The 55,478-nt window shown below is 72.3% G+C and carries 52 protein-coding genes, 3 pseudogenes and 1 riboswitch; of the genes and pseudogenes, 34 read left to right on the forward strand and 21 right to left on the reverse strand.

Annotated elements, in window-relative coordinates; genetic code table 11:
• Positions 1–198: 198 nt before the first annotated feature.
• The 10 genes from LCH29_RS40985 to LCH29_RS41030 all read left to right on the forward strand — a co-directional run bounded on the left by LCH29_RS40985 (position 199) and on the right by LCH29_RS41030 (position 11,380).
• Positions 199–807, forward strand: a complete 609-nt coding sequence (locus LCH29_RS40985) for a CDP-alcohol phosphatidyltransferase family protein (protein ID WP_446466769.1) — start codon at positions 199–201, stop codon at positions 805–807.
• Positions 808–916: 109 nt separating this feature from the next.
• Entirely contained in the window at positions 917–3,412 is a 2,496-nt protein-coding gene (locus LCH29_RS40990; RefSeq protein WP_446466770.1) for a sugar phosphate nucleotidyltransferase, read from the forward strand.
• Between the two features lie 117 nt (positions 3,413–3,529).
• Positions 3,530–4,468, forward strand: a complete 939-nt coding sequence (locus tag LCH29_RS40995; RefSeq protein ID WP_446466771.1) for a DUF881 domain-containing protein — start codon at positions 3,530–3,532, stop codon at positions 4,466–4,468.
• On the forward strand, positions 4,465–4,797 hold the full coding sequence (locus LCH29_RS41000) for a small basic family protein (RefSeq protein ID WP_014058688.1): 333 nt from the start codon (positions 4,465–4,467) through the stop codon (positions 4,795–4,797). Before LCH29_RS40995 ends, LCH29_RS41000 begins: the two co-directional genes overlap by 4 nt.
• A gap of 932 nt (positions 4,798–5,729) precedes the next feature.
• Positions 5,730–6,767, forward strand: a complete 1,038-nt coding sequence (locus LCH29_RS41005) for a DUF881 domain-containing protein (RefSeq protein WP_446466815.1) — start codon at positions 5,730–5,732, stop codon at positions 6,765–6,767.
• A 133-nt stretch (positions 6,768–6,900) separates the two neighbouring features.
• On the forward strand, positions 6,901–7,752 hold the full coding sequence (locus LCH29_RS41010) for an FHA domain-containing protein (RefSeq protein ID WP_446466772.1): 852 nt from the start codon (positions 6,901–6,903) through the stop codon (positions 7,750–7,752).
• A 21-nt stretch (positions 7,753–7,773) separates the two neighbouring features.
• The gene (ftsR, locus tag LCH29_RS41015) at positions 7,774–8,535 is read left to right on the forward strand and encodes a transcriptional regulator FtsR (RefSeq protein WP_446466773.1); all 762 of its coding nucleotides are present in this window, start codon (positions 7,774–7,776) and stop codon (positions 8,533–8,535) included.
• Positions 8,536–8,587: 52 nt separating this feature from the next.
• On the forward strand, positions 8,588–9,061 hold the full coding sequence (locus LCH29_RS41020) for a bifunctional nuclease family protein (RefSeq protein ID WP_009713203.1): 474 nt from the start codon (positions 8,588–8,590) through the stop codon (positions 9,059–9,061).
• 168 nt (positions 9,062–9,229) lie between these two features.
• Entirely contained in the window at positions 9,230–9,856 is a 627-nt protein-coding gene (locus LCH29_RS41025; protein WP_446466774.1) for a MerR family transcriptional regulator, read from the forward strand.
• A gap of 60 nt (positions 9,857–9,916) precedes the next feature.
• Complete coding sequence (locus LCH29_RS41030) at positions 9,917–11,380, forward strand: DNA polymerase IV (RefSeq protein WP_446466775.1); 1,464 nt, start codon at positions 9,917–9,919, stop codon at positions 11,378–11,380.
• Here the strand turns inward: LCH29_RS41030 and LCH29_RS41035 are convergent.
• Entirely contained in the window at positions 11,370–11,687 is a 318-nt protein-coding gene (locus LCH29_RS41035) for a PRC-barrel domain-containing protein (RefSeq protein ID WP_446466776.1), read from the reverse strand. The two genes, LCH29_RS41030 and LCH29_RS41035, sit on opposite strands and share 11 nt — an antisense overlap.
• Before the next feature lie 130 nt (positions 11,688–11,817).
• Positions 11,818–11,915, forward strand: a riboswitch (glycine riboswitch).
• A gap of 190 nt (positions 11,916–12,105) precedes the next feature.
• Here LCH29_RS41035 and gcvP point away from each other — a divergent pair.
• A complete protein-coding gene (gene gcvP, locus LCH29_RS41040; RefSeq protein ID WP_446466777.1) occupies positions 12,106–15,000 on the forward strand; it encodes an aminomethyl-transferring glycine dehydrogenase in 2,895 nt (964 codons plus the stop codon).
• Positions 15,001–15,092: 92 nt separating this feature from the next.
• Here gcvP and LCH29_RS41045 read toward each other — a convergent pair whose 3' ends face one another.
• Positions 15,093–15,299: a DUF5999 family protein gene (locus tag LCH29_RS41045; protein ID WP_009713198.1), complete on the reverse strand. Its 207-nt coding sequence runs from the start codon at positions 15,297–15,299 to the stop codon at positions 15,093–15,095.
• Positions 15,300–15,567: 268 nt separating this feature from the next.
• The gene (locus tag LCH29_RS41050) at positions 15,568–16,155 is read right to left on the reverse strand and encodes a hypothetical protein (RefSeq protein WP_446466778.1); all 588 of its coding nucleotides are present in this window, start codon (positions 16,153–16,155) and stop codon (positions 15,568–15,570) included.
• 457 nt (positions 16,156–16,612) lie between these two features.
• Here LCH29_RS41050 and LCH29_RS41055 point away from each other — a divergent pair, with 457 nt between their 5' ends.
• Entirely contained in the window at positions 16,613–18,115 is a 1,503-nt protein-coding gene (locus tag LCH29_RS41055; RefSeq protein WP_446466779.1) for a glutamate--cysteine ligase, read from the forward strand.
• Positions 18,116–18,128: 13 nt separating this feature from the next.
• On the opposite strand, the gene LCH29_RS41060 is transcribed toward LCH29_RS41055, so the two are convergent.
• Positions 18,129–18,398: a hypothetical protein gene (locus LCH29_RS41060; RefSeq protein ID WP_446466780.1), complete on the reverse strand. Its 270-nt coding sequence runs from the start codon at positions 18,396–18,398 to the stop codon at positions 18,129–18,131.
• Positions 18,399–18,737: 339 nt separating this feature from the next.
• Here LCH29_RS41060 and LCH29_RS41065 point away from each other — a divergent pair, with 339 nt between their 5' ends.
• Positions 18,738–19,538 (forward strand): CPBP family intramembrane glutamic endopeptidase, encoded by an 801-nt coding sequence (locus tag LCH29_RS41065; RefSeq protein WP_446466781.1) that lies wholly within the window; start codon positions 18,738–18,740, stop codon positions 19,536–19,538.
• A gap of 21 nt (positions 19,539–19,559) precedes the next feature.
• On the opposite strand, the gene LCH29_RS41070 is transcribed toward LCH29_RS41065, so the two are convergent.
• Positions 19,560–20,375, reverse strand: a complete 816-nt coding sequence (locus LCH29_RS41070; protein ID WP_446466782.1) for a PhzF family phenazine biosynthesis protein — start codon at positions 20,373–20,375, stop codon at positions 19,560–19,562.
• A gap of 140 nt (positions 20,376–20,515) precedes the next feature.
• On the opposite strand from LCH29_RS41070, the gene LCH29_RS41075 reads away from it, so the two are divergent.
• Positions 20,516–21,178 carry a PadR family transcriptional regulator gene (locus tag LCH29_RS41075; RefSeq protein ID WP_446466783.1) on the forward strand — a complete coding sequence of 221 codons (663 nt, stop codon included), beginning with the start codon at positions 20,516–20,518 and terminating at the stop codon, positions 21,176–21,178.
• Positions 21,179–21,324: 146 nt separating this feature from the next.
• Here the strand turns inward: LCH29_RS41075 and LCH29_RS41080 are convergent, their stop codons facing one another.
• Together LCH29_RS41080 and LCH29_RS41085 are read right to left on the reverse strand one after the other, a co-directional pair.
• On the reverse strand, positions 21,325–21,753 hold the full coding sequence (locus LCH29_RS41080; protein ID WP_446466784.1) for a type II toxin-antitoxin system Rv0910 family toxin: 429 nt from the start codon (positions 21,751–21,753) through the stop codon (positions 21,325–21,327).
• Positions 21,754–21,757: 4 nt separating this feature from the next.
• Positions 21,758–22,375 (reverse strand): HAD domain-containing protein, encoded by a 618-nt coding sequence (locus LCH29_RS41085; protein ID WP_446466785.1) that lies wholly within the window; start codon positions 22,373–22,375, stop codon positions 21,758–21,760.
• A 235-nt stretch (positions 22,376–22,610) separates the two neighbouring features.
• On the opposite strand from LCH29_RS41085, the gene LCH29_RS41090 reads away from it, so the two are divergent.
• Together LCH29_RS41090 and LCH29_RS41095 are read left to right on the forward strand one after the other, a co-directional pair.
• Positions 22,611–23,138, forward strand: a complete 528-nt coding sequence (locus LCH29_RS41090; protein ID WP_446466786.1) for a Clp protease N-terminal domain-containing protein — start codon at positions 22,611–22,613, stop codon at positions 23,136–23,138.
• Between the two features lie 32 nt (positions 23,139–23,170).
• A complete protein-coding gene (locus LCH29_RS41095) occupies positions 23,171–24,211 on the forward strand; it encodes an EamA family transporter (protein WP_446466787.1) in 1,041 nt (346 codons plus the stop codon).
• Positions 24,212–24,214: 3 nt separating this feature from the next.
• Here LCH29_RS41095 and LCH29_RS41100 read toward each other — a convergent pair whose 3' ends face one another.
• Positions 24,215–24,931: a pyridoxamine 5'-phosphate oxidase family protein gene (locus LCH29_RS41100; RefSeq protein WP_446466788.1), complete on the reverse strand. Its 717-nt coding sequence runs from the start codon at positions 24,929–24,931 to the stop codon at positions 24,215–24,217.
• Between the two features lie 37 nt (positions 24,932–24,968).
• On the opposite strand from LCH29_RS41100, the gene LCH29_RS41105 reads away from it, so the two are divergent.
• The gene (locus LCH29_RS41105; protein ID WP_446466789.1) at positions 24,969–26,303 is read left to right on the forward strand and encodes an aminotransferase class I/II-fold pyridoxal phosphate-dependent enzyme; all 1,335 of its coding nucleotides are present in this window, start codon (positions 24,969–24,971) and stop codon (positions 26,301–26,303) included.
• Between the two features lie 17 nt (positions 26,304–26,320).
• Here LCH29_RS41105 and LCH29_RS41110 read toward each other — a convergent pair whose 3' ends face one another.
• Positions 26,321–27,268 carry a DMT family transporter gene (locus LCH29_RS41110; protein WP_446466790.1) on the reverse strand — a complete coding sequence of 316 codons (948 nt, stop codon included), beginning with the start codon at positions 27,266–27,268 and terminating at the stop codon, positions 26,321–26,323.
• 74 nt (positions 27,269–27,342) lie between these two features.
• Between LCH29_RS41110 and LCH29_RS41115 the strand changes: the two genes are divergently transcribed.
• The gene (locus LCH29_RS41115; RefSeq protein ID WP_446466791.1) at positions 27,343–28,248 is read left to right on the forward strand and encodes a LysR substrate-binding domain-containing protein; all 906 of its coding nucleotides are present in this window, start codon (positions 27,343–27,345) and stop codon (positions 28,246–28,248) included.
• A gap of 23 nt (positions 28,249–28,271) precedes the next feature.
• On the opposite strand, the gene LCH29_RS41120 is transcribed toward LCH29_RS41115, so the two are convergent.
• On the reverse strand, positions 28,272–28,739 hold the full coding sequence (locus LCH29_RS41120; protein ID WP_446466792.1) for a pyridoxamine 5'-phosphate oxidase family protein: 468 nt from the start codon (positions 28,737–28,739) through the stop codon (positions 28,272–28,274).
• Between the two features lie 34 nt (positions 28,740–28,773).
• Between LCH29_RS41120 and LCH29_RS41125 the strand changes: the two genes are divergently transcribed.
• On the forward strand, positions 28,774–29,454 hold the full coding sequence (locus LCH29_RS41125; protein ID WP_446466793.1) for an isochorismatase family protein: 681 nt from the start codon (positions 28,774–28,776) through the stop codon (positions 29,452–29,454).
• On the opposite strand, the gene LCH29_RS41130 is transcribed toward LCH29_RS41125, so the two are convergent.
• Positions 29,441–29,935, reverse strand: coding sequence for a Rieske (2Fe-2S) protein (locus LCH29_RS41130; RefSeq protein WP_446466794.1), 495 nt, complete (start codon positions 29,933–29,935; stop codon positions 29,441–29,443). The genes LCH29_RS41125 and LCH29_RS41130 overlap by 14 nt on opposite strands.
• A gap of 194 nt (positions 29,936–30,129) precedes the next feature.
• Between LCH29_RS41130 and LCH29_RS41135 the strand changes: the two genes are divergently transcribed.
• Together LCH29_RS41135 and pntB are read left to right on the forward strand one after the other, a co-directional pair.
• A complete protein-coding gene (locus LCH29_RS41135; protein WP_446466795.1) occupies positions 30,130–31,713 on the forward strand; it encodes a Re/Si-specific NAD(P)(+) transhydrogenase subunit alpha in 1,584 nt (527 codons plus the stop codon).
• A gap of 6 nt (positions 31,714–31,719) precedes the next feature.
• A complete protein-coding gene (pntB, locus tag LCH29_RS41140) occupies positions 31,720–33,156 on the forward strand; it encodes a Re/Si-specific NAD(P)(+) transhydrogenase subunit beta (protein WP_446466796.1) in 1,437 nt (478 codons plus the stop codon).
• Positions 33,157–33,170: 14 nt separating this feature from the next.
• On the opposite strand, the pseudogene LCH29_RS41145 reads toward pntB, so the two are convergent.
• Positions 33,171–33,383 (reverse strand): annotated as a pseudogene (locus LCH29_RS41145) (response regulator transcription factor); the annotation flags it as partial.
• Positions 33,384–33,606: 223 nt separating this feature from the next.
• Here LCH29_RS41145 and LCH29_RS41150 point away from each other — a divergent pair.
• From LCH29_RS41150 to LCH29_RS41170, 5 genes are all read left to right on the forward strand, one after another.
• Positions 33,607–34,431: a HipA family kinase gene (locus LCH29_RS41150; RefSeq protein WP_446466797.1), complete on the forward strand. Its 825-nt coding sequence runs from the start codon at positions 33,607–33,609 to the stop codon at positions 34,429–34,431.
• Positions 34,404–34,823 (forward strand): DUF3037 domain-containing protein, encoded by a 420-nt coding sequence (locus tag LCH29_RS41155; protein ID WP_446466798.1) that lies wholly within the window; start codon positions 34,404–34,406, stop codon positions 34,821–34,823. Before LCH29_RS41150 ends, LCH29_RS41155 begins: the two co-directional genes overlap by 28 nt.
• 146 nt (positions 34,824–34,969) lie before the next feature.
• Positions 34,970–35,731 (forward strand): 3-oxoacyl-ACP reductase FabG, encoded by a 762-nt coding sequence (fabG, locus tag LCH29_RS41160; protein WP_123108021.1) that lies wholly within the window; start codon positions 34,970–34,972, stop codon positions 35,729–35,731.
• A 19-nt stretch (positions 35,732–35,750) separates the two neighbouring features.
• The gene (locus LCH29_RS41165; RefSeq protein WP_446466799.1) at positions 35,751–36,515 is read left to right on the forward strand and encodes an SDR family oxidoreductase; all 765 of its coding nucleotides are present in this window, start codon (positions 35,751–35,753) and stop codon (positions 36,513–36,515) included.
• 135 nt (positions 36,516–36,650) lie between these two features.
• The gene (locus LCH29_RS41170) at positions 36,651–37,346 is read left to right on the forward strand and encodes a uracil-DNA glycosylase (protein WP_446466816.1); all 696 of its coding nucleotides are present in this window, start codon (positions 36,651–36,653) and stop codon (positions 37,344–37,346) included.
• Here the strand turns inward: LCH29_RS41170 and LCH29_RS41175 are convergent.
• The gene (locus tag LCH29_RS41175; protein WP_446466800.1) at positions 37,331–37,738 is read right to left on the reverse strand and encodes a DUF3224 domain-containing protein; all 408 of its coding nucleotides are present in this window, start codon (positions 37,736–37,738) and stop codon (positions 37,331–37,333) included. The genes LCH29_RS41170 and LCH29_RS41175 overlap by 16 nt on opposite strands.
• Before the next feature lie 98 nt (positions 37,739–37,836).
• Between LCH29_RS41175 and LCH29_RS41180 the strand changes: the two genes are divergently transcribed.
• Positions 37,837–38,817 (forward strand): helix-turn-helix transcriptional regulator, encoded by a 981-nt coding sequence (locus LCH29_RS41180; protein ID WP_446466801.1) that lies wholly within the window; start codon positions 37,837–37,839, stop codon positions 38,815–38,817.
• A gap of 94 nt (positions 38,818–38,911) precedes the next feature.
• A complete protein-coding gene (locus LCH29_RS41185) occupies positions 38,912–39,367 on the forward strand; it encodes a hypothetical protein (protein ID WP_446466802.1) in 456 nt (151 codons plus the stop codon).
• Positions 39,368–39,381: 14 nt separating this feature from the next.
• Here the strand turns inward: LCH29_RS41185 and LCH29_RS41190 are convergent, their stop codons facing one another.
• Together LCH29_RS41190 and LCH29_RS41195 are read right to left on the reverse strand one after the other, a co-directional pair.
• Positions 39,382–39,894 (reverse strand): DinB family protein, encoded by a 513-nt coding sequence (locus LCH29_RS41190; RefSeq protein WP_446466803.1) that lies wholly within the window; start codon positions 39,892–39,894, stop codon positions 39,382–39,384.
• Between the two features lie 40 nt (positions 39,895–39,934).
• Positions 39,935–40,186, reverse strand: a pseudogene (locus tag LCH29_RS41195) (TetR/AcrR family transcriptional regulator); the annotation flags it as partial.
• Here LCH29_RS41195 and LCH29_RS41200 point away from each other — a divergent pair.
• Both LCH29_RS41200 and LCH29_RS41205 read left to right on the forward strand, forming a co-directional pair.
• Positions 40,173–41,222: pseudogene (locus LCH29_RS41200) on the forward strand (FAD-dependent monooxygenase); the annotation flags it as partial. The pseudogenes LCH29_RS41195 and LCH29_RS41200 sit on opposite strands and share 14 nt — an antisense overlap.
• The gene (locus LCH29_RS41205; RefSeq protein ID WP_446466804.1) at positions 41,219–42,121 is read left to right on the forward strand and encodes a Gfo/Idh/MocA family protein; all 903 of its coding nucleotides are present in this window, start codon (positions 41,219–41,221) and stop codon (positions 42,119–42,121) included. The pseudogene LCH29_RS41200 and the gene LCH29_RS41205, both read left to right, overlap by 4 nt.
• On the opposite strand, the gene lnt is transcribed toward LCH29_RS41205, so the two are convergent.
• The 6 genes from lnt to LCH29_RS41235 form a co-directional block, all read right to left on the reverse strand.
• Entirely contained in the window at positions 42,096–43,700 is a 1,605-nt protein-coding gene (gene lnt / locus LCH29_RS41210; RefSeq protein WP_446466805.1) for an apolipoprotein N-acyltransferase, read from the reverse strand. The genes LCH29_RS41205 and lnt overlap by 26 nt on opposite strands.
• Complete coding sequence (locus LCH29_RS41215) at positions 43,697–46,138, reverse strand: SpoIIE family protein phosphatase (protein WP_446466806.1); 2,442 nt, start codon at positions 46,136–46,138, stop codon at positions 43,697–43,699. The genes lnt and LCH29_RS41215 overlap by 4 nt, the downstream gene beginning before the upstream one ends.
• 37 nt (positions 46,139–46,175) lie before the next feature.
• Positions 46,176–47,180 carry an ABC transporter permease gene (locus LCH29_RS41220; RefSeq protein ID WP_446466807.1) on the reverse strand — a complete coding sequence of 335 codons (1,005 nt, stop codon included), beginning with the start codon at positions 47,178–47,180 and terminating at the stop codon, positions 46,176–46,178.
• 39 nt (positions 47,181–47,219) lie between these two features.
• Positions 47,220–48,734 (reverse strand): sugar ABC transporter ATP-binding protein, encoded by a 1,515-nt coding sequence (locus LCH29_RS41225; protein WP_446466808.1) that lies wholly within the window; start codon positions 48,732–48,734, stop codon positions 47,220–47,222.
• Positions 48,731–49,756 (reverse strand): sugar ABC transporter substrate-binding protein, encoded by a 1,026-nt coding sequence (locus tag LCH29_RS41230; protein WP_446466809.1) that lies wholly within the window; start codon positions 49,754–49,756, stop codon positions 48,731–48,733. Before LCH29_RS41230 ends, LCH29_RS41225 begins: the two co-directional genes overlap by 4 nt.
• A 473-nt stretch (positions 49,757–50,229) precedes the next feature.
• A complete protein-coding gene (locus LCH29_RS41235; protein WP_446466810.1) occupies positions 50,230–51,570 on the reverse strand; it encodes an enolase C-terminal domain-like protein in 1,341 nt (446 codons plus the stop codon).
• Positions 51,571–51,748: 178 nt separating this feature from the next.
• Here LCH29_RS41235 and LCH29_RS41240 point away from each other — a divergent pair, with 178 nt between their 5' ends.
• From LCH29_RS41240 to LCH29_RS41255, 4 genes are all read left to right on the forward strand, one after another.
• Positions 51,749–52,465 carry a FadR/GntR family transcriptional regulator gene (locus LCH29_RS41240; RefSeq protein WP_446466811.1) on the forward strand — a complete coding sequence of 239 codons (717 nt, stop codon included), beginning with the start codon at positions 51,749–51,751 and terminating at the stop codon, positions 52,463–52,465.
• A 29-nt stretch (positions 52,466–52,494) separates the two neighbouring features.
• On the forward strand, positions 52,495–53,955 hold the full coding sequence (locus tag LCH29_RS41245) for an amino acid permease (protein WP_446466812.1): 1,461 nt from the start codon (positions 52,495–52,497) through the stop codon (positions 53,953–53,955).
• A gap of 82 nt (positions 53,956–54,037) precedes the next feature.
• A complete protein-coding gene (locus LCH29_RS41250) occupies positions 54,038–55,072 on the forward strand; it encodes an asparaginase (RefSeq protein ID WP_446466813.1) in 1,035 nt (344 codons plus the stop codon).
• 40 nt (positions 55,073–55,112) lie between these two features.
• On the forward strand, positions 55,113–55,478 hold a 366-nt coding region (locus tag LCH29_RS41255), incomplete at its 3' end, for a lyase family protein (RefSeq protein ID WP_446466814.1).

A 55,478-nucleotide genomic window follows, 5' to 3' on the forward strand; every position in this document is an offset into this window, starting at 1 on the left:
CGATGGTACTGCAGGGGGGACCCTGTGGGAGAGTAGGACGCCGCCGAACAATTTTTGGAAAAGGCCCTGTTGGGAGCTTCAAGCTCCCAACAGGGCCTTATTCGTATATGTCACTACCTCCCCGGTGAGGGGCCCCGGTGGCACTACCGGTAGAGTCATGGGGCATCATCGGCTGATTCCCTCACAGGAGGCCCCCGGGTGGAGGTTCAGGAGACACGGGTCCAGACGGATCGTGTACTCACCATCCCGAACATCCTCAGCACCGCGCGCCTCTTCGGCGTACCGCTTTTCCTGTGGCTGATTCTCCGGCCCGAGTTCGGCGGGCCCAACAGCGACCTCTGGGCCCTGCTGGTGCTGGCGCTCAGCGGGGTGAGCGACTATCTGGACGGCATGCTGGCCCGTCGCTGGAACCAGATCAGCAGTCTGGGGCGGCTCCTCGACCCCGCAGCCGACCGGCTCTACATCCTGTCGACGCTCATCGGCCTCACGTGGCGGGACATCCTGCCGCTCTGGCTGCCCGTGGTTCTCCTCGCACGCGAGGTCGTGCTCGTCGCGATGGTGTGGATCCTCCGGCGCCACGGCTATCCGCCGCCGCAGGTGAACTTCCTCGGCAAGGCGGCCACGTTCAACCTCATGTACGCCTTCCCTCTGCTCCTTCTGAGTGATGGAAGTGGCCCACTTCACACGACCGCCGCTATTTTCGGATGGGCGTTCGCCGGATGGGGTACAACACTCTATTGGTGGGCAGGAGTCCTCTACGTGGTTCAGGTCCGCCGGCTGGTGAAGGCGGACGCCGCGGCCGACTGAGTTCGCCGTAGTGGACAACCCAGGACCGGGTGCCCGTAGCGATTTCATGGGCCATCGGGCGTGCGCGGTCGGCATGACCGTCGTCTCTTTCGAGGAGGACGCTTCCGACATGAAGGCCGTCGTAATGGCAGGGGGCGAGGGAACTCGTCTGCGCCCGATGACCGCGACCATGCCCAAACCGCTGCTGCCCGTGGCCAACAGGCCGATCATGGAGCATGTGTTGCGGCTGCTCAAGCGGCATGGCCTGTCCGAGACCGTGGTGACCGTGCAGTTCCTCGCGTCTCTGGTCAAGAACTACTTCGGGGACGGCGAGGAGCTCGGCATGGAGCTCACGTACGCCAACGAGGAGAAGCCGCTCGGCACCGCGGGCAGCGTCAAGAACGCGGAAGAAGCCCTCAAGGACGACGCCTTTCTGGTGATCTCGGGCGACGCCCTGACCGATTTCGACCTCACCGAGCTCATCAATTTTCATAAGGAAAAGGGTGCGCTGGTCACGGTGTGCCTGACCCGGGTCCCCAATCCGCTTGAATTTGGAATCACCATCGTCGACGAGGCGGGCCAGGTCGAGCGCTTCCTCGAAAAGCCCACCTGGGGCCAGGTCTTCTCGGACACGGTCAACACCGGCATCTATGTCATGGAGCCCGAAGTCTTCGACTACGTCGAGCCGGATGTTCCCGTCGACTGGTCCGGTGATGTCTTCCCGCAGCTCATGAAGGAGGGCAAGCCCATCTTCGGCTACATCGCCGAGGGCTACTGGGAGGACGTCGGCACGCATGAGAGCTATGTGAAGGCCCAGGCCGATGTGCTGGAGGGGAAGGTCGAGGTCGAACTCGACGGTTTCGAGATCTCGCCCGGCGTCTGGGTCGCCGAAGGCGCGGAGGTGCATCCCGAGTCCGTGCTCCGCGGCCCGCTCTACATCGGTGACTACGCCAAGGTGGAAGCGGGCGCCGAGATCCGGGAGCACACCGTCGTCGGCTCCAACGTCGTCGTGAAGAGCGGCGCCTTCCTGCACAAGGCCGTCGTCCATGACAACGTTTACGTGGGCCAGCAGAGCAATCTGCGCGGCTGTGTGATCGGCAAGAACACCGACATCATGCGTGCCTCCCGCATCGAGGACGGGGCGGTGATCGGCGACGAGTGTCTGATCGGTGAAGAATCGATCGTTCAGGGGAACGTCCGGGTCTATCCGTTCAAGACCATCGAAGCGGGCGCGTTCGTCAACACCTCGGTCATCTGGGAGTCCCGGGGACAGGCCAATCTCTTCGGGACCCGGGGCGTGTCCGGGATCCTCAATGTGGAGATCACGCCCGAGCTGGCGGTGCGGCTGGCCGGTGCGTATGCCACGACCCTCAAGAAGGGCTCCACGGTCACCACGGCGCGCGACCACTCCCGCGGCGCCCGCGCCCTGAAGCGGGCCATGATCTCTGCCCTCCAGACCAGCGCCATCGACGTCCGGGACCTGGAGAACGTGCCGCTGCCGGTGGCCCGCCAGCAGACGGCCCGGGGCAGCGCCGGCGGCATCATGATCCGTACATCGCCCGGGGTCCCCGACTCCGTGGACATCATGTTCTTCGACGAACGCGGCGCCGATCTGTCCGCAGGAAAACAGCGCAAGCTGGACCGGGTCTACGCGCGCCAGGAGTACCGCAGGGCGTTCCCCGGGGAGATCGGTGACCTGAGCTTCCCGTCGAGCGTCTACGACTCGTACACGGGCTCGCTGCTGCGGTCCACGGACGTCAGCGGTATCGCCGAGTCCGGTCTCAAGGTCGTGGTGGACGCCGCGAACGGCAGCGCCGGGCTCGTCCTCCCCAGCCTGCTGGGACGCCTCGGAGTGGACGCGCTGACGATCAACCCGGGGCTGAACGAGTCGCGCCCCACCGAGACCGCCGACGGGCGCCGCTCCGGGCTCGCCCGGCTCGGGGAGATCGTCGCCTCGGCCCGCGCGGCCTTCGGCGTCCGGTTCGATCCCGTGGGTGAGCGGTTCTCGCTCGTGGACGAGCGCGGCCGCATCGTGGAGGACGACCGGGCGCTGCTGGTGATGCTGGACCTGGTGGCCGCGGAGCGACGGAGCGGGCGGGTGGCGCTTCCGGTGACCACGACCCGTATCGCCGAGCAGGTCGCGGCGTACCACGGCACCCAGGTGGAGTGGACGACGACCGCGGCGGACGATCTCACCCGGGTCGCCCGGTCCGAGACGACGATCTTCGGCGGCGACGGCCGCGGCGGCTTCATCGTCCCCGAGTTCAGCAGCGTCTTCGACGGTACAGCCGCCTTCGTCCGGCTCATCGGCTTGGTGGCGCGCACCCAGCTGACGCTCAGTCAGATCGACGCGCGGATTCCGCGGGCCCATGTGCAGCGGCGTGACCTGGCCACCCCGTGGGCGGTCAAGGGTCTGGTCATGCGGCACGTCGTGGAGGCCGCGGGCGACCGGTCCGTGGACACCACCGACGGGGTGCGGGTCGTGGAGGCCGACGGCCGCTGGGTGATGGTGCTGCCCGACCCGGCCGAGGCCGTCACCCACCTGTGGGCGGAGGGCCCGGACGACGCGTCGGCGCAGGCGCTGCTCGACGAGTGGGCCGGTGTCGTGGACAGCGCCGGGCGCTGATCCGGGGGTCTTCCGACGGCTCTTGAACCCGTTTGAACACGTTGGGGCGCCCTCTCCCCGGCCCGGATCCGGCACGCCGGTGGGGCCATTGGGAGGCGGCGCCCCCGACGTGCGACGATGTGCGGCATGTCGCAGCAGCCCCCCGTTCGGAGCACAGAAACGTCGAGCCCGCGCCCGCGTCTCGACGCGTCCATGTCGCTGCTGACCAACGTGATGGACCACAGCCTCGACGACGGCTACGCCGAGGCGGCCGCACGGCGTGGCGAGACCGGCCGGTCCCGTCTGCCGCGCACCCTGCGCGGGCGGCTGACGATGGCCCTCGGCCTGGTGATGGTGGCGATCGTGGTCACCATCGGGGCCGCCGAGGCCCGGATATCGGCGCCGACGCTGGCCAAGGAGCGGGGAGAACTCATCGACCGCATCGAGTCGGGGAACGCGAAGGCGGACGGGCTCGCCAAGAGCGTGGACAAGCTCCGCGGCGACGTGGGGGAGAAGCAGCGGCAGGCGCTCCAGAAGCACGGGGGAGCCAAGGGCGACCTGGTGGCGCTGCTCTCGGGGGCGACCGCGGTGTCCGGTCCCGGGGTCAAGCTGGTGGTCAACGACGCCAAGCAGTCCGCGTCGGGGAGCGGCGGGGGTCCCAGGGAGAGCAACGACTTCTCCGATACGGGGCGGGTACGCGACCACGACATGCAGCGCGTCGTCAACGGTCTGTGGGAGTCGGGCGCGGAGGCCGTGGCGATCAACGGACAGCGGCTGACGGCACTGTCGGCGATCAGGGCCGCGGGAGACGCCATACTGGTCGACAACAAGCCGCTGGCGCCGCCGTACACGGTGCTCGCGGTGGGGGACGGGCAGCGACTGAGCACCGCTTTCCAGGACAGTGCCGATGGGCAGTACCTCCACGTGTTGCAGGAGAACTACGACATCCGCACGAGCATTTCCGCCCAGGACACGGTGCGGCTGCCTGCCGCGCCGAGCCTGATCGTACGTAGCGCAGAACCCATAGTCGGCGGTGCCGGCAAGGGTGGCACCGAAACAGGGAAGGGCACATCGTGATCGCCGTATTGGGCCTCATCGTGGGAGTCGTGGTCGGGCTTGTGGTCCGACCCGTGGTGCCGACGGTGGTCGAGCCCTATCTGCCGATCGCCGTCGTCGCGGCACTGGACGCCGTGTTCGGCGGCTTCCGGGCGATGCTGGACGGGATCTTCGACGACAAGGTCTTCGTCGTATCGTTCCTGTCCAATGTGGTGGTGGCCGCACTGATCGTCTTCCTCGGTGACAAGCTCGGCGTCGGCGCCCAGCTGTCCACCGGGGTCGTGGTCGTCCTCGGTATCCGCATCTTCTCCAACGCTGCCGCGATCCGTCGGCACGTGTTCCGGGCGTGAGGCCGATGACGACCGACGACACCCCAGAGAAGCCGGAGCGGCGCGAGACGCCGCGTGAGGCGGAGCGGGCCGGGAAGTCCGAGCAGCCTCAGCGGGCTGAGCGGGCTGAGCGGGCTGAGCAGCCTGAGATCCCGCGCGGGCCTGAGCGGCCTGAGCAGGCCCAGCGGGACGGAAAGCCTGAGCAGGTCGGGGATTCCCGTCAGGTCCAGGACTCCGAGCGGCCGGAGCGTCCCGCGACGGCGCGCGAGTCCGAGAGGCCGGAGCGGCGCGAGACGCCGCGTGAGTCGGAGCGGCCTGAGCAGGCCAGGCCGGCCGGGAAGCCCGAGCAGCTCGGGGAGTCCCGTCAGGCCTCGGACGCCGAGCGGCCCGAGCGTTTCGCGACGCCGCGAGACTCCGAGCGGCCCGGGCAGGCCGAGAAGCCCCAGGCGGCGGAGTCGTCCGAGGAACGGGCCACGGCGGAGGGGCCGCGCAACACGGCGGAGAAGCCGCGAGACTCCGAGCGGCCCGGCGCGTCCGAGCCGTCCGGGAAGTCCCGGCCGCAGGGCGCACCTGGGCGGCCTGGTGCTTCGGCGCGGCGGAGTGGCCCCGAGCAGCCTGGCGACTCCGAGCAGTCTGCGAAGCTGCGACCGCAGAGCGGACCCGGGCAGCCCGGGCAGCCGCGGCAGCAGGGCGCACCCGAGCGGACCGGCGCGTCCGAGGGACCCGGGCAGCCGCGGCAGCAGCGCGCGCCCGAGCAGCCGGGTACGCAGGGTGGACCGGGGCAGGGGGCGCTGCCCAAGCCGCCGGAGAAGCGCGCGGAGGCGAGCGGGAAGCCCGAGCATCCCGACGGGGAGGAGCGGCGCAAGGCCGCCCCGCTGAAGCCCCCGGCGCCCCAGGCGACACGCCCCGGGCCTGACGGGCCGCCCGGCCCCCGCCCGGCCCTCAGGGCCCCGCTGCCGCGGAGCACCCCGCCCCGCGGCCCGGCCCCCAAGGGCCAGGTGCCCCAGGGCGGCCGGGGTCCGGCCCCTCAGGGCGGCCGGGGTCCGGCCCCTCAGGGTGGCCGGGGTCCGGCCCCTCAGGGCGGCCGGGGCCAGGCTCCCCAGGGCGCGCCGCCTCGGGGCCCGGGTGCCGCGGGGCCGCCCTCGGCGTCGGGGCCGAACGGGCGTCGCCCGGCCGATGGCGCGGGCAACGGCGGCGGGCCGTGGAACGGGCCGGGGCCCCGTGCCGAGGCCGCGCCCGGGGGGAAGCCCGGGGGCGCGAAGGACGAGGCGCTGACCGGTCGGCAGCGGCTGCTGAAGGGCGTGTGGCCGCCCCGGGTGACCCGGGCGCAGCTGATCGTCGCCGTGCTGCTGTTCGGGCTGGGCCTGGGCCTGGCCATCCAGGTGCGCTCGACCAACGAGAACAGCGTGCTGCGCGGGGCCCGCCAGGAGGACCTGGTGCGGATCCTGGACGAGCTGGACTCGCGCACCCAGCGGCTTCAGGACGAGAAGCGCCGTCTGGAGAATCAGCGCACCGAGCTGGAGAACAGCTCGGACCAGGCGGAGGAGGCCCGTAAGCAGACGCTCCAGAAGGAGCAGCAGCTGGGCGTGCTCGCGGGAACGGTCGCCGCGCAGGGACCGGGGATCGAGATCACCATCGACGACTCCCAGGGCTCCGTGGAGGCCGACATGCTGCTCGACACGGTGCAGGAGCTGCGGGCGGCGGGTGCCGAGGCCATCCAGATCGGCAAGGTCCGGGTGGTCGCCAACTCCTACTTCTCGGACGCCGGCGGCTCGGTGGAGATCGATGGACGGAAAGTGACGCAGCCGTACGTCGTGAAGGTGATCGGCAAGCCGGAGGACCTGGAGCCCGCGCTGAACATTCCGGGCGGAGTGGTGCAGAGTCTCGAGAAGGAGCAGGCCACCGTGTCCGTCCGGCGGGAGAAGAAGATCGTTGTGGACGCCTTGCGGTCGGGGAAGCGCCCTGACTACGCTCGGTCGTCATCACGGTGAGGCGGTTCGATATGAGGGTCTCTCGGCGAGACCATGTGGATGCGGGGGGTCGACGCACCAGAAGAGTCGCGCGTGATGGAAACTGTCTGGTGGTCGCGGACGTTGTGAGGATGTCCGGACCGTCTGCTGGTGTGTGCATCGAGGGTTTGTCCTGCCCCACGGGCGGGTCTGTTTCAGTCAAGGGGAATCGCCCGTGAAGTTGTTCGGGAAGTTGTTCGGGAAGAGTGCACGCCAGGACGGCGGCAGCAGCACCGCTCGCCACCGCGCGGGGCGTGGTGGGGACGAGAGCGGAGGGGGGAGCGAGGAGCGCCCGCTGTTCCGGGATCAGGTCGGCGGCCAGGGCGGTGACATTTCGGGCGGCCAGAGCGCGTCTTCTGTTGACCCCTCGGCGGCCGGGCGCATAGGTTTCGAGGACTCATCGGCCTCGCGTAGTGGAGGTCCCGGATTGCCTGTTTGTACGAGGTGCGGGCATCGGAACGCGGAGGACAGCCGCTTCTGCTCCAACTGCGGCGCGCCCCTGCGGGGCCAGGCGCCCTCGGAGCGTGCCTCGGAGACCACGTCGACGATCTCCATCTCCGGCATCGAAGCGTACGACTCCGAGGTGACCGGGCAGACGCCGCTGCCGTCGCTCAGCCCGGAGGCCCAGGCCGCCGTGGAGGCGCTGCCGCTGGGTTCCGCGCTGCTGGTGGTCCGCCGCGGGCCGAACTCGGGCAGTCGCTTCCTGCTGGACAGCGATCTGACCACGGCCGGCCGTCACCCCCAGAGCGACATCTTCCTGGATGACGTGACGGTCTCCCGCCGCCATGTGGAGTTCCGGCGCGGCCAGGACGGCAGCTTCACCGTCGCCGACGTCGGCAGCCTCAACGGGACGTACGTCAACCGGGAGCAGATCGACGCGCCGGTGGTCCTGACCAGCGGCGACGAGGTGCAGATCGGTAAGTACCGGCTGGTCTTCTACCCGAGCCAGCGGGGCGTCGGCATCTGACCCGCCAGGGGAGGTCCGTCCATGCTTCAGACACCGTCGGGCGGTGCCGGTACCGGCACCGCCCCCGCGGGCGGCCGGTCGATGAGTATCGGCACCGTGCTGAATCTGCTGCGCGACGAGTTCCCCGAAGTCACCATCTCCAAGATCCGTTTCTTGGAGTCCGAAGGGCTGGTGGAGCCGCGGCGCACGCCGTCGGGCTACCGCAAGTTCAGTCAGGAGGATGTGGAGCGGCTCGCTCTCATCCTCCGCATGCAGCGTGACCACTACCTGCCACTCAAGGTCATCCGAGAGCACCTGGAGGCCCTGGAGCGGGGTGAGCGGCCGCAGCTTCCTGCCGTTTCGCCGGGGGCGCGGCCGCACGAGCTGCTGGAGCCGGGGACCGACCAGGGGGCCGTGTCTCCCGAGAGCCAGACCGTGGCCCGGGTGGGCCGGGCCGAGCTGCTGGCATCTGCGCAGGTCAGCGAGGCGGAGCTGGCCGATTGGGAGTCGTACGGGCTGATCGCGCACGACGACGGCGGCGGTTACGACGTCGAGGCCGTGACGGTCGCCCGGCTGCTCGCCGAGCTGGGCCGCTTCGGTCTGGAGCCACGCCATTTGCGGATCATGAAAGCAGCCGCCGAGCGCGAGGCCGGACTGGTCGAGCAAGTGGTCGCACCGCTGCGATTGCATCGAAACCCGCAGACCAGAGCGCATGCGGAGGCCAGCGCGCGCGAGCTGGCGACGCTCTCCGTCCGGCTGCACGCGGCCCTGGTGCAGTCGGCTCTGCGGGCCGCCGCGCACTGACCGATCCGGCCCCGACTATCCAAACCGGCCGGGCACGTCCTAGGGTTGCTGTGTGAACGAGCTCGACGTCGTGGGTGTCCGGGTGGAAATGCCCTCCAACCAACCGATCGTGCTCCTGCGTGAAGTGGGAGGCGACCGCTACCTCCCCATCTGGATCGGACCAGGGGAGGCGACCGCGATCGCCTTCGCACAGCAGGGCATGGCTCCGGCACGCCCGCTGACCCACGACCTATTCAAAGACGTACTCGAAGCGGTCGGCCAGACCCTCACGGAGGTCCGGATCACGGATCTGCGGGAGGGGGTCTTCTACGCCGAGCTGGTCTTCGCCAGCGGTGTGGAGGTCAGCGCGCGGCCGTCCGACGCCATAGCGCTCGCGCTGCGCACCGGGACGCCGATCTACGGCAGCGACGGCGTGCTGGACGACGCCGGTATCGCCATCCCGGACGAGCAGGAGGACGAGGTGGAGAAGTTCCGCGAGTTCCTCGACCAGATCTCGCCCGAGGACTTCGGAAGCAGCAGTCAGTGAAGCGGTCTGCCGGACCTCGCTAGCGCATTCGAGTAGCCTTTCCCGGACGAGGGACACGGGAAACCACTCTCAGGGTGATTATCACTCGGCGTGCCGAGTGTGGCGATCGTTGACGCACCCCGGGTGACTGCCTACCTTCGAGGAGGCAGGTCGAGGACGGAGGTCGGCGTGAGAAGCACCGGCGACGGCACGGCAGCCGGCGGTCCGTACACGCTCCAGGGGAGCGCACCGGCCGATCCGGCACTGAAGGCTCGGGTCGCGGCACAGCCCACGGCACCACGGGAGCCCGCCGCGGCGGGAACGGAGACGGTCGGCTACCGCGGCCCCACCGCGTGCGCCGCCGCGGGCATCACCTACCGCCAGCTGGACTACTGGGCGCGCACGGGCCTGGTGGAGCCGAGCGTGCGGCCCGCGTACGGGTCGGGCAGCCAGCGGCTGTACAGCTTCCGGGACGTGGTCGTCCTCAAGATCGTCAAGCGGCTGCTGGACACCGGTGTGTCCCTCCAGAACATCCGGGCTGCCGTTCAGCACCTGCGCACCCGGGGCCTGGACGACCTGGCGCAGATGACGCTGATGAGCGACGGCGCGACGGTGTACGAGTGCACCTCGCCCGACGAGGTCGTGGACCTCCTCCAGGGTGGCCAGGGCGTCTTCGGGATCGCGGTGGGCGTGGTGTGGCGGGACGTGGAGAGCGCGCTGTCCCAGCTGCACGGGGAGCGGGTGGACACCGGCGAGACCCTGGTCGGCCACAACCCCGCCGACGAGCTCGCCCGGCGCCGCAACCGGGCCGGCTGAGAGCGCTCCCACCCCGCGGCCGACGCCCGATTGTCAGTGGTGTGCGGCAGCATCGAACGTGTGAGGGGTGCGCCGACGATTCTCCATCTGGACATGGACGCCTTCTACGCTTCGGCGGAGCAGGCGGCCAAGCCCAGCCTGCGCGGGAAGCCGGTGATCGTGGGGGGCCTCGGCCCGCGCGGGGTGGTGGCCACGGCGTCGTACGAGGCCCGGGTGTTCGGGGTGCACTCGGCCATGGCGATGGCGCAGGCCCGCAGGCTCTGTCCGAACGCGGCCTACCTCACCCCCCGCTTCTCCCTCTACCGCCAGGTCAGCGACCAGGTCATGGGGCTGCTGCGCGCGCTGTCGCCGCTGGTGGAGCCGCTGAGCCTGGACGAGGCGTTCGTGGACCTGGAGGCGGGCGGCACCGAGCCGCGGGTGGCGGTGGCGCGGGCCGTGGCGGAGCGGCTGCGGGCCGACATCCGCGCGGTGACCGGGCTGACCGGCTCGGTGGGCCTGGCCGGTTCCAAGATGCTCGCCAAGATCGCCTCCGAGCAGGCCAAGCCGGACGGCCTGGCGGTCATCGAGCCCGGTACGGAGCGGGAGCTGCTGGACCCGATGCCGGTGCGCACCCTTCCGGGCGTCGGCCCGGCCACCGCGGAGGCGCTGCGCCGGGCCGGGATCCACACCGTCGCCGAGACCCGGGAGGCGGGCGAGGCGGAGCTGGTCCGGCTGCTGGGCCGGGCCCACGGGGCGTCGCTGCACCTGATGGCCAGCGGGCGGGACGAGCGGCCGGTGGTCGCCGAGCGGGACGCCAAGTCCATCTCGGTGGAGGACACCTTCGACGTCGACGTGACCGACCGGACCCGGGTGCAGCTGGAAGTGGCGCGGCTGGCCGACCGCTGTGTGCGGCGGCTGCGGGAGGCGGGCCGCTCGGGGCGCACGGTCGTGATCAAGGTGCGGCGGTACGACTTCTCGACGCTGACCCGTTCGGAGACCCTGCGCGGGCCCACCGACGACCCCGGCGTGGTCAGGGAGGCCGCGGCGCGGCTGATCGACGGGGTGGACACCACGGCGGGCGTGCGGCTGCTGGGGGTGGGCGTGTCGGGGCTCGCGGACTACACGCAGGAGGATCTGTTCGCCCAAGCCGCCCAAGCCGCTCACGACGCCCAAGCCGCTGAGGCCGCTCACGGCGCCGTGGAGGACCCGGAGAGGGGTTCTGGCGCCGAGATGCCCGAGCCGGAGGGCTCGGGCGCCCCAGAGGCCGCTGAGGGCTCCGGGAGGCCACGGGCGTGGCTGCCGGGGATCGATGTGCGGCACGCGGAGTACGGGGCGGGCTGGGTGCAGGGCAGCGGGGTGGGGCGGGTGACCGTGCGCTTCGAGGTGCCCTGGTCGGGGCCCGGCCGGGTGCGGACGTTCGCCGTGGACGACCCGGAGCTGGAGCCGGGCGAGCCCCTGCCGCTGGTCCGGCCCCCCGAGCCCCCCGAGCCCCCCGAGTCTGCCGAGCCCGCAGGGCATCCGGCCGGGAGCGGGGTCAGCCGGTGACGTCGAGCCCGTAGTGGTGGTAGAGCTGGAGCTCCTGCTCCGGGGAGAGATGGCGGCCGACCCCGAGGTCCGGGGCGCCCTTGATCAGCGCCCGGTCGTACGGCACCCGCAGCGTGTCGCCGACGACCTCGCTCGGTTCGAGCGGTACGAAGACGTCCCGGCTGAACAGGCCGGTGCGTACCGCCGCCCACTCGGGCTCGCCGGTCGCGTCGTCGAGGTAGACCTCGTCCACAGTGCCGATCTTGGCGCCCTCGCGGTCGAATGCCTTGCGGCCGATCAGGGTCCGCGGGTCGATGTCCGTCTGCACGCTCTCTCCCACAGGTGGCGATGATCCGGTGATACCTACCAAAAGCCACATCCCCGTACGCGGCCACTCGAGCACCTGGCGGCCAACCCCTCCCGGGAGTAAGACGCGCTGGTACGCTGGCTGTGGCTGTAGACCCCGTGCGGGAGAGTCCTTCGACAATGGTGTCGGAGGCGCCGAAGGAGCAAATCCTCCCCGGAATCTCTCAGGCACACGTACCGTGCGGGTGAGGTCACTCTGGAAAGCAGGGTGGGCCACGGGGAGCACACGCTCCGGAACCCCTCCTCACCGACGGTGAAAGCCGGTCAGGCACGAACGGGCCGGTGAAGCTCTCAGGTTGAGATGACAGAGGGGGAGGCCGTAAGGGCACCCGCGCCGCGGTGCCCCTCGCCGGTCGTCACAGACCAGGAGGCCCCCGCTGATGACCACCCACCGCATCTCGCTCGCCGAACTGGAGCGCGGTACTCCATTCGAGCAGCGTCATATCGGCCCCGACGCCGGAGCGCAGGCCAAGATGCTGGCCCAGGTCGGCTTCGGCTCCCTCGACGAGCTGACCGCCGCCGCCGTACCCGAGGTCATAAAGAGTGCCGAGGCGCTCCGGCTGCCGCCGGCCCGCAGCGAGGCCGAGGTCCTCGCCGAGCTGCGTGCGCTCGCCGACCGCAACCAGGTGCTGCCGTCCATGATCGGCCTCGGCTACTACGGCACCTTCACCCCGCCGGTGATCCTGCGCAACGTCCTCGAGAACCCCGCCTGGTACACCGCCTACACCCCGTACCAGCCGGAGATCTCCCAGGGTCGGCTCGAGGCCCTGCTCAACTTCCAGACCGTCGTCGCCGATCTGACCGGCCTGGACACCGCCGGATCCTCGCTGCTGGACGAGGCCACGGCCGCCGCCGAGGCCATGGCGCTGTCGCGCCGCGTCGGCAAGGTCAAGGAGGGCGTCTTCCTGGTCGACGCCGACTGTCTGCCGCAGACCATCGCGGTCATCGAGACCCGCGCCGAGCCGACCGGCGTCGAGGTCGTGGTCGCCGACCTGACCGACGGCATCCCGGAGGAGATCGCCGAGCGCGGTGTCTTCGGCGTGCTGCTCCAGTACCCGGGCGCCTCCGGCGCCGTCCGCGACCTGCGCCCGGTCATCGAGCGGGCCCATGAGCTGGGTGCCATCGTCACCGTCGCCGCCGACCTGCTCGCGCTCACCCTGCTCACCTCGCCCGGTGAGCTGGGCGCGGACATCGCGGTCGGCAGCACCCAGCGGTTCGGCGTGCCCATGGGCTTCGGCGGCCCGCACGCCGGGTTCATGTCCGTGCGCGCCGCCCACGCCCGCAGCCTGCCCGGCCGCCTCGTCGGGGTCTCGGTGGACGCGGACGGGGACAAGGCGTACCGGCTGGCGCTCCAGACCCGGGAGCAGCACATCCGCCGCGAGAAGGCCACCAGCAACATCTGCACCGCGCAGGTCCTGCTCGCGGTGATGGCCGGAATGTACGCGGTCTACCACGGCCCGGACGGGCTCGCGGCCATCGCCCGCCGCACCCACCGCTACGCCACCGTCCTCGCCGGGGGGCTGCGGGCGGGCGGCGTCGAGCTGGTGCACGACGCATTCTTCGACACCCTCACCGCGCGCGTCCCCGGCAAGGCCGCCGACGTCGTGGCCGCCGCCCGGGAGGCCGGGGTCAACCTCCGGCTGACCGACGCCGATCATGTCGGCATCGCGTGCGACGAGACCACCGGCCGCGCCCAGCTGGCCGCCGTATGGTCCGCCTTCGGCGTCGACGGCGGCGACGGGAGCGGCATCGACGAGCTGGACGCCGCGACGGCCGACGCGCTCCCCGCGGAGCTGCTCCGCTCGGACACGTACCTGACCCACCCGGTCTTCCACCAGTACCGCTCCGAGACCGCGATGCTGCGTTACCTGCGGCGGCTGGCCGACCGGGACTACGCCCTGGACCGGGGCATGATCCCGCTCGGCTCCTGCACCATGAAGCTCAACGCGACCACCGAGATGGAGCCGGTCACCTGGCCGGAGTTCGGCGCGCTGCACCCCTTCGCGCCGGTCGAGCAGGCCCACGGCTATCTGACGCTGATCCGCGAGCTGGAGGAGCGGCTGGCCGACGTCACCGGCTACGACAAGGTCTCCCTCCAGCCGAACGCCGGATCGCAGGGCGAGCTGTCCGGGCTGCTGGCCGTGCGGGCGTACCACCGGGCCAACGGCGAGCCGCAGCGCACGGTGTGCCTGATCCCGTCCTCCGCGCACGGCACCAACGCGGCCAGCGCCGTCATGGCGGGGATGAAGGTCGTCGTCGTCAAGACCGGCGAGGACGGCGAGGTGGACGCCGCCGACCTGCGCGCCAAGATCGAGCAGCACGGCGAGCAGCTGGCCGTCCTCATGGTCACCTACCCGTCCACCCACGGCGTGTTCGAGGAGCACATCACCGAGATCTGCGCGGCCGTGCACGACGCGGGCGGCCAGGTGTACGTGGACGGTGCCAACCTCAACGCGCTCGTCGGGCTGGCCGAGCCCGGCCGGTTCGGCGGCGACGTCTCCCACCTCAACCTGCACAAGACGTTCTGCATCCCGCACGGCGGCGGCGGCCCGGGCGTCGGCCCGGTCGCGGTGCGCGAGCACCTCGCGCCGTACCTGCCCAACCACCCGCTCCAGCCTGCCGCGGGCCCGGCCACCGGCGTCGGCCCGGTCTCGGCCGCGCCGTGGGGCTCGGCGGGCATCCTGCCGATCTCCTGGGCGTACATCCGGCTGATGGGTGCCGAGGGGCTGCGCCGCGCGACCCAGGCCGCGGTGCTCGGCGCCAACTACATCGCCAAGCGGCTGGAGCCGCACTACCAGGTGCTCTACACCGGGCCCGGCGGGCTGGTGGCGCACGAGTGCGTGGTGGATCTGCGGCCGCTCACCAAGGCGACCGGGGTCACGGTCGACGATGTGGCCAAGCGCCTGATCGACTACGGCTTCCACGCGCCGACGATGTCGTTCCCGGTCGCCGGGACGTTGATGATCGAGCCGACGGAGAGCGAGGACCTGGCGGAGCTGGACCGGTTCTGCGAGGCGATGATCGCGATCCGCGCCGAGATCGACAAGGTCGGCTCGGGGGAGTGGCCCAAGGACGACAACCCGCTGCGGAACGCGCCGCACACGGCCGCCACGCTGAGCGGGTCGTGGGACCACCCGTACACCAGGGAAGAGGCGGTCTTCCCGGCCGGGGTCTCGGCCGACAAGTACTGGCCGCCGGTGCGGCGGGTCGACGGGGCGTTCGGGGACCGCAACCTCGTCTGCTCGTGCCCGCCCATGGAGTCGTACGAGAACTGAGCACCACGATGTGAACACAACGATGGGCCCGGTTCGGCGGATCAATACGCCGGGCCGGGCCCTGGTGATGCCATGCCGTCCAGGTGGTCAGCCTAGGCGGCGGTCACGACGTGCTCGGTGGCGAGCGGTCGGCACGGGGCGATGATGCGCCCGTCCGGCAGCAGCTCGCCGGTGTCCTCGAAGAGCAGGACACCGTTGCACAGCAGGCTCCAGCCCTGCTCCGGGTGGTGCGCCACGAGATGGGCGGCCTCCCGGTCGGCGGAGTCGGCTGACGGGCACGGTGGTTGATGCTGGCACATGGCGAGGTTCTTTCGCTGCGGTGAGGTGTATGTCCTGCTGCTCGCTGCGGCGTTCATGTCGGCCGCCCCCCGTTGTGTGTCGGTCGGATGCTCCCAGTGTTGCCCTGCGGCACGGATTCCGCAGGGATTTCGCGGCACCGGTCTTGCTAGATAATGACGCATCACCCGACCGGACGGTTCACCGTGGCGGGACTGTTACCGGGCCGCAGCGCGGCGCCCCGTGGCCCGGCGGACCACGGGGCGCACCGTACGTCGCCGAAGGGGCAGGTCAGGCCGGGGTGCCCAGCAGCGGGGCGGACGTCAGCCGATGGGTGAGGACCGGCAGCAGATCGGCCGCGGGGTGCGGGTGGTGGGCCGCGATGCCGGGCGGTGCCGGGGCGAGCGGCACCAGCAGGTCTCCGGCCCCGAAGCCGCCCTCGGCGGCGTCCGCGGCGGGGTCGCCGTGCAGCCACAGCGCGACCATGTACAGCTCGGGGATGGACAGCAGCCGCGGCTGGTACGCCGACGGCAGCGACTCGGCCTGGCGCAGGGCGAGTTCGGCCGAGGCCACGTACGGCCCCTCGGAGAAGTGCGAGAAGGCCCAGCCGTCGGCGGTGAGCCTGGCCTCGGCGGCGGCCACCGTGCGGTCGCCGTCGCGGAGCATGAAGCGCCATCCGGTGAGTCTGACCTGCGGCGGGCCGGCGAGTGTGGTGATGTCGTCCAAGACGTGGACGGGGAGCGGGAGTTCGGGTTCGAAGGGGCCGGGAAGGGAGCTGAGTGCCGGGGTTCGGACCTCACGGACAGCGGTGGGGGAACCAAGGGCCGTGAGGACGCTGCGCAGGGCGGGCGCGGGGGCCGGGGGCACGAGCAGCGGCATGGTGGGTCGCCTCTCACTTCGGAGACACGGTGGAGCGATAGCGGGCCAGGGTATGGACGCGCGCTGTCGGTGTACGTAGCTCGGTACGCGGGTCAGAGGGGGCCGGGACGAACTGTCCGGGCGTTATCTCTCTGCCTCCTAAAGCGAGTTTATACGACTCATGTTCCGGCAGTGTTTCGGCTACCTGTCCCCGATATTGCGCGCAAGGTGATTTCCGGTCCGTGCGGACGCGGGGATTTCCCCCGATTCGGTGCTGGATGCACGGATATGACCTGGAGGTTTACGTCCGCCGCGGTAGGCTGGATCTCACCGATCCATTTTCCTGGAGCAATGCGCCGCTCTTGAGAGCCTACCGGCTGGGCGGGCCGCGCGGGGCGTTATCGATCACATTGGCGGGCATCATCGAGCGTGGTGTGCGCGGTGCGGGCGCCGATGATCCACTCGAGGAGGTGCTCCGATGGGGGAGAAGGTCGTAGCCGGTGAGTTCGATCCGTCGGGTCGGCAGCGGCAGCGCGGACGGTTGCGGCAGTGTCTCGACGCGCTGTCCCGGCTCCTGGCCGACAAGCGATTCGACCGCCCGAAGAATCTCATGGGGCTGGAGATCGAGCTGAATCTCGCAGGCGCCGACGGGCTGCCGAGGATGATGAACACAGAGGTTCTGGAGCGCATCGCGAGTCACGATTTCCAGACCGAACTCGGACAGTGCAATCTTGAAGTAAACATCGTGCCGCACCGTTTGCACGGCAGGGTTCTGGATCAGCTCTCGGAAGAGTTGCGAACGGGACTGTCATATGCCGACCGCAAGGCGCGCGAGGTGTCCTCCGAGATCGTGATGATCGGAATTCTGCCGACGCTGGCCACCCGGGATCTCGGATCGGCCAACCTGTCCTACGACGACCGCTACAAACTTCTCAACGAACAGATGCTGGCCGCCCGCGGCGAGGATTTCCTCATCGATATCGAGGGCCGCGAGCGCATCAGCTACGCCAGCGCCAGTATCGCCCCCGAGGCCGCCTGCACCTCCGTCCAGCTGCACCTCCAGGTCACCCCCGGACGCTTCGCCGCCGTGTGGAACGCGGCGCAGGCCGTGGCCGCCGTGCAGATCGCCATCGGCGCCAACTCCCCGTTCGTTTTCGGCCGTGAGGTGTGGCGGGAATCCCGCCCGCCGCTGTTCCTCCAGGCCACCGATGTGCGCGCACCGGAATACGCGACGCAGGGGGTGCGGCCGCGCACCTGGTTCGGCGAGCGCTGGATCACCGACGCGTACCAGCTCTTCGAGGAGAACCTGCGCTACTTCCCCCCGCTGCTGTCCACCGGCGCCGACGAGGAGCCGCTGCGGATCCTGGACGAGGGCGGCGTGCCCGAACTCCAGGAGCTGGTGCTGCACAACGGCACGATCTACCGCTGGAACCGGCCCGTCTACCAAGTCGTGGACGGCGTGCCGCATCTGCGCGTGGAGAACCGGGTGCTGCCCGCGGGCCCCACGGTCACCGACGTCATCGCCAACGCCGCCTTCTACTACGGGCTGGTCAGGGCGCTCGCCGAGGAGCCCCGTCCGGTGTGGACCCGGCTGCCGTTCGCCGCCGCCGCGGCCAACTTCGACGCCGCGTGCCGCCACGGCATCGACACGGTCCTGCAATGGCCGAAGCCCGGCCGTTCCTCGTCCCTGGCGCGCACCTCCGCCGTACGGCTGGTCCTCGAGGAACTGCTGCCGCTGGCCGCCGCCGGACTGGACGCATGGGGCGTCGAGCCCGCCGACCGCGACCGCTACCTCGGAGTGATCGAGCAGCGCTGCGCCCTGCGGGTCAACGGCGCGTCCTGGCAGGCCGCGACGTACCACCGGGCGCGGGACAGCGGGCTGGGGCGGGACGCCGCGCTCGCCGCCATGACCCGCCGCTACTGCGCCCTGATGCGGACCGACGCCCCCGTCCACACCTGGCCCGCCGACCTGTCGGCCTGACCGACGCCGGACCTCACCCCGCGCCCGCTTCTCCGGCGGCGACGATGGCCTTCGCCGGGCGGCTGCTGACCTTCACGTCCAGGCAGCGGCCATCGGACCGAATGCCCGCCTTCCGGGCGTGGTCGGCCACGGTGCGCAGCGCGGGGGCGATGTCCGGGGACGCGGCCACCGAGAGCCGCACCGCGTTGCTCCGGCAGGACTCGGCGGAGGGCAGCAGCCCGCCGCGTAAGACCACGACGGCGCCGGTCGCGACGGCGAGCACCAGCGCTGTGGAGATCGCCACGGTCCGGCGTCGGGAGGACGCGCCGGGTCTGGACCCCGTATTGTCCGGTGCGGAGTGATCGATACGCCCGGTGCGATCCGTGTGATCCGCGTGATCGGTGTGATCGGCGCGGTCCATGGCATCGAATATGCCGGAGTAGTCGGGACCGTCGGATTCGTCGGGCCGGCTGTGGCGTCCCATGGCGATCTGTCTCTCCTGGAAGATGACGCTGTCAGGAGGGCGGCGCACCGGCGGATGGCGCCCGGCCCAGCCTGCTCGTGCGCGATCTCGGATGTGTTTTCGAGACCTTAGCGGGGCGGGCGCGCCGATGAGGCGTGAAGAGCGGAAGTGGAGGCAGGAGTGCAGTCAGAGGCGCGTGGGGCGGAGCTGCCCGCGATCGAGGGCGACCTGCCGCGACGGATCCTGCGCAACGAGACGCTGCTCGTGCTGGCGCTGTCGCTCGGCGCGAGCGCCCTGTCCGCGCTGATCAGCTTCATCGGCTCGGTGACCAAGCCCGGCGGTCTCAAGGACCAGGCGGCCACCATGAACGGCTCCCAGGCGCCCGGCCGCCCCTGGCTGGACCTCGCCTGGCAGCTGTTCGGGGTAGCGACCGCGCTGGTGCCGGTCGCGCTCGTGGCCCATCTGCTGCTGCGCGAGGGCGCCGGGCTGCGCGCGATCGGCTTCGACCGCACCCGGCCGCGCTCCGACCTGGCCTGGGGCGCCGCGATCGCCGCGGGCATCGGCGGCACCGGGCTGCTGCTCTACCTGGGCGCGCGGGCGGCCGGGGGCAATCTGACGGTGGTGCCCGAGGCGCTGCCCGACGTGTGGTGGAAGCTGCCCGTGCTCATCGTCTCCGCCGTGCAGAACGCGGTGCTGGAGGAGGTGATCGTGGTCGGCTATCTGCTGCGCAGGCTCGGGCAGTTGGGCTGGACGCCGATGGCGGCGCTGGTGGCCAGCTCGGTGCTGCGCGGTTCGTACCACCTGTACCAGGGGGTCGGCGGCTTCTTCGGCAACATGGCGATGGGCGTCGTCTTCGTCCTGCTCTACCGCAGGTGGGGGCGGGTCGGGCCGCTGGTCGCCGCGCATGCGCTGATCGACATCGTGGCGTTCGTCGGCTACGCCCTGCTGGCGGGCAAGGTGGGCTGGCTGCCCACGGCCTGACCCGCCCCCGGCGGGGGCCGTTCAGACCAGCAGCTCCCCGTCGATGACCGTGACGGCCCGGCCGGTCAGCAGCGTACGGTCGCCGCGCAGCGCGGTGCGGACCAGCCCGGTGCGGGCGGAGGCCTGGAGTCCGGTCAGCTCGTCGCGGCCGAGCCGGGCGGACCAGAAGGGCGCGAGCGCGGTGTGCGCGCTGCCGGTCACCGGGTCCTCGTCGATGCCGACGCCGGGTGCGAAGACACGCGAGACGAAGTCGTAGCCGGAGGCGGGGTCCTCGGGGAGCGCCGTCGCGATGACGGCCCGCTTGACCAGTCGCCCGAGCGTCGCGAGGTCGGGAGTGAGGGCCCGTACGGACTTCTCGTCGGCCAGTTCCACCAGGAGATCGCCGAGGTGGGGGCCGGTGTCCCGGGCGGAGCGGACCGTGGCGCCGAGCGCGTCGGTCACCTCGTCCGCGACCGTGACCTCGGTCAGCGGGGCGGTCGGGAAGTCCAGGGTGATCGTGCCGTCGGGGTCGCCTGCCGCGGACAGCACCCCGCTGAGCGTGGCGAACCGTACGGTGCCGGTCGCGGCGCCCGTCGTACGCAGCACATGAGCGGTCGCGAGGGTGGCGTGGCCGCACATGCTGACCTCGGTGGCCGGGGTGAGCCAGCGCAGCGCCCAGTCGGCCTCGGCCCCCTCGGGGAGCGGGTGGGCGAAGGCGGTCTCGGACAGGTTGACCTCGGCGGCGACCTCCTGGAGCCAGGTGTCGTCCGGGAAGGCGTCGCTGTCCAGGAGGACGACTCCCGCCGGGTTCCCGGCGAAGGGGCGGTCGGTGAAGGCATCGACGATTCGTATCCGCATGGTCCCGACCGTAGGCGGCGGGCCGGGGCCGAACCATGGCCAATCCCCGAAGGGTGGACCTCCTTCTGGCATTGCCATCCGATCGGTTCCGATATATCGTTGAGCCATCGTGATGGATCGAGAATGAAAGGAGCGTCACGATGAGGCACCACCGTGGACATGAACACTGCGGACCCGGCCGGCGCGACCGGGGTGACTTCGAGGAGCGGCGCGCGGCCTTCGGGCCGTTCGGCCCCGGACCCGGCGGCTTCGGCGGACCCCCCTTCGGCGGGCCTCCGTTCGGCGGCCGGGGTCGTGGCGGCGGCGGGCGCCGCGGCCGGGCGCGGCGCGGCGATGTGCGCGCCTCGATCCTGGCGCTGCTGCGGGACCGCCCGATGCACGGCTACGAGATGATCCAGGAGATCGCCGAGCGCAGCGGGGGAGCGTGGAAGCCGAGCCCCGGTTCGGTGTATCCGACGCTGCAACTCCTCGAGGACGAGGGGATGATCAGCAGCGAGAGCGACGGCGGCAAGAAGCTGTACGCGCTCACCGACGCCGGGCGTACCGAGGCCGAGGCGGGACCGCAGGCCCCGTGGGAAGAGGCCGGGCGTGGCATCGACTGGGAGGCCATGCAGGAGGTCCGGCAGGCCGGATTCGGGCTGATGGAGGCGTTCGCGCAGGTCTGGAAGACGGGCAGCCCCGAGCAGCGGCAGAAGGCGCTGGCCGTCATCAACCAGTCGCGCAAGCGGCTGTATCTGATCCTCGCCGAGCAGGACGACGAGGATGCCGAAGGTGAGGGGGTCGCCGAGGGCGGCGGGGGCTGAGTGGGGCGGCGGGCTAGGGGGTGTCTTGTCGGTCAGGCCGGATCAGCGAGCGGCGTCAGGGGGCACCTCCCAGCGGTAGCTGGGGGAGGCGCGAGGGGGCACCTCCCAGCGGTATCGGGAGCCCGGCATGATCGGGAAGACACCCCCTATGCCACCAGCGCGGCGAGCTTGCGCAGCGACTCGTCCAGCGCCGCGGTCGCCGAGTGCGTGAGCTTTCCCGCCATCAGGGACACCGCCGCCCCCGTGAAGTCGCCGTCGACGCGGACCGTCGTCGCGTCCCCGTCCGGCGTCAGCGCATAGCGCATGCCGAGGTGCACGCCCATCGGGCCCTTGCCCCGGGTGGCGAGCACCCGTCCGGGTTCGTACTCCTCGACGGTCCAGGTCACTTCGGCCGGGAAGCCCATCAGTCGCATGTTCTCCTGGTAGGTCGCCGCGGGCTCCGGCGCGGCGGGGGTGCCCTGCGGGAAGCCGTCGTGGGTGACGTTCCAGTCGCCGTACGAGGAGAAGTCGGTGAGCCGGGCCCATACCTTCTCGGCCCGTGCCTCGATGCGTAACTGCGCGCTGACCTCGGCCATGGGGTTACGTCCCTTCCGGGCGTCCGGCGGCGGGGCTGCGCACCGTAGCCGCGCCGCCCGGAACATTCAATACTGACGAGCCGTCAGCTCGCGGTTTCCGGGGGGAGCGCGGCCGCAGCCGCGGCAGGCGGCGCGCCCGGGGCGGGCGCTCCAGCAGCCGGTCGACGTGTTCCCGGCGCAGTCCGTGCGCGGGGTCGATCGGCAGCAGCAGCTGGTCGCGCCGCAGTCGGGACCGGCTCACCAGCCGCTCCGGCATCACGTCGTCCACCCAGGCGAACGGGCGGCCCCCGGCGTACCGCAGGATCGGGGCCCACTTGCGGCCCGAGAAGAGGTCGAGGACCGGCAGCTTCGGGTCGTCCGGCCGCGGCACGTAGCCCGTGAACTCCACGACCGGCAGCTGCGGCAGTTCGAGGAGTGGCGCGATATGGCGGTTGGCCTCGTGCTCCCAGGTCGTGGCCCAGACCAGTTCGTAGGTGGAGGACAGCTCCCGCAGCCAGTTGGCGTGGGTGACGGAGAGGAGGACGGTGAAGTCGAGGATGTCGTGGGCGGTGAACCCGTCGGACGGCAGGACCGGGTTGAGGACACCGTCGATGTCCAGGAAGAGCAGCGGCCGGGCGGTCATGGGACTCCTTGGCGGCACTGTGTGGCGGAAAGGCGCGGTTGTGAGTGGGGGACGGTGCCCGGGGCGGCCCCGGTTGCGTGCCGCGGGGGTTTCGAGGGGTTTCCGAGTCGGGAGGAAGGCGGGGTTCTCTCCTCCCCGAGGATGATTTCCGGTCATCCGCGCCCAACTGCCGTGGGATGCGCACATGCTTCCCGCAGAGGACGCTTCGGCCTCAAGGGACTGATGGGGTGAGAGCGTGCGAAGTCCTACCCTTTCCGCTTCCGGCGACCCGGCCGCCGCCGGGTTCGAGAACCGGCTGAGCGAGCGGCTGACCGCCGTGGTCACCGGGGCCCGTCGGCGCGCCGTACGCGACGGGGACCCCCACCTCGACACGGCCCATCTGCTGCACACCCTGGTGGAGAACGACCCGCGAGTGTGGGGCGCGTTCGCCGGGGGTCCGCCCCAAGTGGTGCGGCTGCTCGGCTATCTGGTGCAGCGCACCATCGGCTACGGGCTCCGGTGGAGCGGTGCGGTCGAGACCTCCGTGACCGGCGCCGGTGACGGGGTGCCCGGCTGGTCCCCGGCGGCCGCGACCGCGATGGCGGCGGCCGCCGGGCGCGCCGCGGCGCGGGGCGCGTTCCTCGCCGAGGGACCCGACCTCCTCGCCGCGCTGACCTACGACCGGGAGTGCCGGGCCGTGGAGGTGCTGCGGCGGGTCGGGGTGGATGTGGATCTGCTGGTCACGGCGCTGGACGGCGGACCGTGCCAGTTGCAAACGGGGTGACGGTCCTGACGTCGGGCTGACATGATGGCCCGATGCACAGCACGCGAGGCCAGCGGCATGGCCAGGGAAGGGGTGTCGGTCTGGGGCTCGCCCTGGTCTCGGCGCTCGCGTTCGGCGGCTCGGGCGTCGCCGCCAAGCCGCTGATCGGGGCGGGGCTCGAACCGTTGCAGGTGACCTGGTTGCGGGTGGCGGGCGCGGCCCTCGTCATGCTGCCGCTGGCCTGGCGCCACCGCCGGCTGCCGCTGCGGCGCCCCGGACTGCTGCTGGGCTTTGGCCTGCTGGCCGTGGCGGGCGTCCAGGCCTTCTACTTCGCCGCCCTCTCGCGCATCCCGGTCGGGGTCGCGCTGCTCGTGGAGTACCTCGCGCCCGCGCTGGTGCTGGGCTGGGTCCGGTTCGTCCAGCGGCGGCCGGTGAGCCGGGCGGCGGCGGTCGGCGTCGTGCTCGCCGTGGGCGGGCTCGCGTGCGTGGTGGAGGTGTGGTCCGGGCTGAGCTTCGACGCGCTGGGGCTGGCGCTCGCCCTCGGCGCCGCCTGCTGCCAGGTCGGCTACTTCGTCCTGTCCGACCACGGCAGCGAGGGGCAGGACGCGGCCGATCCGCTCGGGGTCATCGCGTACGGGCTGCTCATCGGCGCCGCGACGCTGACGGTGATCGCCCGGCCGTGGGAGACCCACTGGCCGGTGCTCACGGGGCAGGCCGACCTCGCGGGCGCGCGGGTGCCCGCGGTGCTGCTGCTGGGCTGGATCGTGCTGATCGCCACGGTGATCGCGTATCTGACCGGGGTGCTCTCTGTACGTCGGCTGTCGCCGCAGGTGGCCGGGGTCGTGGCCTGTCTGGAGGCGGTCGTCGCGACCGTGCTGGCCTGGGTGCTGCTGGACGAACACCTGGGCGCGGCCCAGGTCGTCGGCGGTGCCGTGGTGCTGGCCGGGGCGCTGATCGCGCAGACGTCGGCGCCGAAGGCTGCGGCGGCGGAGCCGGTGGCGGCGGGGCCGTCCCCCGCCGCGCCCGCGGTCGCCGCGTCCGAGTCGGGGCACCGCCGCGCGGCGGTGGACGAGCCTCCGGAGGACACTCCCTAGGGTCTACCCCAGCGACGCGAGATAGCCGGGTACGGGCGTGTCCGGCGCCAGGTCGTCCGCGGGGACGGGTGCGCCGTGCGTCCGGGCGACCGGGACCACGCCGGTCCAGTACGGCAGCGCCATGTCCTCCGGCTCGTCGTTGGGGCCGCCGGTGCGCATCTTGGCGGAGACCTCGTCGAGGTCGAGGCGGAGCACGGCGGTGGCGGCCAGCTCCTTCGCGTTCGCCCGGCGGGAGTCGGCGGCCCGGCCCGGCACCACATGGTCCACCAGTGCGTCGAGCGCGGCCGCGCGCTCGGCCTCGTCCAGCACCTGACGGGCGGTGCCGTGCACCACCACCGAGCGGTAGTTGATCGAGTGGTGGAACGCCGAGCGGGCGAGCACCAGGCCGTCGACGTGCGTGACCGTGAGGCACACCGGCAGCCCCGGGTCCTCGGCGCCCGCCATCCGCAGGGGGCGCGACCCGGTCGAGCCGTGGACGTAGAGGCGGGACCCGGTCCGCGCGTAGAGGGTCGGCAGGACGACCGGGGCGCCGTCGCGTATGAAGCCCAGGTGGCAGACGTACCCCTCGTCGAGGATCGCGTGCACCACGTCCTTGTCGTACGAGGCGCGTTGCCGGGCGCGGGTCGGGGTGGTGCGGTCGGTCGCGGCGTAGGCGGTGCCGTCCGGCTCGGTGGACGGCGCAGTGGACGGCTCGGCGGGCGGCTCGGTGGTCGCACTCATTTGCGCTCTCCTATTGCACTAGTGCAAACTGTCTTTTGTGCTAGGAGAATATCCGATCGAAGGGCGTGGCGCAGCGGAGATTGCGGCCAGCGTGGAGCGGGCGGTCGGCGCCGGGGCGCTGCCGCCCGGCCAACCACTGCCGCCGCAGCGGGAGTTGGCCACGCGGCTGGGCGTCAACCCGAACACCGTCGCGGCCGCCTACCGCGTCCTGCGCGAGCGCGGCGTGATCGAGACGGCGGGCCGCCGGGGGACCCGGGTGCGGGCGCGCCCGGCGAGCACACCCCGCGAGTGGCTCCGGGTCGAGGCCCCGGGCGCGCGTGACCTCGCGACCGGCAACCCCGACCCCGCCCTGCTGCCGTCGCTCGCCCCGGCCCTCGCGGAAGCCGCGGCGCGCGCCGCCGACACCCCCACGCTGTACGGCGCGCCGGGGGTCGCCCCCGGCATCGGCGCGTCGGCTCGGGCCGCTTTCGACGCGGACGGCGTGCCGGACGGGCCCGTCGCCGTCACCTCCGGCGCGCTCGACGCCATCGAGCGCGTCCTCGCCGCCCATCTGCGGCCCGGTGACGCGGTCGCCGTCGAGGACCCCGGCTGGGGCAGTGTGCTCGACCTGATCCCGGCGCTCGGGCTGCGCACCGTTCCCGTCGGGCTGGATGACGACGGGCCGCTGCCGGAGGAAGTGGAGCGGGCGCTGGGCCAGGGGGCACGGGCGCTCGTCGTCACCGACCGGGCGCAGAACCCGACGGGCGCGGCGGTGAGCGCGGCGCGCGCCCGCGAGCTGCGCGCCGTCCTCGCCGGGCACCCCGATGTGGTGCTCATCGAGGACGACCACGGCCACGGCATCGCGGACCTGCCCCTGCACCCGCTCGCGGGCAGCACGGACCACTGGATCCTGGTCCGTTCCACCGCCAAGGCGTACGGCCCCGATCTGCGCCTCGCGGTGCTCACCGGCGACGCCGTCACCCTGGACCGGCTGCGCGGACGGCAGCGCCTCGGTCCCGGCTGGGTCAGCCATCTGCTCCAGGACGCCGTGGCGCATCTGTGGCGCACCGGCGCGGTGGACGTGGCGACGGTCGCGGCGTCGTACGACGTGCGCCGCGACGCCCTGGTGAGGGCGCTGCGGGAGCGCGGAGTCGCCGCGCACGGGCGCAGCGGGATGAACGTCTGGGTGCCGGTGTCCGACGAGACGGGCGCGGTGGCCCGCCTGCTGTCCTCGGGCTGGGCGGTCGCCCCGGGTGCCCGGTTCCGGGTGGCCTCGGGGCCGGGGCTGCGGCTGACGGTGTCTCCGCTGAGCGCCGGTGAGGTGGCCGGGGTCGCCGACGCCGTGGCGTCGGCGGTGGCGAGGGGACCGGCCCCGGCGGGGCGGGTGGACTGATGAAGCTTCCCGGCGACTTATCGCCGCTGGGTGAGAGCCGCGCCGACGAGGATGATCAGGGCGCCCACCGGCGTGTTCCAGCTGAGGTGTTCGCCGAGGATCAGCACGCCCGCCGCGGTGGCGATCACCGGGACGAAGTACGTCACCATCATCGCCGTCGTCGGGCCGACCTCCGCCACCAGGCCGTACTGGATCAGGAAGGCGACACCGGTGCCCAGGGCGCCGAGGGCGAGCACCGAGAGCAGGGGGAGGACCGGGAAGGAGCCGGGGGTCGGGGCGGCGAGCGGGGCGGCCACCGCGAGTTGGACCGTGCCGAGCAGCAACTGGCCGGAGGACATGGCCAGATGGGAGTTCCCGGTTCCGGCGAGCGTGTGGCGCACGTAGGCCCAGCCGATCGCGTAGCTGAGCGAGGCGATGAGCGCGAGGGCCGTGCCCACCGGGTCCTGGCCGGAGAAGCCCTGCCACGCGCCCAGCACGATCAGGACACCGGCGAAGCCGAGGCCCAGGCCCGCGACGCGCTGCCGGGTCGGGCGGTCGTCGGAGACGACGGCCACGGCGACGACCATGCCCCACAGGGGCGAGGCGGCGTTGCAGATCCCGGCCAGGGTGGAGGGGATGGTCGTCTCGGCGTAGGCGAAGAGCGAGAACGGCAGGGCGTTGAGGAAGAAGGCGGCCACGGCCAGATGGCCCCACACCCGGGCCCCGCGCGGCAGCCGCTCCCGCTTCGCCACCAGGACCGTCAGGAGGACGGCGGTGCCGAACACCATCCGGCCGAGCGTGACGTACAGCGGTGCGAACGCCTCGGTGCCCACCTTGATGAACAGGAAGCTGAAGCCCCAGACCAGGGCGAGCACGCCGAAGCGGATCCGCCAGTCGAGCAGTCGCCGTGGGCGGGCGGCGGGTGCGGCGGGCTGGTCGGCAGCGGGGTCGGGTGCCGCGGTGGTCGCTGGGGTCATGGCCTTCATGGCGTCTACATTGCGGGCTACAACTTCTTAGAACAAGCGAGAATTCATGTGCGTTATCGCGTAGCATTGCTTACATGAATCTGGATCGTCTGCGCACCTTGTACGCCGTGGCCCGGCACGGTTCCGTGAGCGGCGCGGCCGAAGGACTGCATGTGACCACCTCGGCCGTCTCCCAGCAGCTCTCGAAGCTGGAGCGGGAGACCGGGCAGCAGCTGCTCGCCAAGAACGGCCGCGGGGTGCGGCTCACCGACGCCGGGCGGCTGCTCTCCGACCACGCGGCGCGGATCCTGTCCCAAGTGGAGCTGGCCCAGGCGGACTTGGAGGCCCAGCGTGGACACGCCGTCGGCGAGCTGCTACTGGGCGCGTTCCCGACCGCCGTCCGCGGCCTCTTCCCCGCCGCGCTGGAGCGGATGCGGGCCGAACATCCGCAGCTGCGCGCCCGGTTGCAGGAGATGGAGCCGGACGAGTCGGTGCCCGCGGTGGTGCGCGGCGACATCGACCTGGCGGTCGTCCTCGACTGGTACAACAAGCCCCTGCCGGTGCCCGGCGGGCTGGTCAAGGCGGCGCTGCTGGACGACCTGGTGGACGTCGCGATGCCCGCGGACCACCCCTTCGCCGACCGCTGCGCGGTCGAGCCGGAGGACTTCGTGGACGACGAGTGGGTGTCCTGGCCCGAGGGCGGGTTCTGCTACGACTGGCTGATGGTGACCCTGCGCGGCAAGGGCATCGAGCCGCACATCCGGCACACCGCGCGGGAGCACCAGACCCAGCTCGCGCTGATCGCCGCCGGGCTCGGGATCGGCGTCGTCCCCCGGCTCGGCCGGGGCCCGGTGCCCGAGGGGGTGCGGATGGTGCCGGTGAGCCCGCCCACGATGCGCCGGCACGTCTACGCGATCTGGCGCGCCGACGCCGACCGCAGGCCCTCCATCCGCGCGGCGGTGGACGTGCTGCGGTCGGTGGGGGAGAAGATCGTCGACTGACCCGGCAGGGCAGCCGGGCGCGCTCAGCGCTGGGGCAGCTTGCGGAAGTCCCAGGAGCTGATCGTGTCCGGGGTCAGCCGCAGCCATGCGTGGCGGCCGTCGTGCGGCATGGCGTCGAGCCCGAAGTACTTCGCCGCGAACATCCGCTCCGGCGCGTCGAGTTCGGCACACGGCGCGCCCGAGCGCGGGGCCTCGCCGACGAAGACGGCCTCGCCGCTCAGCTCGGCGCCGCGCAGCTCGCCGTAGTCGTGCCCGTCGTCGACGATCACCGCGAGCCGTGGATCGCGGCGCAGCTCGGCCCAGCGGCGGCTGCGGGTCAGGGAGTAGAGCCACAGGGCCGTGCCGTCCCAGGCGAACCACAGCGCGCTGAGGTGCGGCCGCCCGTCCGCGGACACGGTCGCGACCCGGCAGGTGCGCTGTTCGGTGAGGAAGGCGTCCAGCTCGGCCGGGGTCATCATGATGCGGCGTCCCCGCCGCTGGGTGACGGTCATCGGCACAGAATCGCGACTCTTCCTTCCGAAGGCAATGGCCGTTACCCTCCCGGCGCGAGAAGCCGGGAGGTGCCGGGAGGCCGCCGTGTCGCTGTACGAACTGCTCCGCCCCGAGGGCTGTGCCCTGCTCACCGTGGAGTGCCAGCGCGGCGTCGTGGGCCCGGGCAGCGCACTGCCCGAACTGGCCGCCGCGGCCCGGGAGTCCGGCGCGCTCGGGCGTGTCGCCCGGCTGGTGTCGGCCGCCCACGACACGCGCGTCACCGTGCTGCACGCGGTGGCCGAGCGGCGCGCCGACGGGCGCGGCGCGAACCGCAACGCGCCGCTGTTCCGGGCCGCCGAGCGGCTGCCGGTGCGGCAGCTCACCGGGAGCGAGGCGGTACGGATCGCCGAACCGGTCCCGGTCGGCGCGGAGGATCTGCTGGTACGGCGGCTGCACGGCCTGTCGCCGCTCGCCGGGACCGACGTGGACGCGCTGCTGCGCAACCTGGGCTGCCGCACCCTGGTCATCGTCGGCGTGTCGGCCAATGTCGCGATACCCAACGCCGTGTTCGACGCGGTCAACCTCGGCTATACGGCCGTGGTGCCCGCGGACGCCATTGCCGGGGTGCCCGCCTCGTACACCCCGGCAATGGTCCGTCACACCCTCGCCCTCGTCGCGACCGTCACCTCGACCGAGGACGTGCTCGCCTGCTGGCAGGCGATCAGGCCATCTTGATCGAGGTGCCCTCCACCTTGATCTTGGCGCCGGGCAGCGGCTTGGTGGCCGGTCCGCCCTTCGGGCTGCCGTCGCTGATGTCGAACTTGGACTGGTGGCACGGGCAGTTGATGGTGCCGTCCGATACGTCGCCGACCGAGCACCCCTGGTGGGTGCAGATCGAGGAGAACGCCTTGAACTGGCCCGAGGACGGCTGGGTCACCACGACCTTGTGATCCTTGAAGACCATGCCGCCGCCCTCCGGGATCTGGGAGGTCTTGGCCAGCTCCATGCCGCCCCCCGACGTGTCGCCCCCCGCTCCCGCCGCGCCCGATTCGGCCCCGGTCGACTCCTGTGCGGAACCGGCGTTCTGCGAGCTACCCGAGTCGCTGCTGTCTTCCTTACCGCAGGCGGTGAGGGCGGCGGCCAGCCCGGCCGCTCCGGCAGCGGAGACGACGGCGCGACGGGTGGTGCCCCATCCGGTGGTTTCCGGCTGCGTCATGGTGGTGCCTCCTGATCCAGGGACGTTTCGATTCCATACGCGGCCCGGCGCTCCAGCGTTCAACCGTCGCTCGGCCTGTTGTCGATCCGGGCAGGGTCGAACACGCAGGGATCCGGGCACCGATGGATGGACAGGCACGCGAAGCGCCGGGCGGACGGGCCCGGCGCCGGGACGTCGACGGTGAGAGGAAGACGATGGCCGCACCGGAACCGGAACCGGAAGTGCAACGCAGACGGATCGGCATACCCGCCGAATCCACCCCGGGCGAGACCAGGGTGGCGGCGACCCCGGCCACCGTGGGCCGACTCGCCGAGCTGGGGTACCACGTGATCGTCGAACCGGGGGCGGGAGAGGCGTCCCGCTTCTCCGACGCGGCCTACGAGGAGGCGGGAGCCAGTCTCGGGGACCCCTGGTCGGCGCCGGTCGTCCTGAAGGTCAACGGACCCTCCGGCGAGGAGATCGGGCGGCTGCGCGACGGGGCGACCCTGATCGCGCTCATCGGCCCCGCGCTCCACCCGGAACTGGTCGAAGAGCTGGCCCGGCGGCCGATCACCGTACTGGCCATGGACGCCGTGCCGCGCATCTCGCGCGCCCAGTCCCTGGACGTCCTGAGCTCGATGGCGAACATCGCCGGATACCGGGCCGTGGTCGAGGCCGCGCACGTCTTCGGCCGCTTCTTCACGGGTCAGGTGACCGCCGCGGGCAAGGTGCCGCCGGCCAGGGTGCTGGTGGCCGGAGCCGGGGTGGCCGGACTCGCGGCGATCGGCGCGGCGCGCAGCCTCGGCGCCGTGGTCCGTGCCACCGATCCCCGGCCCGAGGTCGCCGAGCAGGTGCGCTCGCTGGGCGGGGAGTTCCTGGAGGTGCGGCCCGAAGAGTCCGCACCGTCCGAACGAGAGGTCAGCACCGACGGCTACGCCAAGGCCACCTCGGACGACTACAACCGGCTCGCCGCGCGGCTGTACGCGGAGCAGGCCGCCGACGTCGACATCATCATCACCACCGCACTCGTCCCCGGCAGACCGGCGCCGAAGCTGATCACCGCCCAGGACGTGGCGCGCATGAAGCCCGGCAGCGTCATCGTCGACATGGCCGCGGCCCAGGGCGGCAACGTCGAGGGAACGGTCGCCGGGAAGGCGGTCGTCACCGGCAACGACGTGACGATCATCGGCTACACCGACCTGCCCGGCAGGCTCCCGGCCCAGGCGTCGCAGCTGTACGGCACCAACCTCGTGAACCTGATGAAGCTGCTCACCCCCGGCAAGGACGGCCGGCTCGTCCTCGACTTCGACGACGTGGTGCAGCGCTCGATGACCGTGGTCCGCGACGGCGAGAAGACCTGGCCGCCGCCACCCGTGCAGGTGTCCGCCGCGCCCACGCCCGCCGGGGCCCCGGAACCCGCCACACCCCCCGGCCCGGCGGCCGGGCCCCCACGGTCGGCGCGGTCCGACTACGCCCTCGTCGGCGCCGGAGCGCTCGCCCTCTTCCTGGTGACCGCCTTCTCACCGCACCAGCTCATCGGCCACTTCCTGGTCTTCGTCCTGTCGATCGTGGTCGGCTTCTACGTCATCGGAAAGGTGCACCACGCGCTGCACACCCCCCTGATGTCGGTCACCAACGCGATCTCCGGGATCGTCGTGGTCGGCGCGCTGCTCCAGATCGGGCACGCGAACACCGCCGTCACCGTGCTGTCGTTCGCCGCGATCCTGCTGGCGAGCATCAACATCTTCGGCGGATTCGCCGTCACGCGCCGCATGCTCGGCATGTTCTCGAAGGGCTGATCGCGGATGACCACCACCACGGCCGCACAGGCCGCCTACGTCGTCGCCTCGCTGCTGTTCATCCTGAGCCTCGCCGGACTCTCCCAGCACCGGACCTCCCGCTCCGGAGTGGTCTGGGGCATCGCGGGCATGGGTCTGGCGTTGGCCGCCACCATCGGGCTGGCCTCCCGGAGCATCACCGTCACCGGTCTGGTGCTGATCGCCGTCGCCACGGCTGTCGGCGCGGGCATCGGACTGTGGCGGGCCCGCGTGGTCGAGATGACGGGCATGCCGGAACTGATCGCCGTCATGCACAGCTTCGTCGGCCTCGCCGCCGCGCTCGTCGGCTGGAACGGCTACCTCGACGTCGACGCCGAGTTGACCGGTTCGCTGCTGCGCATCCACCATGCCGAGGTCTTCCTCGGCGTGTTCATCGGTGCCGTCACCTTCACCGGCTCGGTCGTCGCGTATCTGAAGCTGGCGGCGCGGATCAAGTCCCGGCCGCTGATGCTCCCCGGCAGACACGCCCTCAACCTCGGCGCGCTCGCCGCGTTCGCCGTGCTCACCGTGGCGTTCGTCGCGCGCCCCCACATGGGGCTGCTCATCGCGGTCACCGTGCTGGCCCTGGCCCTCGGCGCGCATCTGGTCGCCTCCATCGGCGGCGGTGACATGCCGGTGGTCGTCTCGATGCTCAACAGCTACTCCGGCTGGGCCGCCGCGGCCTCGGGCTTCCTGCTCGCCAACGACCTGCTGATCGTCACCGGCGCGCTGGTGGGCTCCTCAGGCGCCTACCTCTCGTACATCATGTGCAAGGCGATGAACCGCTCCTTCCTCTCGGTGATCGCGGGCGGCTTCGGGGCCCAGACGGTGACGAGCGGCGACGACGGCGACCACGGGGAGCACCAGGAGATCAGCGCGGAGGACACCGCGGAACTGCTGCGCGACGCCTCCTCGGTGATCATCACCCCGGGCTACGGCATGGCGGTCGCCCAAGCCCAGTACCCGGTCGCGGAGCTCGCGCGCAAACTCCGCGACCGCGGCATCGAGGTGCGCTTCGGCATCCACCCGGTCGCCGGTCGGCTGCCCGGGCACATGAACGTGCTCCTGGCCGAGGCCAACGTGCCCTACGACATCGTCCTGGACATGGACGAGATCAACGACGACTTCGCCGCCACCTCGGTCGTCCTGGTCATCGGCGCCAACGACACCGTCAACCCGGCGGCCACCGACGACCCGGCCAGCCCCATCGCCGGGATGCCGGTGCTGCACGTGTGGGAGGCGGCCCGTGTCGTCGTCTTCAAACGCTCCATGGCCGCCGGGTACGCGGGCGTGCAGAACCCGCTGTTCTTCCGGGACAACACCCGGATGCTCTTCGGCGACGCCAGGCAGCGGGTGGACGCCATCCTGAGCAGCCTCGACGCCACCGACGCACCGGCCGTGGCCATGGTGGGCACGGCCAACTGAGGCCGCTCACCGCCCTGGTCCGGGCGCGCCCGGACGAGACCGGACTGGTAGGCGATCACGACCAGTTGGGCGCGGCCGCGGACGTCGAGTCCGGTCATGGCGCGCTGGATGTGGCTGCGCACGGTCAGCGGGCTGACCACGAGCTGGTCGGCGATCTCGGCATGGGACCTGCCGTGCGCGGCCGGCGCCATGACCTCGCGCTCGCGTTCGGTGAGCGCGGCGGCCCGGCGTGCGGATGTCCATGAGGACCACGTCGGGTTCGTGGGCCGGGGCGAGGTCGACCGCCTCCTGCCCGTCGGTGGCCCGCATGCCCAGCAGTCCGTAGCCGCGTCCGGGCCCGGACGGCGCGGGGTGCGGGGAGAGGCGGTGTCGTTGGTGATGCCGTGCCGATGCGGGGGCGATCACCCCGGAGTCGGCCGTCCGCGCCGTGCGCACCGATAGCCTGGGCGGATGCTCCCTGAAGTCACGGCCACCCGCTATGTCACGCCCCTGCGTGAGGGCGGGTCGCTCCCCGGCATCGTCGAGGCCGACGATTTGGGCACGTATGTCATGAAGTTCATCGGCGCGGGCCAGGGCCGGAAGACCCTCGTCGCCGAGGTCATCTGCGGACAGCTGGGCCGCCGCCTGGGGTTGCGCGTCCCGGAGTTGGTGCGGATGCAGCTCGATCCGGTGATCGGGCTGAGTGAGCCGGACGAGGAGGTGCAGGACCTGCTCAAGGCCAGCGGCGGGCTCAACCTGGGCATGGACTACCTGCCCGGCTCGCTCGGCTTCGACCCGCTGGCCTTCGAGGTGGGCGCGGCGGAGGCCGGACAGGTGGTGTGGTTCGACGCGCTCATCGGCAACGTGGACCGGTCCTGGCGCAACCCCAACCTGCTGGTGTGGCACGGCAACCTGTGGCTCATCGACCACGGCGCCACGCTGATCTGGCACCACAGCTGGCGCGGCCTGGACGCGGCCGCCACCAAGCCGTACGACGCCTCCGAGCACGTACTCGCCCCCTTCGCCCCGGACGTGGCCGCGGCCGCGGCCACGCTCGCGCCGCGGATCACCGAGGAGCTGCTGACCGAGGTCACCGCCGACGTCCCCGACGCCTGGCTGGACGGTGAGCCCGGCTTCGACAGCCCGGACGCGGTGCGCCGCGCCTATGCGCGGGTGCTGCTGGAGCGGGCCGCGGCGATCGGTGAAAGGATCACGCTCGGGGAGCGCGCCGGTGACGGGCCGTCGAAGGCTCCCGACTGGCTGCGCGTATGGGTCGACGGAAAGGCAGCGAAGTGAGCGGGCTGCACCAGGGCCGGGATGTGTTCGAGTACGCCGTGGTGCGGGTCGTCCCCCGGGTGGAGCGCGGTGAGCTGATCAACGCGGGCGTCGTGGTCTACTGCCGCGCGACGTCCTTCGTGGCAGCCCGCACCCATCTGGACGAGGCCCGGCTGCTCGCGCTCGACCCGTCGGCGGACGTGCCGGGCGTACGGGCCGCGCTGCACGCCGTGGAGGGCGTCTGCCGCGGGGGAGAGCAGGCCGGTCAGGCGGCCGGGGACGAGCCGGGGCGGCGGTTCCGCTGGCTGGTCGCGCCGCGCTCCACCGTCGTCCAGCCGGGGCCGGTGCACACCGGGTTGACCACGGACGCGGAGGCGGAGGTCGAGCGATTGCTCGACCTGCTGGTGCGCTGACGGGCGAGGGTGAGCAAGGGCATCACAGCGGGTCGTTGACAGTGGGCGGCGGGCCTCATAGCGTCTCGACGCAGAAGCGACTAAGCGGTTGCTCACCCCCGGGTGGCCGGGACGGTGCGCCGCTACCCGAGGCGAGGAGAACCCGCATGTCCACCAACGAGCAGCGTGTCGCCATCGTGACGGGCGCGGCCCGCGGTATCGGCGCGGCGACCGCCGTGCGACTGGCCGAGGAGGGCCGCGCCGTCGCCGTGCTCGACCTCGATGAGGCGTCCTGCGCGGAGACCGTGGAGAAGATCACCGCGGCGGGCGGCAAGGCCATCGCCGTGGGCTGCGACGTGTCCGACGCGGGGCAGGTGGAGGCCGCGGTCGGGCGTGTCGCCGAAGAGCTGGGCGCGCCGACGATCCTGGTGAACAACGCCGGTGTGCTCCGCGACAACCTGCTCTTCAAGATGAGCGAGTCCGACTGGGACACGGTCATGAACGTGCATCTGCGGGGCGCGTTCCTGATGTCGCGCGCCTGTCAGAAGCACATGGTGGACGCCGGGTTCGGACGGGTCGTCAACCTCTCCAGCAGCTCGGCGCTCGGCAACCGCGGTCAGGTCAACTACTCCGCCGCCAAGGCCGGTATGCAGGGCTTCACCAAGACCCTCGCCATCGAGCTGGGTAAGTTCGGCGTCACCGCCAACGCCGTGGCGCCCGGCTTCATCGCCACCGACATGACCGCCGCGACCGCCGAGCGCGTCGGCATGGGCTTCGACGACTTCCAGAAGGCGGCCGCGAGCCAGATCCCGGTGCAGCGCGTCGGGCAGCCGGAGGACATCGCGAACGCCGTCGCCTTCTTCACCGGGGACGCGGCCGGGTTCGTCTCCGGCCAGGTGATGTACGTGGCCGGCGGCCCGCTCAACTGATCAGGAGCCTACGAACCCCATGACCAAAGAGATCGCATCTGACAGCGGCAGGGCCGCGCTCGTCACCGGGGCCAGCCGCGGCATCGGCTACGGCATAGCCGAGGCGATGGTGGCGCGCGGCGACCGGGTGTGCATCACCGGCCGCAACGAGGACGCCCTGAAGGAGGCCGTCGAGCGGCTGGGCGCCGACCGGGTGATCGGCGTCCCCGGCAAGGCCCACGACGAGGCGCACCAGGCGGTGGCCGTCGAGCGCGCGATGGAGGCGTTCGGGCGCGTCGACTACCTCGTCAACAACGCCGGTACGAACCCGGTCTACTCGCCCATCGCCGACCTCGACCTCGCGGTGATACGCAAGGTCTTCGAGACCAATGTCGTCTCGGCGCTCGGCTTCGCCCAGCAGACCTGGAAGGCGTGGCAGAAGGAGAACGGCGGCGCGATCGTCAACATCTCCTCGGTCGCCGGGATGACGCCCTCGCCGTTCATCGCCGCGTACGGCGTGTCCAAGGCGGCGATGCTGAACCTCACGCAGCAGCTCGCCCACGAGTTCGCGCCGGGCGTGCGGGTCAACGCGATCGCCCCCGCCGTGGTGAAGACCAAGTTCGCCACCGCCCTGTACGAGGGGCGGGAGGAGGAGGCCGCCGCGGCGTATCCGCTCGGGCGGCTCGGCGTGCCGGAGGACATCGGGGGCGCGGCCGCGTTCCTCACCTCCGACCAGGCCGCGTGGATCACCGGCCAGACGCTCGTCGTGGACGGCGGTGTATTCCTCAACGCGGGCGTCGGCTGACGGCCCTGCGCGCTCATCGGCTGCGGGCCCGGTGCCGGGCCCGCAGCCGCTGTCATCCCCACGCCGCGTGCGGCGTTGTCAGTGGCCGCCGGTAGGTTCGTGCCCGTGAACGGAACACGACCGGAGGTTGTTGACGTGGCCTACGAGCTGCCCGAATCCTGGCGCGGCGTCCTCGGCGAGGAGCTGGAGAAGCCCTACTTCAAGGAGCTCACCGAGTTCGTCGAGGAGGAGCGGGCCAAGGGGCCGGTCCACCCGCCGCGCGACCAGGTGTTCGCCGCCCTGGAGGCCACACCGTACGACCAGGTGAAGGTGCTGATCCTCGGGCAGGACCCGTACCACGGCGAGGGCCAGGGGCACGGGCTGTGCTTCTCGGTGCGGCCGGGCGTCAAGACGCCGCCGTCGCTGCGGAACATCTACAAGGAGATGAAGGAGGAGCTGGGCCACCCCATCCCGGACAACGGCTATCTGATGCCGTGGGCCCGGCAGGGCGTCCTGCTGCTCAACGCGGTGCTGACGGTCCGCGGCGGCGAGGCCAACTCCCACAAGAGCAAGGGGTGGGAGAAGTTCACCGACGCGGTGATCCGCGCCGTGGCCGCCCGCCCCGACCCGGCCGTCTTCGTCCTCTGGGGGAACTACGCCCAGAAGAAGCTGCCGCTGATCGACGAGAAGCGGCACGCGGTGGTGAAGGGGGCGCACCCCTCGCCGCTGTCGGCCAAGAAGTTCTTCGGATCGCGCCCCTTCACCCAGATCGACGAGGCGGTGAAGGCCCAGGGGCACACGCCGATCGACTGGCGCATCCCGAACCTCCAGCCGTCTCAGCCCAGCTCGTAGTCGAAGGCGTACGACACCGCTTCGATGCCCTGCGGGGCGGTGTAGGAGCCCGCACCGGTGAGCCCGGCCAGCTCGCCGGTGCCCGAGCCCGGCACCACCTCGAAGGCGCACGTCACGGTGCCGTCCTCGCCGAAGGTGCCGTGCTGGGCGAGGACGAAGCTGCCCCGCCGGCCGTCCAGCTGCCCGTCCACCAGCTCATGGCCCGAGAAGGCACCGGTCTTGTCGGCGAGGTAGACGATGGCGTACTGGCAGGAGGTGCCGGACGCCGTGATCGCGCCCGAGTAGCCGTTGGTCACGGTGGCATGGGCGAGCTTCGCCCCGCCCGCGGCCTCCCCGAGCGGCTTCTCCTGCCAGTCGGCGAAGGTGAAGGTACCGGTGGCGTGCGTGGTCATGGCGGGTCCTTTCGATCAGGCCGTGCGATCAGGCCGTGCGCTGGTGAGGACGACTCTGCCCGCCGTACCTGACATCTTCTGTCAGGTACGGGCGCACAATGGACCGTATGCGTGCCGACCGCCTGCTCTCCCTGCTCCTGCTGCTCCAGAACCGGGGCCGGATGACGGCGCCGGAGATCGCCGCGGAGCTGGAGGTGTCGGTCCGTACCGTCTACCGCGACATCGACGCGCTGAGCGGGTCCGGCGTGCCGGTGTACGCCGACCGCGGCCCCGCGGGCGGCTACCGGCTGCTGGACGGCTACCGCACCCGGCTGACCGGGCTCACCGGCGACGAGGCCGACTCGCTCTTCCTCGCCGGAATGCCGGGACCGGCCGCCGAACTGGGCCTCGGCGCGGACCTCACCACCGCCCAGCTCAAGCTGCGGGCCGCGCTGCCGCCCGAGCTGGACGAGCGGTCGCGCCGCATCCAGGAGCGCTTCCACCTCGACGCGCCCGGCTGGTTCCGGGACACCGAGCCGGTGCCGTACCTCGCGGCGGCGGCCGAGGCCGTCTGGCGGCGCCGGGTGCTGCGGGTGCACTACCGGCGCTGGCGCGGCGAGGTGCACCGCGATCTGCACGCCCTCGGGCTCGTCCTCAAGGGCGGCATCTGGTACCTGGTGGCCAGAGCGGAGGACACCATCCGCAGTTACCGCGTGGCGCGGATCCTGGATGCCGAGGTGCTCGGGGAGGTCTTCGAGCGCCCCGCCGGGTTCGATCTCGCCGCCTACTGGCAGGAGTCGGCGCGCGCCATGGAGGCCGCGCGCTTCCGGGGCGAGGCCGAACTGCTGCTGACCGAGCGGGGCTTGCGGCTGCTGCCGATGAAGTTCGGCGCGGTCGGCGCGGTGGCGGCCGCCGCGGCGGGCCCGCCCGACGACCGGGGACGGGTGCGGGTGGCGCTGCCCGTGGAGTCGCTGCCCGTGGCGGTCGACGACATGCTGCGGCTGGGCACCGACGCCGAGGTGCTCGGACCGCCCGAGCTGCGGACCGCCGTCGCCCGCGCCGTCACCGAACTGGCCGAGCGGTACGGGCCGCAGGACTGACCCGATGGGCCCGCCTGACGGGCGTTCACCGGCCCCGCGGCTAGCGTCGGCCGCAGGCAGGGCGTACCGGCGGTTGCGCAGGCGGGAGGACCGGATGGGCGACGTACGGCGGGAGGCGCCGGAGGACGAGGCCGTGCTGACCCGGATCGGGCAGGCGGTCATGCTGCACCGGGGCGGTGACCGCGAGGAGGCGCGCAACCGGCTGGCCGCGCTGTGGCGGGAGATCGAGGGCGACGGCGACCCGTTCCACCGCTGCGCCCTCGCCCACTACCTCGCCGACACCCAGGACGATCCGGCCGACGAGCTGCTGTGGGATCTGCTGGCCCTGGCCGCGGCCGACGGGCCCGGCGCCCGCACCCCCCGGCTGCGCGCCCTCTACCCGGCCCTCCACCTCAATCTGGCCGCCGACTACGCCAAGCTCGGCCAGGAGGCGGCGGCCCGCAGCCAGCTGGAGCTGGCCCGGGCGAGCGCGGGCACGCTGGGCGACGATCCGTACGGGGACCGGGTGCGGGCGGCGATCGCCCGGCTGGCGCAGCGGCTCGCGCTCTGACGGACCCTGGTGGATCAGTCGCCCGTGGCGCCGTCGATGCGCTCGCGGATGAGGTCGGCGTGGCCGTTGTGGCGGGCGTACTCCTCGATCATGTGGAGGTAGATCCAGCGCAGGTTGAAGTCCTCGTGGCGGTGGTCGCGGCGGGTGACGACGTCGTCCAGGGAGTGGCGCGCGGCGGCGGCGCGGGCCTCGGCGACCTCGTCCCGCCAGATCGCGAAGGCGGCCTCGCCGGTGTCCGCTTCGGTGACCCGGAAGTCGCCGTCCTGATCCTCCTCGCTGTACCAGATGGGCGGCGCGTCCTGACCGTCCAGCACCCGCCGGAACCAGCTGCGCTCGACCTCGGCCATGTGCCGGACGAGCCCGAGCAGGGTGAGCCCGGACGGCGGCGCGGAGGCCTCGCGCAGCTGCTTGTCGTCGAGCCCCTCGCATGTGAGGGCCAGGGTCGCGCGGTGGAAGTCCAGCCACCCTTCCAGGCTGGTGCGTTCATCGCCGGTGGTGGGCGCCTCTTGGCGTTCGGCAGTCGTCATGGCGAGCATCATGAGGCCCGGCTCCCGGCCGCGCCACGGATTATCGGCCCAGCATCCCGCGCAGCAGCTCCTCGAACCCGGCGCGCAGCGCCGCGCCTTGGGGCACCGCGGCGTGGTCGGCCCCGGCCGCGCAGCTGAACATCTGCCCCTCGCACCAGGCGACCAGCGACTGGGCGTGCCGCCGTGGTGCGGCGGATCCCATGGCGGTCATCAGCGCCTCCAGCGGCTCGCGGAAGCCGCGCCCCGCCGCGTCGTAGAACTCCCGCAGTTCGGGGCGGCGGGTCGCCTCCAGCTGGCAGGGCGCCGGTGAGCTGCGCACCCCCGGCGGGCGGCGGCTGGCCCGGATGGACAGCGCGGCCGCGGCCGAGCGGTTCGGCGGCCCGGTGGTCCTGCTCCACCGCGCCACCCTCGTCGAGCTGCTCGCCTCCCGGCTGCCCGAGGGCCGCGTCCGCACCGGTGCCCCCGCCGAGCTGACCGACCCCGGCGACGCCCGCCGCCCGGCCCGGGTGACCACGGCGGACGAGGAGTACGAGGCCGACCTCGTGGTCGGCGCCGACGGCGTCCACTCGGCGGTCCGCCGCGCGCTCTTCCCCGCCCACCCCGGGCCCCGCTACGCCGGGTTCACCACCTGGCGCCTCGTCGTCCCCGCCCCCGAGCGCCCCTTCGCACCCCATGAGACGTGGGGCCGGGGGCGGCTCTGGGGCAGCCAGCCGCTGCGGGACGGCCGGGTCTACGCGTACGCGGCGGCCTTCACCCCGGCCGGTGGCCGCGCCCCCGACGACGAGAAGGCCGAACTGCTCCGGCTCTTCGGCCACTGGCACCGGCCGGTCCCCGACCTCCTCGCGGCCGCCGAACCCGGCGCCGTGCTGCGCCATGACGTCCTGGCCATGACCGACCCGCTGCCCGCCTACCACCGGGGCCGGACCGCCCTCCTCGGCGACGCCGCCCACGCCATGGCCCCCACTCTGGGGCAGGGCGGCAACCAGGCCATCGAGGACGCCGTCGTCCTCGCCCACCATCTGCCGCCGCACGCCGCCGCCGCGGCCGCCGACCCGTCCGGCGCGCTCGCCGCGTACACCCGCGACCGGCTGCCGCGCACCATGGACGTCGTACGCCGCTCTGCGCGCGCCGCCCGCGCGAGCTCCCTGACCCGCGCCCCCGCGGTGGCCCTCCGCGACACCGCCGTCGCCGTCGCCACCCGCCTTGCCCCCGGGCTGCTGCTGCGCGGCTTCGACGGCATCGCCGACTGGCGCCCCCCCGGCCCCGGCGCCCCGGGAGCCGTCCTGAGTAGGGTGGACACGGCCACCGAACACCAGGAGGCAACGTGAGGGTCGGCTGCATCGGACTCGGCGACATCGCGCAGAAGGCCTATCTGCCCGTGCTCATGGCGCGGCCCGGGGTGGAGCCGCATCTGCACACCCGCACCCCCGCCACCCTCCAGCGGGTCGCCGACACCCACCGGGTGCCCGGCGCCCAGCGGCACACCACCCTGGACTCGCTGCTCGCGGCGGACCTGGACGCCGCGTTCGTGCACGCCCCGACCGCCGAGCACGCCGGGCTCGTCACCCGGCTCCTCGACGCCGGGGTGCCCACCTACGTCGACAAGCCGCTCGCGTACGAACTCGGCGAGAGCGAGCGCCTGGTGCGGCTGGCCGAGGACCGCGGCGTCGGCCTGATGGTCGGCTTCAACCGGCGCTACGCCCCCGGGTACGCGCAGTGCCTGGACCATCCGCGCGATCTGATCCTGATGCAGAAGAACCGCGTCGGCCTCCCCGAGGACCCGCGCACCCTCGTCCTGGACGACTTCATCCACGTCGTCGACACCCTGCGCTTCCTCGCCCCCGGACCGGTCGACCACATCGACGTGCGGACCAGGATGCGCGACGGGCTGGTGCACCACGTCGTCCTCCAGCTGTCCGGCGACGGGTTCACCGCGCTCGGCGTGATGAACCGGATGAGCGGCTCCACCGAGGAGATCCTGGAGGTCTCCGGCCAGGACACCAAGCGGCAGGTGACCAACCTCGCCGAGGTCACGGACCACAAGGGACAGCCGAGCGTGCGCCGCCGCGGCGACTGGGTTCCGGTCGCCCGGCAGCGCGGCATCGAGCAGATCACCGACGCCTTCCTCGACGCCGTGCGCACCGGCAGGCGGCTCGATGCCTCGGACGCGCTGCGCACCCACGAACTGTGCGAGCGGGTGATCAGCGACGCGCTGACGGGCGCCTGACCACCCGGACCGCCTCCACCGCCCCGTACGCGGCGAGCGCCGCCAGCGCCCCGTACACCGTCAGCGGCCCGGTCCGCACATACGGGCTGGTGCCCTGCGCGAGCGGCACCGAGTAGACCTCCGCCGCGCTGGTGTCCGTCCCCATGCGGTCGCCCACCGGCTCGCCGCGCGGGCCGAAGACCGCGCTCGTGCCGGTCAGCGTCGCGTGCACCATCGGCCGCCAGGTCTCCGCGGCGCGCAGCGCGGCCAGCGTGGCGTGCTGCTCGGGCGCCCAGCTCTGCTGGAACGTCGAGGTCGCCGACTGGACGACCAGCACCTGCGCCCCGTGCCGCGCCAAATTGCGGCTCATGTCCGGGAACGCCGACTCGAAGCAGACCTCCGGCCCGATCCGCAGACCGTCCGGCAGCCGCATCACCGTCTGTTCCGTGCCGCGGTGCCGGTCCTCACCGGCCGCCTTGCCCACCGAGGTGGCCCAGCCCAGCAGCGACCGGGCCGGGATGTACTCGCCGAACGGCACCAGCCGCATCTTGTCGTAGCGGTCGCCGGTCGGACCGTCCGGCCCGATCAGCACCGAACTCTTGTAGATCCCCGGCCGGTCGCTGCGCCGCGCGTCCACGTTGACCAGGAGATCCGCGCCCACCGAACGGGACAGCGCGCCCAGCCGCTTCGCCAGCCCCGGCCGGCCGCCCAGATCCGTGCCGACGCTGGACTCGCCCCACACCACGAGGTCCGGATGGCGGGCCGCCAGCTGCCGGGTCAGCTCGACGCTGCGCTCGAGACGCGGCTCCGGCCCCTTGATCACCCCGGGCTGCACCACCGCGATCCGCTGGGTCCCGGTCTGCTCCGGCACCGGCGCCCATGCCCACACCCCGGCCGCCGCCGCACCGCACGCGGTGAGCCCGGCCACCGCGACGGTGCGCGCCCGGGGCAGCGTGATCAGCACGGTCAGCGCGACGTTCACCAGGACCAGCAGGAAGCCGACCAGCCACACCCCGCCCACCGACACCAGCCGCAGCGCGACGGGCACCTGCCACTGGCTCGCCCCGAGCAGCGCCCAGGGGCCGCCGAGGTACTGCCAGGACCGTACGAGCTCGGCCAGCAGCCACGCCGACGGCAGCAGCACCAGCGCGGCACCCGCCCGGCCTGGCCCGGGGCGGGCGCCCAGCAGCCGGTGTGTCAGCGCGCCGAACGGCACCCACAACAGCCCCAGCAGCAGCGCCAGCAGCACGATGAACACATGCAGGCTCGGCATCAGCCAGTGGTGCGCCGCGAGCAGGAACCCGGCCCCGCCCAGCCAGCCGTCGTACGCCGCCTGCCGGATCGTGGGCGCCGAGCGCGTCAGCAGCAGCCAGGGCACCAGGGCGACGTACGCGAACCACCAAAGCGACGGCGCGGGAAACGCCAGCGCGGGCAGCGCGCCCGCCAGCACCGCGGCGCCGCCGCGCACCCACCGGGAGGCCAGCCGCCGCCTCCACACCCCTTCCGACACGCCGGATGCCCCCCTCCCGTTGGCATAGGGCCAGTGTGCGGGAGGAAACCGATCATGGATAGGGCGGAGACGCGCCGGAGCGTGCCTCATGCCGCGTCCGGAAGGTCTTGTTCGGCCCAGATGAGCTTGCCGCCCTCGGTGTAGCGGGTGCCCCAGCGGCGGGCCATCTGCGCGACCAGGAACAGCCCGCGGCCGCCCTCGTCGGTGGTACGGGCGTGGCGCAGCCGCGGGGAGGTGCTGCTGGCGTCCGCGACCTCGCAGATCAGCACGTCGTGCCGGATCAGCCGCAGCCGGATGGGGCCGGTGCCGTGCCGTATGGCGTTGGTGACCAGCTCACTGACGATCAGCTCGGTCGTCATCGCCAGCTCCTCCAGGCCCCATTCGGCGAGCTGGTGGACGCCGAGCGAGCGGGCGTTCGCGACCACGGCCGGATCGGACGGCAGGTCCCAGGAGACGACGTGACCGGTGCCCAGCGTGTTGGTACGGGCCAGCAGCAGCGCCACGTCGTCCGACTGCGGACGGGTCAGCAGGGTGTCGACGACCGTCGAGCACAGCTCCTCCAGCGGCAGCCCGGGCTGGGCCAGGGCGTTGCTCAGCCGGGCGAGCCCGACGTCGATGTCCTGGTCGCAGGTCTCGATGAGGCCGTCGGTGAACAGCGCGATCAGACTGCCCGCGGGCAGCTCCAGCTCCGCCGACTCGAACGGCAGCGAACCGAGCCCCAGCGGGGGACCGGCCGGCAGCGGCGGGTAGGAGACCGCGCCGCCGGGGTCCACCACCGCGGGCGTGGGGTGGCCCGCCCGGGCCATCGTGCAGCGCCGGGTGACCGGGTCGTACACCGCGTACAGACACGTGGCGCCCAGCACCGCCGCGCCCATGCCCTCCTGGGCGGACTCCTCCTCGGTGAGCCGGATGACCAGGTCGTCCAGGTGGGCCAGCAGCTCCTCGGGCGGCAGGTCCATGTCGGCGAGGGTGTGCACGGCGGTGCGCAGCCGGCCCATGGTGGCGGCCGCGGTGATGCCGTGCCCGACCACGTCGCCGACCACCAGCGCCACCCGGGCCCCGGACAGCGGAATGACGTCGAACCAGTCGCCGCCGACCCCGTTGCGCGCGTCGGTGGGCAGATAGCGCGAGGCCACCTCCAGGGCCTGGCCGCCGGACAGGGCGTGCGGCAGCAGGCTGCGCTGGAGCGCGAGGGCCGCGGTGTGCTCGCGGCTGTAGCGGCGGGCGTTGTCCACGCACAGCGCGGCCCGCGTCACCAGCTCCTCGGCGAGCACCAGATCGTCCGGCTCGAAGGGGTCCGGATGCCGGGTGCGGACGAACGAGGCCACGCCCAGGATCGTGCCGCGCGCACAGATCGGGACCACCATCAGGGAGCGCATGCCGAACTCGCGGACCTTCCGCGTCCGGGCCGGGTCGTCGCCGGTCCACGCGCCCAGCGAGGCGTCCAGCTCCGGGTCCAGGATGGCCTCCCCCTCCAGGAAGCTGCACGCGAACGGCGACGCCGGGGAGACGGCGATCGCGTCGCCCTGGGCGGCGATGGACTCCGGGCAGCCCTCGTGGACGGACGCCTGGCCCGCCCGCCGGAACTTGGGCAGGAACCGGGTGCGCTGGGCCGAGGGCTCCTCGCCGCGCAGGACGGAGTCCAGCAGGTCCACGGTGACGAAGTCGGCGAGCCGGGGCACCGCGAACTCGGCCAGCTCCTGCGCGGTGCGCATCACGTCCAGGGTGCTGCCGATGTGCTCGCTGGCCTCGCTGAGCAGGGCCAGCCGCTCCCGGGCGCGCCAGCGGTCGGTGACGTCGATGCCCATGTAGCAGACGCCGACCGGGTGGCCGTCCTCGTTGTCGAGGCGGAAGAAAGAGGTCGAGTACGCGTGCTCCCGGTGCGGCTCGGCCAGGGTCCAGCCCCGGTACTCGTAGTCGATCACCGGGACGCCGGTCTCCAGCACCTGGCGCATCTTCCCCTCCAGCGCCTCGGTGTCCAGGCCCGGCAGCGAGTCCGCCATCCGGCGGCCCAGCCGCTCGCCGCGCGGGACACCGCCGTAGCGCTCCAGGGTGTCGTTCATCCACACGTACCGCAGATCCGGGCTGAGCACGGCCATGCCGATGGGGGAGCGGGTCAGGAACGCCTGGAGCAGCGATCCGCTGACCGCCCAGGTCGGGATCGTCGCCACGTCGATCGCCGAGATCAGCCAGCAGGTGCCGCCGCCGAGCCCGGTGACCGGGGAGACCCGCAGGCCCACCGCGAGCCGGTGGCCGGACTGGTGCCGGACCTCCAGCAGCCCGCCCCAGCCGCCGTGCTCACCGCACTGTTCGGCGATGGACACCGCCTTCGCGGCGTCCTCCGGCGCCGCCAGCAGCATCGTCCCGGGCCGCTTCAGCACCTCCGGCGCCGGATAGCCCAACAGCCGTTCCGCCGCCGTCGTCCAGCCGACGACGGTCCCCGTGGCATCGATCAGGGCCGTCGCCGCATCGGCCATGTCGAAGGGGACATGGGCTTCGGTCGGCGCGATTCCCTCGGGGATGGCCATCGCACCCGTCCCATCTGCGAAGACATTTCCCTTAATACTATGACTCCTGGGCCTCCCCGGTCGTCAGTCGTGCGACGACCAGGGCGAGCAGGATGATCCCGCCGTAGATCGCCTGGATCCAGAAGGACGACACCTGGGCGAGGGTGAGCAGGTTCTCCAGCATGCCCAGCAGCAGGGTGCCCAGCAGCGCGCCCAGCAGGGAGCCCCGGCCGCCGCGGAGGCTGATGCCGCCGATCACCGCGGCCGCGAACACCGTGAAGATCAGACCGCTGCCCTGGTTGGCGCCCACCGCACCGACGCGCCCCGCGATGACCAGCCCGGCCAGCCCCGCCAGCGCACCGCCGACCACCAGCACCGTCCAGCCCACCCGCGCGGTACGGATGCCCGCCGCCCGGGCGGCGGGGGCGCTGCCGCCGATCGCGTACACCGCGCGGCCGAGCCGGTGGTAGCGCAGGACGAACCCGGCCAGCGCGAAGCACAGCGCGGTCACCCACACCGAGACCGGCACCCCCAGCCACTCCCGCGAGCCGAGCACGAAGAACGCGTCCGGCGCGTCGAACAGCGTCTTGCCGGAGACCAGGCCGATCAGCACGCCGCGCAGCACGATGTTCATCGCGAGGGTCACGATGAACCCATTGAGCCCGAGCCCCACGATCAGCGCCCCGTTGACCGCCCCCAGCCCCGCGCCCGCCAGCGGGATCAGCAGCAGCCCCACCCAGGTGGGCCACTCGGTGCCGAAGCCCGCCGAGGCGGCCGGGATGACGACCAGGAAGCCGAGGGCCGGGGCCAGGCCCGCGATCGACTCCAGGGAGAGGTCCATCCTGCCGCTGATCAGGATCATCGCCTCGGCGAGCACCAGCAGCCCGAGCGCGGAGGACGCGCCCAGGATGTTCACCAGGTTGTCCCGGTCGAGGAAGTCGGGGTTGCCGATCGCGCCGATGATCAGCAGCAGCACCACGGCGGGCAGCAGCGCCAGATCGCGGATCCGGACCGGGACGAGGCGCCGGGCGCGGCCGGTGCGCGGCGCGGCGAGGTCATTCATGGGGTTCATGGGCACGGTGCGGTCGTCTCCGGGGCGCTGTCATTCATGGCCGAGGGTGACCCCTTCGATCGAGGCGACGAGTTCCCGGTCGGTCCAGCCCGCCCGGTGGGTGACGGTGACGAAGCCGCCCACCATCACCAGCACCCGGTCACAGGCCCGCAGATCCCCCAGCTGGTCGGAGACGATCAGCACCGCGCGCCCCTCGGCCCGGGCTCGCAGCGCGGTCTCCAGCAGATCGCGCTGGGACCGTACGTCCACCCCCGCCGTCGGGTCGATCAGCACCAGCACCCGGGGATCCGTGGCCAGCGCCCGGGCCATGACGACCTTCTGCTGATTGCCGCCGGACAGCGCGGTCACCGGCTGTGCCGGGCCCCGGGTGGTGATGCCGAGCCGCTCGATGGCGCGGCGGGCCACGGCGTCCCGGGCGGACGGCCGGATCAGCCCCCGGGGTCCGAGCCGGTCGCCGATGGGCAGCGTGATGTTGTCGGCCACCGACAGCTGCGGAATCAGCCCCTGCACCCGCCGGTCGCGCGGCACACAGCCGACCCCGGCGGCGAGCGCCGCCGTGACGCTGCCCAGCCGCAGCGGACGGCCGAAGACCTCGATCCGGCCGCCCGTCGGGCGGTACAGCCCGGCCAGCGCCTCGCCCAGCTGATGGCTGCCGGACCCGGCGAGCCCGGCCAGCCCCACCACCTCACCGGCCCCGACGGTGAGGCTGACGTCGTGGAAGGACGCGCTGCTCAGCCGCTCGACCCGGACCGCCACCGGGCCCCGGGGCCGTGGCCGGGGCGCCGCGCCGGGCCGGGCGGGGGCGGCCGGTTCGCCGGTCATCTTCTCGATCAGGGCCCGGGTGGGCAGCTCCCCGACGGGCGCGGTGACGATCCTGCGGGCGTCCCGGAAGACGGTGACGGCCTGGCAGACCTCGTACACCTCGCGCAGGTGGTGCGAGATGTGCAGAAACGTGACCCCGGCGTCCTGGAGCCGCCGCATGTGCGCGAACAGCCGCGCCGTCGCCCGGCTGTCGAGCTGCGCCGTGGGCTCGTCCAGGATGACGAAGCGGGTGCCCTGGGACAGCGCCCGCGCGATCTCCACCATCTTGGCGTCCTCGACGCTCAGGTCCCCGGCCCGCGCGCCCTCGTGCACGGGGACGCCCCAGGCGTCCAGCAGCGCGCGGGCCCGGCGGCGGGTCCGCCGCCAGCTGATCACCGAGGTGCGGGGGAGGACCGGCTGATGGCCCAGGAACAGGTTCTCCGCCACCGTCAGCTCGTTGATGATCGTGGACTGCTGGTAGACGCAGGCCACCCGGCGGCGCCAGCCCGCCCGGTCCGCGGCGGCGGGGGCGGCCGCGCCCTCGAACCACACCGTGCCCGCGTCCGGCCGCTCCAGCCCGGTGAGGACGGCCACGAGCGTCGACTTGCCCGCGCCGTTGCGCCCGACCAGGGCGTGCGTCTCGCCCGTCCGCACGGTGATCCCGGCCTCCCACAGGGCCACCGTCGGCCCGTACCGCTTGGTGATCCCGCGTGCCTCGCACAGCGGTGGCCGCCCGGTGGTCATCCGCGATTGCCCCACAGCGCGGGGTCGTTCACATTGGCCGGGGTCACCAGCGGGGCCGGAAGCTGATCCTCCAGGATGCCCTTCCGCACCTCGACGATGCGGCTGCCGTGATCGGTCCGCCCCTTCCGGAACGGCCTCCCGGCCATGGCCTGCTTGATGTAGACCATGGCGTACCGGGCGTACAGGTCCACGGGCTGGGACACGGTCGCGTCGATCCACCCCTTGCGGATCGCGTCCAGCTCCTGCGGGATCCCGTCGTTGGAGACGATCACGATATGGCCGTGACGGCCTCTCGGGTGCAGCGCCCGATGGCGCTGGAGCGTGCGCAGCGTGGGCGCCAGATACACGCCCCCGGCCTGGAGATAGATGCCCTTGATGTCCGGATTGGCGCTGTACAGCGCCTCCAGCCCGGCCGCCGCCTTGTCCGCCTGCCACCCGGCGGCGATGTCGAGGACCCTGATGTGCGGGTAGCGGCGCCGCATGCACTGGTCGAACGCGGCGGTGCGGTCGCGCCCGTTGACCGACGCCAGATCGCCCTCGATCTGCACCACCTTGCCGCTCCGCACGGCCCGCCCGAGGCTCCGGCACGCCTTCTCGCCGTACGCCCGGTTGTCGGCCCGGACCACGATCGCCACCTTGCCCCGGTCGGGCGCCACGTCGACCGCCACGACCGGGACGCGCCGCCGCTGCGCGGCCCGCAGCCCGGTGACGATGGCGGCGGAGTCGATGGGGGAGACGACCAGCCCGTCGATGTTCTGGGCGAGCAGATTGCGGATGTCGCTGACCTGGCGGCTGGCGTCGTTGTTGGAGTTCACCGTCGGCAGCACCCGGACGCCGACCTTGGCCGCCTGGCGCGGGATGTCGCGCTCGTACGCCTCCCAGAACGGCGAGGTCAGGAACGGCACCACCACCCCGACCCGCCGCCCGCCCCCCGATTCCTCGGAGCACCCCGCGGCGGCCGGGCCGCAGACCAGCACGAGGACCGCGGCGGCGGTGGCGAGGCGGTGGCGCGTCGTGCGCATCGTGCTCCCGGCTCCGGTCGTGGAACGGCTGGCGAAGACCTCCCCGGCTGCGACCATACGGCCGCGGGGCCCCCGCACTCCCGGGGCACGCCGCTGAGTCACGCCGTCGGGGCCGGGGCGTTGTCCCCTACCCGCCCCTTCCCGAACCAAGGGCTCGGCCCCCTGGACCCCCGAACGCCCTCCGGGCGTGTCCTCAATCTCCCCCAGCTACCGCTGGGAGGTGCCCCCTGGACGGGCTGCAATGCAGCCCGTCCGGCGATTGAGGACCGGGGTCCGGGGCGGAGCCCCGGTTACGGGAAGGGGCGGGTAGGGGACGAGCCCCCGGCAGGGCGAACCGACCCGCGCCCCTGGGGGTGTCTTGTCGATCAGGCCGGATCAGCGAGCGGCGTCAGGGGGCACCTCCCAGCGGTAGCTGGGGGAGGCGCTGCGCGCGACGAGCGCGGGGCCGCCCGGCATGATCGGTAAGACACCCCCTAAGCCCACGCCTCCCCATCCGGATACGCATACGCCCGCAGCGCCTCCGGCCGCAGCGCCGAGCTGAAGCCGGGCGCGGTCGGAACCCGGTAGCGCCCACCGGTGACGATCGCCGGATCGAGGAAGTGCTCGTGCAAATGCTCGGTGTATTCGACGGCCCGGTCCCGCCGGGTGCCCGAGACCGCGACGTAGTCGAACATGGCCAGGTGCCGGACCAGTTCGCACAGCCCCACGCCACCCGCGTGCGGCCACACCGGAACCCCGAACTCGGCGGCCAGCAGCAGGATCGCGAGGTTCTCGTTGACTCCGCCGACGCGGCAGGCGTCCAGCTGAAGCACATCGAGCGCACTCGCTTGCAGCAGCTGCTTGAAGATGACCCGATTGGCCGCGTGCTCGCCCGCCGCGACCTTCACGGGTGCGACGGCGCGACGGATCGCGGCCAGCCCGATGATCTCATCCGGGCTGGTGGGTTCCTCGATCCAGTACGGGTCGAACCGGGCCAGCGCCCGGGTGCGCTCGACCGCCTCGCCGACCTCCCAGCGCTGATTGGCGTCGAGCGCCAGCCGGATGTCCGGGCCGATGGCCTCGCGCGCGATCCGGCAGCGCCGGATGTCGTCGGCCGGGGAGGCACCGACCTTGAGCTTGATCTGGGTGAAGCCGTCGGCGACGGCCGCCCGCGCGGTCCGGGCGAGCCGGTCGTCGTCGTAGCCGAGCCAGCCGCAGGAGGTGAGGTACGCCGGGTAGCCCTCGGCCTGCAACCGGGCCTCGCGCCCGGTCTTGCCGGGTGCGGCGCGGCGCAGGATCCGCAGGGCGTCGTCGGGGGTCAGCGCGTCGGAGAGATAGCGGAAGTCGGTGAGCGCGACCAGCTCCTCCGGGGCCATGTCGGACAGCAGCTTCCACAGCGGTTTGCCCGCCCGCTTGGCGGTGAGGTCCCACAGGGCGTTCATCACCGCCGCGACGGCCATGTGGGTGACGCCCTTCTCGGGGCCGAGCCAGCGCAGTTGCCCGTCGTCGGCGAGCCCCCGGTAGACGTCGGCCAGACCGGCGGGCAGGGCGGGCAGCTCGGCGCCGACCAGCCGCGGGCGCAGCGCGTCGATCGCCGCGACCTCGACCTCGTTGCCGCGGCCGATGGTGAAGCAGAAGCCGTGCCCCTCCAGGCCGTCCCCGGCGTCGGTGCGGACGATGACGTACGCGGTCGAGTAGTCCGGGTCGGGGTGGCTGGCGTCCGAGCCGTGGAGCCAGCGTGAGGTGGGGAAGCGGATGTCGTGGGTGTCGAGCGCCGTGATCCGCGTCCTCGTCGCCGTGCGTGCTGCGGTCCCGGTTCGCCGTATCGTCGCCATCGCGCATCACACCCCGTCCCTTCCGGCCCCCTCAGTCGCAGTCTCCGACCCGGGCGATAGAAAGTCCATATACGGGCAAAGCGGGCGCAAGTCGGCCGGATCCCTTCGCCGGACGGCTGGATCATTCGCCGCATCAGAACCCTTGACAACGCTTTGGCGCACGGCTCAGGATCCTCGAGTGAACTTGTCAGACAGCCAGACAGGCGCAGAATCGTTCCCTCGTCGGGTGAGTGCCATGGAGGCGGTCCTCAGCCACCTCCGGGACGCCATCGAGCGCGGCGACTACGCGGTAGGGGACAAACTCCCCTCCGAAGCCGAGCTGTGCCGTCGCCTGGAGGTGAGCCGTCCGGTGCTCCGCGAGGCCCTGCGGGCCTTGCAGACCATGGGGCTCACCGCCTCGCGCACCGGCAAGGGCACCTTCGTCATCTCCAGCGGTCCGGTGGAAGATCCCACCTTCGGCGACTACGCCGCGAGCGACCTGCTGGAGGTGCGGCGGCACATCGAGATCCCCGTCGCGGGGTACGCGGCCCTGCGCCGCTCCGCCGAGGATCTCGACCACCTGTCCCATCTGCTCGACCGGATGGAGCGGGAGACCGACACCACCGCCTGGGTGGCGATGGACACCACATTCCATCTCGCCGTTGCGCAGGCGGCGCAGAACCCGGTCTTCCGCCGGGTCATCGAGGAGATTCGCGACGCCCTGGCACGGCAGTCGGCATTTCTCAATGAACTCGGCGGTCGCCGGGAGCAGTCCAACCGAGAACACCGGGCGATCGTCGAGGCGCTCGCCGACGGGTCCGAACCCGACGCGGTGGCGGCGATGACCCACCACCTCGAACGGGTCGAGACCACCCTGACCTCCATCGTGCGCCCCGCTTCGGCGGACGGCGTGTGATACGTACCAACGGAAGGCGGACAGCAGGCGTGAGCGAGCAGTCCCTCCGGCAGGAAGAACGCCACGACCATGGGCCGGACCAGCCCCAGCACATAGACGCCGGCGACGCCGGTTACAGCAAGTCCCTCAAGGCCCGGCACGTCAACATGATCGCCATCGGCGGTGCCATCGGCACCGGGCTGTTTCTCGGCGCCGGGGGGCGCCTGAAGGACGCCGGGCCCTCGCTGGCCCTGGCGTACGCGCTCTGCGGCGTCTTCGCCTTCCTGGTGGTGAGGGCCCTCGGCGAGCTGGTCCTGCACCGGCCGTCATCGGGCGCGTTCGTCTCCTACGCCCGCGAGTTCCTCGGTGAGAAGGGCGCGTACGTCGCCGGGTGGATGTACTTCCTCAACTGGTCCACCACCGGCATCGCCGACATCACCGCCGTCGCCACGTACACCCACTACTGGGGCATGTTCACCGACATCCCGCAGTGGGTGATCGCGCTGATCGCGCTCGCCGTCGTGCTGGCGGTGAACCTGATCTCCGTGAAGATCTTCGGTGAGCTGGAGTTCTGGTTCGCCATCATCAAGGTCAGCGCCCTCGTCGTCTTCATGGCGATCGGCATCTTCCTGCTGGTCAGCCGCCACCCCGTGGACGGCCACGCCACCGGCCCCAGCCTGATCACCGAGCACGGCGGTCTGTTCCCGCACGGTGCGCTGCCCATGCTGCTGGTCATCCAGGGCGTCGTCTTCGCCTACGCCTCCGTCGAGCTCGTCGGCGTCACCGCGGGCGAGACGCAGAACCCCGAGAAGATCATGCCCAAGGCGATCAACTCCATCATGTGGCGCGTCGCCGTCTTCTACGTCGGCTCCGTGGTGCTGCTCTCCCTGCTGATGCCCGCCGGCGCCTACTCCGCCGATCAGAGCCCCTTCGTCACCGTGCTCTCCAAGCTCGGCGTGCCCGCGGCGGGCGATGTGATGAACCTCGTCGTCCTCACCGCCGCGATGTCCAGCCTCAACTCCGGCCTCTACTCCACCGGCCGGATCCTGCGCTCGATGGCCATGGCGGGCTCCGCGCCCAAGTTCACCGGCGCGATGAGCCGCACCCAGGTGCCCTACGGCGGCATCCTCCTCACCTCGGCCATCTGTGTGCTGGGCGTCGGCCTCAACTACGTCGTGCCCAGCGAGGCGTTCGAGATCGTGCTCAACTTCGCGGCGCTCGGCATCCTCTCCACCTGGGGGATCATCATGATCTGCCACCTCCTCTTCTGGCGCCGCGCCCAGGCCGGCCAGGTCACCCGGCCCGGCTACCGGCTGCCCGGCTCGCCGTACACCGAAATCGTCACCCTCGGCTTCCTCTTCTCCGTCATGGTCCTGATGTGGGCCGACGGCGGACCCAGCCGGCTCACCGTCATGGCGCTCCCGGGCATCGCGCTGGCGCTGGTCATCGGCTGGTTCTGTACCAGGGGCCGGGTGAACGCCCTCCGCGACGAGGCGGCGACCAAGCGGTAGACCGGCCCGGCCTGGGCGGCGCCCCACGCCGCCCAGGCGGACGCACCACCACCACCCCGACGACCGGAGCATCACCACCACCATGAACACCACCACCGGGCAGCACGCCGACGACGCTCGCCACACCCCGGCCGGGCCCCCCGTCATCCGCGCACCCCGCCACGTGCCGCTCGCCCATGTCGTCCGCGCCGGTGTGATCGAGGGCGTGCACCACGGGTCGGCGGTCGTCCTGGCCGCCGACGGCCGGGTCGCGTTCCAGGCCGGTGACATCGACGCGGCGTTCTACCCGAGGTCCGCGCTGAAGCCCGTCCAGGCCGTCGCGCTGCTGCGCGCCGGGCTGCCGCTGGACGGCGCGCTGCTCTCGCTGACCGCCGCCAGCCATTCCGGCCAGGACACCCATCTGGCTGGAGCCCGGCGCATCCTGGAGGAGGCGGGCCTCACCGAGGACGAGCTGCGCAACACCCCCGACCTGCCGTACGGCTCCGCGATGCGCGAAGCGTGGCTGCGGGCCGACCGCAAGGCCACCCGGCTGGCCCAGAACTGCTCCGGCAAGCACGCCGCGATGCTGTACACCGCGAAGCTGCGCGGCTGGTCGCTGGGGGACTACCTCGACCCGGCCCACCCGCTCCAGCAGGTGATCGCCGAGACCGTGGAGGACCTCACCGGCCAGCGCGTCGCCCAGGTGACCGTCGACGGTTGCGGCGCGCCGCTGTTCTCCGTCTCCCCGCTGGGCCTCGCCCGCGCCGCCGCGGCCATCGCCTCGGCCGCCCCGGACACCCCCGAGGGCCGGGTCGCGGACGCCATGCGCACGTACCCCGAGATGGCGTCCGGCGACGACCGGGACGTCGCCCGGCTGATGCGCAAGGTCCCCGGGCTGCTCGCCAAGGACGGCTTCGAGGGCGTGCAGATGGCCGGGCTGTCCGACGGACAGGCCGTCGTCGTCAAGATCGCCGACGGCGCCGACCGCGCCCGGATGCCGGTGACCGCGGCCGCCCTCGCGCACTGCGGCATAGGCGCCGACGTCCTCGGCGAGTTCGCCACCGCCCCGGTCGTCGGCGGCGACACCACGGTCGGCCGCCTGCACGCCACCGACGCGCTCGCCCGGCCCGCCGCCTGATCCGCCCACCCCACCCTCACCCAAGGAACCCTGCACAGCCATGACCGCTGACTCCGGCTACCGCCGCGAACACGACCTGCTCGGCGACCGCGACGTCCCCGCCGACGCGTACTGGGGCGTCCACACGCTGCGGGCCTCCGAGAACTTCCCCATCACCGGCACCTCCATCTCCGCCTACCCGCACCTCATCAACGCCCTCGCGGCCGTCAAGGAGGCCGCGGCCCGCGCCAACGAGGACCTGGGCCTGCTCTCCTCGCTCAAGGCCGACGCCATCGCCGCCGCCTGCCAGGAGATACGCCGCGGCAAACTGCACGACCAGTTCACCGTGGACGTGATCCAGGGCGGCGCCGGGACCTCGACCAACATGAACGCCAACGAGGTCATCGCCAACCGGGCGCTGGAGATC

It is taken from the genome of Streptomyces sp. BRA346, from assembly GCF_052851135.1.

Bases quoted from the DNA above. Each gene is read 5' to 3' on its own strand.
- LCH29_RS41095 (WP_446466787.1), top strand. From the start codon at position 23,171: ATGCACAGCACGCGAGGCCAGCGGCATGGCCAGGGAAGGGGTGTCGGT.
- LCH29_RS41120 (WP_446466792.1), bottom strand. From the start codon at position 28,739: ATGACCGTCACCCAGCGGCGGGGACGCCGCATCATGATGACCCCGGCC.
- fabG (WP_123108021.1), top strand. From the start codon at position 34,970: ATGTCCACCAACGAGCAGCGTGTCGCCATCGTGACGGGCGCGGCCCGC.
- LCH29_RS41055 (WP_446466779.1), top strand. From the start codon at position 16,613: ATGGGGGAGAAGGTCGTAGCCGGTGAGTTCGATCCGTCGGGTCGGCAG.
- LCH29_RS41190 (WP_446466803.1), bottom strand. From the start codon at position 39,894: ATGACGACTGCCGAACGCCAAGAGGCGCCCACCACCGGCGATGAACGC.
- LCH29_RS41175 (WP_446466800.1), bottom strand. From the start codon at position 37,738: ATGACCACGCACGCCACCGGTACCTTCACCTTCGCCGACTGGCAGGAG.
- LCH29_RS40995 (WP_446466771.1), top strand. From the start codon at position 3,530: ATGTGCGGCATGTCGCAGCAGCCCCCCGTTCGGAGCACAGAAACGTCG.
- LCH29_RS41250 (WP_446466813.1), top strand. From the start codon at position 54,038: ATGAACACCACCACCGGGCAGCACGCCGACGACGCTCGCCACACCCCG.
- LCH29_RS41215 (WP_446466806.1), bottom strand. From the start codon at position 46,138: ATGGCCATCCCCGAGGGAATCGCGCCGACCGAAGCCCATGTCCCCTTC.
- LCH29_RS41220 (WP_446466807.1), bottom strand. From the start codon at position 47,180: ATGAATGACCTCGCCGCGCCGCGCACCGGCCGCGCCCGGCGCCTCGTC.
- LCH29_RS41045 (WP_009713198.1), bottom strand. From the start codon at position 15,299: ATGTGCCAGCATCAACCACCGTGCCCGTCAGCCGACTCCGCCGACCGG.
- LCH29_RS41100 (WP_446466788.1), bottom strand. From the start codon at position 24,931: ATGAGTGCGACCACCGAGCCGCCCGCCGAGCCGTCCACTGCGCCGTCC.
- LCH29_RS41180 (WP_446466801.1), top strand. From the start codon at position 37,837: ATGGACCGTATGCGTGCCGACCGCCTGCTCTCCCTGCTCCTGCTGCTC.
- LCH29_RS41080 (WP_446466784.1), bottom strand. From the start codon at position 21,753: ATGGCCGAGGTCAGCGCGCAGTTACGCATCGAGGCACGGGCCGAGAAG.
- LCH29_RS41225 (WP_446466808.1), bottom strand. From the start codon at position 48,734: ATGACCACCGGGCGGCCACCGCTGTGCGAGGCACGCGGGATCACCAAG.
- LCH29_RS41075 (WP_446466783.1), top strand. From the start codon at position 20,516: ATGAGGCACCACCGTGGACATGAACACTGCGGACCCGGCCGGCGCGAC.
- lnt (WP_446466805.1), bottom strand. From the start codon at position 43,700: ATGAGGCACGCTCCGGCGCGTCTCCGCCCTATCCATGATCGGTTTCCT.
- LCH29_RS41150 (WP_446466797.1), top strand. From the start codon at position 33,607: ATGCTCCCTGAAGTCACGGCCACCCGCTATGTCACGCCCCTGCGTGAG.
- LCH29_RS41230 (WP_446466809.1), bottom strand. From the start codon at position 49,756: ATGCGCACGACGCGCCACCGCCTCGCCACCGCCGCCGCGGTCCTCGTG.
- LCH29_RS41165 (WP_446466799.1), top strand. From the start codon at position 35,751: ATGACCAAAGAGATCGCATCTGACAGCGGCAGGGCCGCGCTCGTCACC.
- LCH29_RS41070 (WP_446466782.1), bottom strand. From the start codon at position 20,375: ATGCGGATACGAATCGTCGATGCCTTCACCGACCGCCCCTTCGCCGGG.
- LCH29_RS41130 (WP_446466794.1), bottom strand. From the start codon at position 29,935: ATGACGCAGCCGGAAACCACCGGATGGGGCACCACCCGTCGCGCCGTC.
- LCH29_RS41110 (WP_446466790.1), bottom strand. From the start codon at position 27,268: ATGAAGGCCATGACCCCAGCGACCACCGCGGCACCCGACCCCGCTGCC.
- LCH29_RS41125 (WP_446466793.1), top strand. From the start codon at position 28,774: ATGGCCGTTACCCTCCCGGCGCGAGAAGCCGGGAGGTGCCGGGAGGCC.
- LCH29_RS41135 (WP_446466795.1), top strand. From the start codon at position 30,130: ATGGCCGCACCGGAACCGGAACCGGAAGTGCAACGCAGACGGATCGGC.
- LCH29_RS41235 (WP_446466810.1), bottom strand. From the start codon at position 51,570: ATGGCGACGATACGGCGAACCGGGACCGCAGCACGCACGGCGACGAGG.
- LCH29_RS40990 (WP_446466770.1), top strand. From the start codon at position 917: ATGAAGGCCGTCGTAATGGCAGGGGGCGAGGGAACTCGTCTGCGCCCG.
- LCH29_RS41155 (WP_446466798.1), top strand. From the start codon at position 34,404: ATGGGTCGACGGAAAGGCAGCGAAGTGAGCGGGCTGCACCAGGGCCGG.
- LCH29_RS41115 (WP_446466791.1), top strand. From the start codon at position 27,343: ATGAATCTGGATCGTCTGCGCACCTTGTACGCCGTGGCCCGGCACGGT.
- LCH29_RS41185 (WP_446466802.1), top strand. From the start codon at position 38,912: ATGGGCGACGTACGGCGGGAGGCGCCGGAGGACGAGGCCGTGCTGACC.
- LCH29_RS41085 (WP_446466785.1), bottom strand. From the start codon at position 22,375: ATGACCGCCCGGCCGCTGCTCTTCCTGGACATCGACGGTGTCCTCAAC.
- ftsR (WP_446466773.1), top strand. From the start codon at position 7,774: ATGCTTCAGACACCGTCGGGCGGTGCCGGTACCGGCACCGCCCCCGCG.
- gcvP (WP_446466777.1), top strand. From the start codon at position 12,106: ATGACCACCCACCGCATCTCGCTCGCCGAACTGGAGCGCGGTACTCCA.
- pntB (WP_446466796.1), top strand. From the start codon at position 31,720: ATGACCACCACCACGGCCGCACAGGCCGCCTACGTCGTCGCCTCGCTG.
- LCH29_RS41050 (WP_446466778.1), bottom strand. From the start codon at position 16,155: ATGCCGCTGCTCGTGCCCCCGGCCCCCGCGCCCGCCCTGCGCAGCGTC.